Origin of the sequence: Bradyrhizobium sp. GCM10028915, assembly GCF_042666195.1 — a bacterium.
GTDB lineage: Bacteria > Pseudomonadota > Alphaproteobacteria > Rhizobiales > Xanthobacteraceae > Bradyrhizobium > Bradyrhizobium canariense_D.
On sequence record NZ_JBHTFN010000001.1, the window covers coordinates 228,439 to 283,913 of the forward strand.

Below are 55,475 nucleotides of genomic sequence, written 5' to 3' on the forward strand. Positions count from 1 at the left end.
CGCCAGCCTGCCGCAGCCGCGCGACCGCGCTACGCTCGAACGCATCGTGGGCTGGATGCACGCCAAGCTCTTGAACCGTGCCCGCCCGCTCTGGGAGTTCTACGTGTTCGAGGGCATGAAGGACAACGAGGTCGGGCTCTATTCCAAGATGCATCATGCCGCCATCGACGGGGGCGCCGGTGCGGCGCTGACCAACATGATCTACGACATCTCGCCGATCCCGCGGAAGGTCGATCCGCCGACCGCGGGAGCGAAGCCCGGGCAGGAGCCGCGCGACATCGCAGCGAACCTGGTCGATTCCTACCAGCAGCTTTTCACCCAGCCGCTCGATGCATCGGCGGCCGCGAAGAATCTGCAGCTGCCACGCACCGGCAAGAGCGATATCGGTTCGATCCTGTTCGACAATGCGATGTACCAGATCGAGAGTGCGGTGCGCTTTGCCGGCAACATCCCAACCATGGTCAAGAGCGTCTCGGACGTGCTCGGCAAGATATCCGATCCAAAATCGCGCGAGAGCCTCGCCAGCATGGTCTCGCCGCCGACCATGCTCAACAAATCGATCTCGTCCGAGCGCAGCTTCGCCGGTGTCTCGATTTCGCTGTCGCGATCCAAGGCGCTGGCCAAGCAGGCCGGCGGCAAACTCAACGACGTCGTGCTGGCGCTCGCTTCCGGGGTGGTCCGGCGCTACCTGCAGCAACATGGAACGTTGCCGGCGAAGTCCTTGACCGCTGCCGTACCGATCTCGCTGCGCGAGGAGGGCAACACCGACGCCAACAACCAGGTGTTCGGCATGATCTGCTCGATCGCAACCAACATCGACGATCCCAAGGCACGCCTGGAAGCCATTATCGCGCAATCGACCAAGTCCAAGGAGATGTCGCATCCGCTGCGGGCTCTGATGCCGCAGATCTCCAATATCTCGATGCTGGGCGCGCCGATTGTCGTGCAGATCATGGCGCTGCTCTACAGCCGCTCCGACTTGTCGAATGTGTTGCCGCCGGCTGCGAACATTACGGTGTCCAACGTGCCGGGGCCGCGGCAGACGCTCTACGCCGCGGGCGCGGAGCTGTTGCACATCTTCCCGGTATCGATCTCGACGCACGGACAGGCGCTCAACATCACCGTGCAGAGCTATCGCGACCAGCTCGATTTCGGCTTCATCGTCGGCGCCAACATCATTCCGCACGTGCAGGTGATGTGCGACATGCTGCCGGAAGAATTCGCCGCGCTCGAGGCTGCCTATGCTTCGCCCGCGGCGGACATCAAGGGCGCCGCTGAGTAGGAATGTTCCGATGATTGAAATGCCACCGCTCAAGTTCGTACAGACGAACGGAATCCGCATGGGCTATTACGAGGCGGGCCCGGTTACAGACAAGCCGCCGATGGTGCTGTGCCATGGCTGGCCCGAACTCGCATTTTCCTGGCGCCACCAGATCAAGGCGCTGAGCGAGGCCGGCATCCGCGTGATCGCGCCGGACCAGCGCGGCTACGGCGCGACCGACCGGCCAGAGCCGGTCGAGGACTACGACATCGAGCACCTGACCGGCGATCTGATCGGCCTGCTCGACCATCTTCAGATCGACAAGGCGATCTTCGTCGGCCATGACTGGGGCGGTTTTATCGTCTGGCAGATGCCACTCCGGCACATCGACCGGGTCGCCGGCGTGGTCGGCATCAATACGCCTCATACCAACCGCGCCTGGGCCGATCCGATCGAGCTCCTGCGCGCGCGCTTCGGCGAAAAGATGTATATCGTGCAGTTCCAGGATCCCGCGCGTGAGCCCGACAAGATCTTTGGCAGTCGCGTCGAGCAGACCTTCGATGCCTTCATGCGCAAGCCCGTAGCGCGCCCGGCAGATGCTCCGGCGGAGGAAGTCGTCGCGGGTGTCGGTGCCTCCCCGCGACTGAACCTGGCATTTCCGCAGATGATCGCGGGCTACGATGCGAAGCACGATCCTCGCACGCCGATCCTGTCGCCCGAAGAGAAAAAGGTGTTCGTGGACAATTTCACCAGGACGGGCTTCACCGGCGGCATCAACTGGTACCGCAATATGTCCCGCAACTGGATGCGCGCCGAAGGGCTCGATCATACGGTGCGCGTGCCGTCGCTGATGATCATGGCCGAGAACGACGCGGTGTTGCCGCCGTCTTCCGCCGATGGCATGGACAAGCTGATCCCCGATCTGGAAAAATATCTGGTCCGCGACAGCGGCCATTGGACGCAGCAGGAGAAGCCGGAGGAAGTCAGCGCCAAGCTGATCGAATGGCGTAGAAGGCGGTTTGGCTAGCTCGCAACGACGGCGTTGAATACCGAGGCAGGGGAAGCACTTTTAATGTCATCGAAGAACCGTCTGGACCCGATCCCGCAGCCGCCGACCAAGCCGGTGGTCGGCAACATGCTGTCGCTGGATTCGGCCGCACCGGTGCAGCATCTGACCCGGCTTGCCAAGGAGCTGGGGCCGATCTTCTGGCTCGACATGATGGGCTCGCCGATCGTGGTCGTCTCCGGCCACGATCTCGTCGACGAGCTCTCCGACGAGAAGCGTTTCGACAAGACGGTGCGCGGTGCCCTGCGGCGGGTGCGCGCGGTCGGCGGCGACGGCTTGTTCACGGCCGACACCAGGGAGCCGAACTGGAGCAAGGCGCACAACATCCTGCTCCAGCCTTTCGGCAACCGCGCCATGCAGTCCTATCACCCGAGCATGGTCGACATCGCGGAGCAGCTCGTGGGCAAATGGGAACGGCTCAACGCCGACGACGAGATCGACGTCGTCCACGACATGACGGCGCTGACGCTGGATACGATCGGCCTGTGCGGCTTCGACTACCGCTTCAATTCGTTCTACCGGCGCGATTACCACCCCTTCGTCGAGTCGCTGGTGCGCTCGCTCGAAACCATCATGATGACGCGCGGCCTGCCGTTCGAGCAGCTCTGGATGCAGAAGCGCCGCAAGACCATGGCTGAAGATGTCGACTTCATGAACAGGATGGTCGACGAGATCATTGCGGAGCGCCGCAAGGGAGGCGAGGCGACCGACGACAAGAAGGATATGCTTGCGGCGATGATGACGGGCGTCGATCGCTCGACCGGCGAGCAGCTCGACGACGTCAACATCCGCTACCAGATCAACACGTTCCTGATCGCAGGCCACGAGACCACCAGCGGCCTGTTGTCCTGCGCGCTCTATGCGTTGCTCAAGCACCCCGACATTCTCAAAAAAGCCTATGACGAGGTCGACCGCGTCCTCGGTCCCAATGTCGACGTGCGTCCGACCTATCAACAGGTCACGCAGCTCACTTACATCACGCAGATCCTCAAGGAGGCGCTGCGGCTATGGCCGCCGGCGCCGGCCTATGGCATCTCCCCACTGAACGACGAGGCTATCGGCGGCGGCAAGTACAAGCTCAGGAAGGGCACGTTCACCACCATCCTGGTGACCGCGCTGCATCGCGATCCCTCTGTCTGGGGTCCCAACCCGGATGCGTTCGATCCGGAGAATTTCAGCCGGGAGGCGGAAGCCAAACGGCCGATCAATGCCTGGAAGCCGTTCGGCAACGGCCAGCGCGCCTGCATCGGCCGCGGCTTCGCCATGCACGAGGCCGCGCTCGCGCTCGGCATGATCCTCCAGCGCTTCAAGCTGGTCGACCACCAGCGCTACCAGATGCATCTGAAGGAAACGCTCACGATGAAGCCGGAAGGCTTCAAGATCAAGGTCCGTCCGCGCGCCGATCGCGAGCGCGGCGCCTATGGTGGACCTGTAGCGGTGTCGTCGGCGCCGAAGGCACCGCGCCAGCCCACCGCGCGCCCCGGCCACAACACGCCGATGCTCGTACTTTACGGCTCCAATCTCGGCACCGCCGAAGAGCTGGCGACGCGGATGGCCGACCTTGCCGAGATCAACGGCTTTGCCGTGCATTTGGGGCCGCTCGACGATTACGTCGGCAAGCTGCCGCGGGAGGGCGGCGTCCTGATCATCTGCGCCTCCTATAACGGCGCGCCGCCGGACAATGCGACACAATTTGTCAAATGGCTCGGCGACGAGCTGCCGAAGGATGCGTTTGCCGATGTGCGCTACGCCGTGTTCGGCTGCGGCAACAGCGACTGGGCCGCGACCTATCAATCGGTACCGCGCTTCATCGATGAACAATTATCGGCGCATGGTGCGCGCGCGGTCTATCCGCGTGGCGAAGGCGATGCGCGCAGCGATCTCGACGGCCAGTTTCAGAAATGGTTCCCGGCGGCCGCCCAGGTCGCGACCAAGGAATTCGGCATCGACTGGAATTTCACCCGTACCGCGGAGGATGATCCGCTCTACGCGATCGAGCCGGTCGCGGTGACCGCCGTCAACACCATCGTCGCCCAGGGCGGCGCGGTGGCCATGAAGGTGCTGGTCAATGACGAGCTTCAGAACAAGGCCGGTTCCAATCCGTCGGAGCGCTCGACGCGCCACATCGAGGTGCAGCTGCCGTCCAACATCACGTACCGCGTCGGCGATCATCTGAGTGTGGTCCCGCGCAACGATCCGACGCTGGTGGATTCGGTTGCCCGTCGCTTCGGCTTCCTGCCGGCCGACCAGATCAGGCTTCAGGTCGCCGAAGGCCGCCGCGCGCAATTGCCGGTCGGCGATGCCGTGTCAGTGGGCCGCCTGCTCAGCGAGTTCGTCGAGCTCCAGCAAGTGGCGACACGGAAGCAGATTCAGATCATTACCGAGCATACGCGTTGTCCGGTCACGAAACCAAAACTGCTGGCCTTCGTTGGCGAGGAGGCTGAAACACTCGAGCGTTATCGCACCGAGATTCTGGCGAGGCGAAAATCGGTGTTCGATCTGCTGCTCGAATATCCGGCCTGTGAATTGCCGTTCCACGTCTATCTGGAAATGCTCTCCCTGCTGGCGCCGCGCTATTACTCGATCTCGTCTTCGCCGTCGGTCGACCCGGTTCGTTGCAGCGTCACGGTCGGCGTGGTTGAAGGACCGGCCGCCTCCGGCCGCGGCACGTACAAGGGTATCTGCTCGAACTATCTCGCCAATCGACGCGCGGGCGACGTTATCCATGCAATCGTGCGTGAGACCAAGGCCGGCTTCCGGCTCCCGGACGATCCATCCGTGCCGATCGTCATGATCGGCCCGGGCACGGGACTGGCGCCGTTCCGCGGCTTCCTCCAGGAGCGCGCCGCGCGCAAGGTCAAGGGCGCCGCGCTCGGTCCGGCCATGCTGTTTTTCGGCTGCCGTCATCCCGATCAGGATTTTCTCTACGCGGACGAGCTGAAGGCGCTGGCGGCGAGCGGCATCACCGAGCTGTTCACGGCGTTCTCGCGCGCGGAGGGGCCAAAGACCTATGTGCAGCACGTCCTCGCTGCGCAGAAGGACAAGATCTGGCCGCTGATCGAGCAGGGCGCGATCGTCTATGTCTGTGGCGACGGCAGCAAGATGGAGCCCGACGTGAAGGCGGCGCTGGTCGCGATCCATCGCGAGAAGAGCGGCAGCGATGCCGCCACGGCTGCCCGCTGGATCGAGGAGATGGGTGCAAAGAACCGGTATGTTCTGGACGTATGGGCGGGTGGATAACCCGGCAGCCGGACGTGCTAAAGCTCTCGCATGATTCCCTGGGAAAAGATCGATACCGCCAAAATCCCCGGCTCCGATGAAGAGCTTCGCCTGATGCGGCGAGGCAAGGAGTTCTCAATCAAGCTCGGCACCAACGAGCTGATGAACAACCGCCTGTCGGGCTCGGAGGCCGCGCTCGCCACGCTCGCGGCGAAGCAGATCGAGACGGTCGCAAAACCTGTCGTCCTCATCGGGGGCCTGGGCATGGGTTTTACGCTGCGTGCGGCGCTGACCGTGCTCGGAAGCAAGGCGAAGATCGTTGTCTCCGAGCTCGTGCCGGCGGTGGTCGCCTGGGCGCGGGGTCCGATGGCGCAGGTGTTCGGTGACAGTCTCGATGACGTCAGGGTGAGCATCCGGGAAACCGACGTTGGCGAAATCATCCGGGCGCAGCGGTCGGCATTCGATGCCATCCTCCTCGACGTCGATAACGGGCCGGAAGGGCTGACCCGGAAGGGCAATGATGCGCTCTACAATGCGAGTGGGTTGAAGGCGGCGAAGACGGCGCTGCGGACGGGCGGCGTGCTCGCGGTCTGGTCCTCGGGGCCCAACCCGGCCTTCACCAAGCGGCTCGGGAGCGCCGGATTCGAAGTCAACGAAGTCAATATCCGCGCCACCGGAAGAGGCGGTGGCGCACGTCACGTGATCTGGCTGGCGAGGAAGAGCTAGGCCGCCTGCCCAGCAACCGGTTCGATCCGTCAGAACATCGTGTTGTTGTTCGCCGGATTTTCCGGGATCGGTTGCACGACGTCCCAGTGTTCGACAACCTTGCCGTTCTCCAGCTTGAAGATGTCGACGATCGCATTGCCCCTGCTGCCGGGCTCGCGAACCGCGTGAACGTGCAGGATGACGTAGTCGCCATCCACGAAGCTGCGCTTGATCTCGCTGTGCGAGTTCGGGAATTTCTCGCGCAGGAAGCCAATGAACTTTCGGAATCCGTCCGGACCATCGGCCGCGTTTGGATTGTGCTGGACGTAGCGGTCGCCGACATAGGCGAGGGCTGCATCGGCGTCCTTTTGGTTGAGCCCCTTCTCGTAGAACGCAAGGACAGTTTTGCGATTGGCTTCTTCTTGCGCGCCACCCGCCATCGCGGCGCCGCTGGCGAGGGACAGCGTGAGGACTGAAGCAGCGACGATTGCGGCCGACCGGACGATGAGATGCATGTGAACTCCGAGAGGCCGCGGCCTCTTTGTTGGCGATTGAGGTTCTCAGCGATTGAAGGAGGCCTGTATAGCTTTCGCACCGGCACGCGTTAAGAGAGTAACCGGCAGCTCACATGGTCACCGTGAGGAGACTGTCTGCGTCGGTCAATCTACGCCGCCTGCACCTCCGCGCCATGGGCGTGCTTGGCGATGGCGTCGATGATGTCCGGCCAGAACCGCATCGGCAGCGCGTGGCCCATGCCGTCGATCATCAGCAGCTTGGCCCCCGGAATTGACTCTGCCGTGTCCCTGCCGCCCTCGGGGCGGACCAGCGGATCGACGGTGCCGTGGATGACGAGTGTCGGCGTCTTGACGCCATGCAGCCGCTCCTTGCGGCTACCCGAGGCGAGCACCGCGCGGAGCTGCCGGCCGACACCGGCCGGATTGAGCCCGCGCGCGAACACGCGCTCGGCACGACCGGGATCGAGCGCCTCTTCCTCCGGGAAGGACCCGGCCCGCAACACGTTCCAGGTCTGGCCGTAGCGGACGATGAACTCCTCCTTGCTGCGCGGCGGCGGCGCCATCAGCATCGCGGCGGCCTCGCGTGTCGGGGGCGGCAGGCGCGGATTGCCGGTCGTCGACATGATCGAGGTGAGCGAGCGCACCCGCTCGGGAAACGACAACGTCACTTCCTGCGCAATCATGCCGCCCATGGACGCCCCGACCAGGTGCGCCGACTTGACGCCGAGCGCATCCATCAGCCCGACAGTGTCTTTTGCCATGTCGATCAGCTTGTAGGTTGCGGCCACAGGAATCCTGAGAAACCGGAGCTTCAACAGCTCGAGCGGCGTCAGACGCTTGCCGCCTGTGAGATGGCTCGACTTGCCGATGTCGCGATTGTCGAACCGGATGACGCGAAAGCCGTGCGCGGCGAGCTGCTCACAGAACGCATCGTCCCAGTGGATCATCTGGGCGCCTAACCCCATGATCAGAAGCAGCGGCTCGGCACTGTCGTTGCCGAAAGTCTCGTAACAGATGTCGATGCCGTTGGCGTGGACGGTTTGCGGCGGATGATAGGCGTTCACGGGTGCGTTCCCTCGGCTTTTGATTAATGCTGTATCGCACGGTTTCCCCTCGCAATGAAGCCGCGTCCGCGACACCGGACCCGCTGCTTGCCGGTTGACCGGCACCGCGCAACGGTGTGGTATGGCGAAAAAGGAAGGGCATCGAAGCTCTCGCTTTCAGGAGGACGCCGATGACCGACAAAAGCAACGACCCCATTGCCATGTGGCAGAAGATGGTTGGCGAGATGGAGAAGGGGTTCAACTCCTTCGCCAATCAGGCCATGTCGTCGCCCGAGTTTTCGCAAGCCGTGAACCGGGCCGGCGGCGTTGCTGCAGGTGCTCAGAAGCAGCTCGGCGACCTCATGGAGAAATATCTGGTCTCCATGAATCTGCCGAGCCGGGACCAGGTCACCGGCCTTGCGGAACGGCTACAGTCCATCGAAGGACAGATCGGTGAGATCAAGTCGATGCTGAGCCAGATGGCGGCAAGTTCCGGAATTTCTCAGGGCTCCGATACTGCATTGCGCCCGCCGCGCACCAAGCGCCCGCCGTCTGAAGGCGGAGAGAAGACATGAATGCACCCGCCGGATTAGACTTCGCAGGGATCCCGGAGCGCATCCAGTCCGAGGTGCAACGCGCCATCCAGAGAAGCATCAAGGGCGTCGAATATTTCTCGACGTCCGGCCCCACGCTCGGGTCGACGCCGAAGGACGTGCTGCATTCACGCGGCACGATGAGCCTCTACCACTATCGACCGATGTCCGACGAGATCTATCGAATTCCGATTTTGATCGTGATGGCGACCACCAATCGCGGTTACATTCTCGACCTCGTGCCCGGCCAGAGTTTCATCGAGTTCCTGTTGAAGCGCGGCTACGACGTCTACATGCTCGACTGGAGCGCGCCACGGCCGGAGGAGAAGAGCCTCCGCATGGAGGATTATGTCCTCGACTTCATCCCGGACTGCATCCGCCGCGTGCAGCAGGATTCCGGCGAACAGGACGTCTCCGTCATCGGCTATTGCTTCGGCGGCGTGCTGTCGCTGCTCTACGGCTCGATCCACAAGGATGGGCCGATGAAGAATTTGATCTGCTTCACCACGCCGATCGACTTTCGCGAGATGAAGCTGTTCTCGAACTTCTCCGACCGTCGCTATTTCGACGTCGATCGCCTCGTCGACAGCGTCGGCAACGTGCCGCCCGAGATGATCCTGTCGTCGTTCGAGATGCTGCGCCCGGCCTCCCGCACCGTCAGCCAGATCCAGCTCTGGGAAAACATCTGGAACGACGAGTTCGTCAAATCCTACCGGATGTTCGACCGCTGGGCGACCGACACGCTGCCGCTGGCCGGCGAATATTTCCGCACCATCACCAAGGACCTGATGTGGGACAACAAGCTGTTCAACGACACCATGTCGGTCGGCGGCCGTGCGGCGAAGCTCGAGGACATCAAGGTGCCGTTCCTGCATGCGGTCGCCGAGCATGACCACATCGTGCCGTATGAGGCGGCAAAGCACCTGATCGCCAAGATCGGATCGGAGGACAAGGAGGAGGTGATGCTGAAGGGCGGTCACGTCTCGCTGGTCGCCGGCGCCAATGCGGTGAAGCGGCTGTGGCCGAAACTGGATTCCTGGCTGGGGAAGAGATCGACATGAGTGAGCAGCGTTCCTATCCGCGCCATGTGAAGACGGACGCGGGCGATATCGAGATCCGCCTGATGTCCCCGGCGGACGAAGCCGCGGTGCTCGCCTTCGGCAAGGGCCTGCCGACCCACGACCTGTTGTTCCTGCCGCGCAACATCAGTGAGCCGAAGGTGCTCTCCGCCTGGGTCAAGGAGATCGCGCGCGGCGCGATCACGAGCCTGCTCGCGGTCAGGGACGGCACGGTCGTCGGCTGCGGCACGCTGGTGCGCGATCCGCACTCCTGGTCGCCTCATGTCGGCGAGATCCGAATGGTGGTTTCGCTCGACGTGCGCGGGAAGGGGGTGGGAAGGACGCTGTCGCAGGAGACCTTCGCCCTAGCGCTCGGGGCCGGCCTCGAGAAGCTCTCGGTCCAAATGACGGTCGATCAGCAGGCGGCGATCACGCTGTTCGAGAGCCTTGGCTTCAAGGCCGAGGCACTGCTGCGCGACCATGTTCGCGACGTCGACGGCAAGACCCACGATATCGTGGTGCTCGGGCACAACATCGCGCAGGTCCAGGCCCAGATGGAGGCCTATGGGCTGCTTGGCGCCGTCCAGCATTGAGAACCGCTGGACGGTGTTCGGGAACCCGGATGGTCAGGGAGGCGCCAGATGCCTCTCAACATGGCTATTCACGGTTTCGTGATATCGCACTGCAATATGGATATTGCATCGCACAATTAACTATGGCATATAAGCCGTGCCCCGGGCCAAAACCGGACGGGGCGAGCCCATAGCTCAACCAATGAGGATGGAGAGACCCCCAATGACCACCGAAACCAACACCGCTTTCGAAGGCTTCAAGGACGCGTTCAAGAACATCCAGAACCTGGAAGTTCCCGAGGCCGCCCGCGAGTTCGTCAAGAAGTCCGCCAACACTGCCAAGGACCGTGCTGCCGAGGTGTTCGCTGGCTCTGAGCGCGTGACCGCCGCCGTCGAAAACGCGGTGACCGAGACCGTCACCGAAGCCGGCAAGATCAGCCGCAACATCCAGCAGGCGATCTACGAGGACGCCGAGGCATTCTTCGCAGGCATCGACAAGCTCGCGTCCGCCAAGTCGTTCAGCGAAGCTGTCGAGATCCAGTCCGGCCTGCTCCGCGCCCGCGGCGAAGCGTTCGTCTCGCGCGCCAAGGCGACCACCGACTATTTCGGCAAGCTCGCCGCTAACGGTGCGAAGTCCGCTCAGGACAATTTTGCCAAGGTCTACAACAAGACCGCCTGATACGGCCCCCTGAGTAAAAACTGAATTTGAGGCCCGCTTCGGCGGGCCTTTTGTTATTCCGCCGTAGCCGTCATTGCGAGCGAAGCGAAGCAATCCAGTCTGCCTCCTTGGAAAGACTCTGGATTGCTTCGCTTCGTTCGCAATGACGGATAGGGTGATGCTGTGATGACTCCATCAGGCGCCTTCTCTTTCGACACTCCCGGCGACGCCGAACGCGCAGCCGAATTGCGCCGCGTGAAAGCGCTGGCGACGCTGGTGCTGGGCTCGACGCTTGTCCTGTTCGTCGTTGCGAAATGGCTGCTGCCCGTACATCCCGTGTTCGGATTCATCGCGGCCTTCGCCGAAGCCGCGACCATCGGCGGGCTCGCCGACTGGTATGCGGTGGTCGCGCTGTTCAAGCGTCCACTCGGCCTGCCGATCCCACACACCGCGATCATCCAGAGCAACCAGGCCCGTATCGCCGACAAGCTCGGCGAGTTCATCCAGGTGCATTTCCTCGAGGCCGCTCCCGTCGAGGCCAAGCTGAAGGAGATCGATTTCGGCTCCTTCGTCGCCGACTGGCTGCGCGATCGCAAGCGCAGCGATGACCTCGCGCGCTTTGCGCTGCGCCTGCTGCCGGAGGCTGTCTCCGCGACCGAGAGCTCCGGTCTGATGACCTTCATCATCCGCCGCATGTCCTCGCAGCTCCAGGCCGTCGATCTGGCGCCGCTCGCGGCCGGCACGTTGCGCGGCTTCGTCGCGGAAGGGCGGCACCAGATCCTGTTCGACGATCTTCTGCGCGTGATGCACGAGACGCTGAACCAGACCGAGACGATGGCGATCATCCGCGAGAAGGTGCGCGCGGAATTGCCGACCTTGCTCAGGCTCTATCGCGCCGACAAGTTTCTGGTGAACAAGATCGTGGCCTCCGCCACCGCGTTCTTCAATGAAGTGCGCAGCGATCCCAAACATCCTTTTCGCGGCGAGTTCGATCGCATGGTGCTGAGCTTCGTCGACCGGCTCGGCACCGACCAGGCCTATATCGACCGCATCGACGGCTTGAAGCGCGATCTGCTCGCGCGTCCCGAGCTTGCCGATCTCGCCCGCACCGTCTGGGCCAATACGCGGTCCTTCATCGAACGTAGTGCAAGCGGCGAGACGCAGGTGCTGCAGCATCATCTCGCGGGAATGTGTGTCGCGGCGGGCGAAGCGCTTGCGGGCGATGCCGAGCTGCGCGGCGAGATCAACAAGGGGCTGGTCGCGGTGCTGCGCAGTTTCGTCGCGGACCAGAAGAGCGGCGTCTCGACCTTCATCTCCGACCAGGTCAAGTCGTGGGACATGGCGCAGCTGATTTCGCTGATCGAAATCAACATTGGCCGCGACCTGCAATACATCCGCTTCAACGGCTCGCTGATCGGGGGGCTCGCGGGTCTTGCGCTTTACTCCGTAGAATTCCTGCTTCGATTGTTGTGACTTTTGCGTCACGGACGTCAGCATTAACGCGCGGGCCTATTGTGGCCCGGGGTGTCTCCCGCTTGAATGTCGGGAACCCGCTGCCTAGCTGATTCATGTTGCGTTGCGGAACGATCCAGAAGCCGGCGTGTTGGAATCCCATACCCATCTGCCGGCAAACAACCGGTGGCCTTTTCAGCAATTTTCCCAAGGGGACCATTGATGACCGCTACTGCCCAGACGCTGAGCCCGCCGTCTCGCACCCTGATGTTCCTGGAAGGGCGAGCGATCCACGAGTTCGGCGCCTTCCTCGGCGCGCTGCCGCTGCTCAGCCTCGCGCCGCGCGGCGATGGGCATCCGGTGCTGGTTCTGCCGGGCCTCGTGGCCTCCGACGGGTCCACGCGTGCACTGCGCACCTTTCTGTCCGGCAAGGGCTATGCGGTGAGCGGCTGGCGCCAAGGCCGCAACTATGGCCTGCGCGAGGGCGTGCAGCACGCGATGGTGGATCTGGTTCAGGAGCTCAGCGACAGGCACGGCCGCAAGATCAGCCTGGTCGGCTGGAGCCTCGGCGGTCTCTATGCGCGCCAGCTCGCCAAGATGATGCCCGACCGCGTACGCCAGGTGATCACGCTCGGCAGCCCCTTTGCCGGCGATCCGCATTCGACCAATGCCTGGCGAGTCTATGAATGGGCGAGCGGCCGGAAGTCCAACGAGGTCGACCCGCAGTTCGGCGGCGATCTCGCCGTTCCGCCGCCGGTGCCGACCACGGCGATCTTCAGCCGCACCGACGGCGTCTGCGCCTGGCAGGGCTGCATGGAGAAGACGGGCGCGCAGACCGAGAGCATCGAGATCGAGAGCAGCCATTGCGGCATGGGCCATCATCCCGCCGCTGTCTTCGCGGTGGCTGATCGCCTTGCGCAGAAGGAAGGCAGCTGGCGGCCCTTCGACCGCAGCGGCTGGCGCAGCGTGGTCTATCCCGATCCGCATCGGTAATTCTTTGCCTCTCTCCGTAAGAACGGGGCAAGGGAGAAGAGCGTCGCACCCGTCCATTGTCGTGCCCGCACCAAACGCGCTATGCCTCGCGCATGGCGCATCCGTTGTCCCGCATCATCGATCAGCTCAAGCGCGAGCCGTCGCGCACCGGCTCTATCGTCATCACGGTATTCGGTGATGCCATCGTGCCGCGTGGCGGTTCGGTATGGCTCGGCACGCTGCTGGAATTCTTCGAGACCCTGGACATCGACAGCGGCGTGGTGCGTACCGCGATGTCGCGGCTTGCTGCCGATGGCTGGCTGACGCGCGAAAAGGTCGGCCGCAATAGTTTTTACCGCTTGGCCGACAAGGGCCGCCAGATCTTCGAGGCCGCGACACGCCATATCTACGATCCGCCGCCATCCGACTGGACCGGGCGCTTCGAGCTGCTTCTGATCGGCAATGGCGAGGATCGCGATGCCTCGCGCGAGGCGCTCCGCAATGCCGGCTTCGGCAGCCCGCTGCCGGGCGTGTGGGTCGCCCCGTCAGGCGTGCCAGTGCCCGGCGAGGCCGCGGGCGCCATCCGTCTGGAGGTCTCGGCCGAGGATGACAGTGGTCGCCGGCTGCTCAGTGCGAGCTGGCCACTGGATCGCACCGCGGACGCCTATCTCAAGTTCATGAAGACGTTCGAGCCGCTGCGCGCCGCGATCGCGCGCGGCAGCGACTTGTCCGAGGCCGACGCCTTCACGGCGCGCATCCTCCTGATCCACCATTATCGCCGAGTCGTGCTGCGCGATCCGCTGCTGCCCGAAAGCCTGCTTCCGGCGAACTGGCCAGGCAAGGCCGCCCGTGCGTTGTGCGGCGACATCTATCGCGCGCTGCTTGTCCCATCGGAACAATGGCTTGATGGTCGTGGGACCAATGAAAAGGGGCCATTGCCGCTGGCGCGGAAACTCCTGGAGAGGAGATTCGAGACTTGATTGTTATGTTACAGAAATATATTGCGTGATCTGATTCTTGTTATATATTGCTCAATAAAATGGGAGGATGCGCATGTATACCCAGGCGCTGAACACGGCCGAGACCGATGATCGCGGCCTCGAGGATGCGGCCAAGGCTGCGCAGTTCCAGACGCGCATCGATGCCGAGGAGCGCATCGAGCCGAACGACTGGATGCCGGCGGCTTATCGCAAGACGCTGACCCGCCAGATCTCCCAGCACGCTCATTCCGAAATCGTCGGCATGCTGCCCGAAGGCAACTGGATCACCCGCGCGCCGTCCTTGCGCCGCAAGGCCGCGCTGCTCGCCAAGGTGCAGGACGAGTGCGGCCACGGGCTCTATCTCTATGCCGCGGCCGAGACGCTCGGCACTTCGCGCGAAGAGCTGGTCGACGCCATGCTCGCGGGCAAGGCCAAATATTCCTCGATCTTCAACTACCCGACCCTCACCTGGGCCGACATCGGCACCATCGGCTGGCTGGTCGACGGCGCCGCGATCATGAACCAGATTCCGCTGTGTCGCTGCTCCTATGGTCCTTACGCGCGCGCGATGATCCGCGTCTGCAAGGAGGAGTCGTTCCATCAGCGCCAGGGCTATGAGATCATGCTGACGCTGTGCCGTGGCTCCGAGGAGCAGAAGGAGATGGCGCAGGATGCCTTGAATAGGTGGTGGTGGCCGGTGCTAATGATGTTCGGCCCGCCCGATGCCACCAGCCAGCACAGCGACACCTCGACGAAATGGAAGATCAAGCGCTTCTCCAATGACGAGCTGCGGCAGAAGTTCGTCGACGCCACCGTGCCGCAGGCGCAATATCTCGGCCTCACCATTCCCGATCCCGGCATGATTCAGGACGCCGACGGGCACTGGCGCTACAGCGAGATCGACTGGACCGAGTTCAAGCAGGTGCTCGCCGGCAACGGTCCTTGCAACCGGGATCGCATCGCGGCACGCCGCAAGGCGCACGATGAGGGCGCCTGGGTGCGCGAGGCGGCAGCTAGCTATGCCGCAAAGCGCACGCAGCGTCGAACTGCACAAGCGGCAGAGTAGGGAGATCGCGATGGCCACGCCGAACACGCCGCTGTGGGAAGTCTTCATTCGCAGCCGCAACGGGCTCGCGCACAAGCATGTCGGCTCGCTGCATGCGAGCGACGCCACGATGGCCTTGCAAGCCGCCCGCGATATCTACACGCGTCGCGGTGAGGGCCTTTCGATCTGGGTGGTGCCGTCGACGGCGATCACCGCAAGCGATCCCGCCGAGAAGGGCATGATGTTCGAGCCGGCGGAATCAAAGATCTACCGCCACCCGACGTTTTACGAGGTGCCTGAGGAAGTAGGACACATGTGATGGCGAACATCGAGGTCTCCGAAACACCGCTGGTGCTCTACGCATTACGCCGCGCCGACGACGCGCTGATCCTCGGCCACCGCCTGTCGGAATGGTGCGGGCATGCGCCGATGATGGAAGAGGACATGGCGCTCTCCAACATCGCGCTCGACCTCATCGGCCAGGCCCGCGAGCTCTACACCTACGCAGCCAAAGCCGAAGGCAAGGACAACGACGAAGACAAGCTCGCCTACCTTCGCGATGTCAGGCAGTATCGCAATCTGCTGCTCCTCGAGCAGCCGAACGGCGACTTTGCCCAGACGCTGGTGCGGCAGTTCTTCTATTCCGCCTTCGCCGATCTCTACTGGCGCGCCATGATGACCTCGCGCGATACGACGCTCGCTGCGATTGCCGCGAAGTCGGAGAAGGAGAGTGCCTATCACTTGCGGCATTCCTCGGAGTGGATGATCCGGCTCGGCGACGGCACCGACGAGAGCCATGCCCGCGCGCAGGCTGCGATCGATCATCTCTGGGCGTTCACCGGCGAGATGTTTGCCGTCGACGACGGCGAGCACGCCTTGATCCATGCCGGTATCGCCGTAGACCCAGGCACCTTGCGGGGTCGTTGGCTGACGACACTTTCGGATGTGATCGGCGAAGCAACGCTCAAGCTGCCGCAGAACGACTGGATGCAGCAGGGCGGCCGCGTGGGCCGGCACAGCGAGCATCTCGGCCATCTCCTCTCAGAGCTGCAATCGATACAGCGTACCTTCCCGGGGCAGACATGGTGACGGTGCTGGAGCCCCATAGCGACCTGCGCCGACGGGCCTGGGATGCCGCGGCGAGCGTGGTCGATCCCGAAATCCCGGTTTTGACCATCGCCGATCTCGGCGTGCTCCGTGATGTCGTCCTCGACGGCGATCAGGTCGAGGTCGCGATCACCCCGACCTATTCGGGCTGTCCGGCCATGAACATGATCGCGCTGGAAATCGAGGTCGCGCTGGAGCGCGCCGGTTTCCGCAGTCCAAAGGTCCGCACCGTGCTGTCGCCGGCCTGGACCACCGACTGGATGAGCGAAGAGGGCCGCCGGAAGCTTCATGCCTACGGCATCGCACCGCCGCAGGCCTCGAATTCACGCCGCGCGCTGTTCGGCGAGCAAGCCGTTGTGTGCCCGCAATGCGGCTCGGCGAATACCGAGCTGCTGTCCGAATTCGGCTCCACCTCCTGCAAGGCACTCTGGCGCTGCAGGGCGTGCCGCGAACCCTTCGACTACTTCAAGTGTCATTGACCATGTCAGCAGTCGCACCACGCTTTCATCGCCTGGCCGTCAACGACCTCCGCCGCGAGGCGTCGGACGCCATATCGCTGACATTCGCCATCCCGACGGAGCTTGCGACCGACTACGCTTTCATGCCCGGCCAATACCTCACACTCCGCACCATGCTGGATGGCGAGGAAGTGCGCCGCTCCTATTCGATCTGCTCCGGCCCCGACGACGGCGAGATACGGATCGCCGTCAAGAAGGTTGATGGAGGCGCGTTTTCGAGCTGGGCAGCGGACGATTTGAAGTGTGGCGACGCGCTGGACGTGATGACGCCCACGGGACGCTTCGGCGTGATCCCGCCGGCCGGCGGCGGCCGCATCCATGTCGGCTTTGCCGCTGGGTCCGGCATCACGCCGATCCTGTCGATCGTCAAGGGCGTCCTCGCGCGCGAAGCCGACAGCCGCTTCTTCCTGTTCTACGGCAATCGCACGACCGACAACATCATGTTCCTCGAGGCGCTCGAAGAGCTCAAGGATCGCTTCATCGACCGCCTCTCGATCTTCCACGTCATCTCGGGCGAGGAACAGGACATTCCGATCCTGCACGGCCGGCTCGACGGCGACAAGGTGAGGGTGCTGCTGCGCTCGCTGGTACCGGCGGAAAGCGTCGATCACGTCTTCATCTGCGGTCCGTCCGGCATGAGCGAGGACATCGAGGCGACCTGTCGCGATCTCGGCATCGCGGAGGAGCGTATCCATGTCGAGCGGTTTGTCTCGGAGTTCGGTGGCAAGCCGCGGCCGAAGAAGATCGTTGCGCCGGACGCGCCGCCGAAAGCGATCGCGTCGCTGATCATCGACGGCAAGCGCCGCGACGTGCCGGTGGCAGAGGACGAGGCGATCCTCGATGCCGCGCTACGCGCCGGTGTCGATCTGCCCTTCGCCTGTAAGGGCGGCATGTGCTCGACCTGCCGTGCCAAACTGGTGGAGGGCGAGGCGCCGATGGACATCAACTACTCGCTGGAACCCTGGGAGCTGAAGGCCGGCTTTGTCCTGACCTGTCAGGCCAAGCCATCGTCGGAGCGGGTCGTGGTCGACTACGACCACGTTTGACAGTTTTAGCCAGGCAGCAGAACATCGTGTCCAAACAATCGGACGGGAGAAGCGCGTGAACGTCAAAGCCGCCTTGTCGCCCGAGGATATTGCCCGCGCCTGCGCCGATGCGATGTGGGCGGAGGACGATGCCTCCAAAGGACTCGGCATGGAGATCGTCGAGATCGGCCCGGGGTTCGCGACGGTGGCGATGAATGTGCGGCCGGATATGGTCAACGGCCAGCGCATCGCCCATGGCGGCTTCATCTTCACGCTGGCCGATTCCGCTTTCGCTTTCGCGTGCAACTCGCACAACGACCGCGTCGTGGCGGCGCAGGGCCAGATCACCTTCATCAAGCCAGGCAAGCTCGGCGATCGCCTCGTCGCAAAGGCCCGCGAGGTCACGCGTGGCGGCCGCTCCGGCATCTATGACGTGCGCGTCACCGCCGGCGATACAGTCATCGCCGAATTCCGCGGGCATTCGCGGGTCATTCCCGGAAACTGGCTGCCGGCGCAGGATCAATAAAGAAAAGCAATGATACGGGGAAACGAGGATGGCTCTGACGAGGCTCAAGGAAGGTGGCAACACCTATAAGGCCGAGCTGGATGCGCACGAGCGCGCATCGCGCGACGAGATCATGGCACTCCAGGTGCAGCGGCTGGCCTGGTCGCTGAAGCACGCTTACGACAACGTCGCGCACTATCGCAAGGCCTTCGACGCGGCCGGCGTGCACCCGTCCGACTTTCGCGAGCTCTCGGATCTTGCGAAATTTCCGTTCACCGTAAAAACGGACCTGCGCGACAATTATCCCTTCAACATGTTTGCCGTGCCCCGTGAGAAACTGGTGCGCGTGCATGCGTCCTCCGGCACGACGGGCAAGCCGATTGTGGTGGGCTATACGCAACGCGACATCGACACCTGGTCGGACGTGATGGCACGCTCGATCCGCGCCGCGGGCGGCCGCACCGGCATGATCATCCACAATGCTTATGGCTACGGTCTTTTCACAGGCGGGCTTGGCGTGCACTACGGAGCCGAAAAACTCGGCTGCACTGTGGTGCCGATCTCCGGGGGCATGACCGAGCGGCAGGTGCAGCTCATCAACGATTTTCGGCCCGACATCATTACGGTGACGCCGAGCTATATGCTGGCGATCCTTGACGAGTTCAAGCGTCAGAAGCTCGATCCGCGCCAATGCTCGCTCAAGGTCGGCATCTTCGGCGCGGAGCCGTGGACCAATGCGATGCGCGGCGAGATCGAAGATGCCTTCGACATGGACGCGACCGACATCTACGGTCTCTCCGAGGTGATCGGCCCCGGCGTCGCGCAGGAATGCATCGAGACCAAGGACGGCCTGCATATCTGGGAGGATCATTTCTATCCCGAAGTGATCGATCCCGACACCGGTGCGGTGCTGCCCGACGGGGAGAAGGGCGAACTGGTGTTTACATCGCTCACCAAGGAAGCCTTTCCGGTGATCCGCTATCGCACCCGCGACCTGACGCGGCTTCTGCCGGGCACGGCGCGGCCCGGCATGCGGCGGATGGAGAAGGTCACGGGGCGCTCGGACGACATGATCATCCTGCGCGGCGTCAACCTGTTCCCGACCCAGATCGAGGAGGTTCTGCTCGCCACCGACTGGTGCGGCGGGCATTTCATTCTGGAATTGACTCGGGAAGGACGCATGGACGAGTTGACCATCATTGCCGAGGCGCGGCCGGAGAGCTGGGATGGCCGGGGTCTCCTCGACCATGCCGATCGGATCTCAACCCATATCAAGAACACGATCGGGATCAGTTCCAACGTGCGGGTGGTTGCGCCTGCGACGCTGGAACGCTCGCTCGGCAAGGCGAAGCGGCTCTACGACAAGCGGCCGAAGGATTGAGTTGATGGGATTGACTTGACGGATTGACTTGACCGCCCCCAAAGGCGACAAGGCCCGCGAGAAATCGCGGATCTTTTCCATGTCGTCAGCCGATCCCAAAGCCGTCGAGGCGCGCTGCGTCCGCCTCAATGCCAAGGCCGAGAACGCCGCTGGGATTGCACCTCGCGTCGAGCCTCATACGCTCGCGCGCGGTCCGAACGATCTCCTGATCGAGGTCAAGGCCGCCGCCGTCAATCCGTCCGACGTCAAGGCCGCGACTGGGCTAATGGCCTATGCCATCTTCCCGCGCACGCCGGGGCGCGATTACGCCGGCGTGGTGATCGACGGGCCGGCCGGTACGATGGGCCGCGAGGTGTTCGGCTCCTCCGGCGATCTCGGCATCCGCCGCGACGGCACTCACGCCAGCCATCTCGTCGTTGAATCCGACGCGGTGGTGGAGAAGCCGAAGACCGTGTCTTGGGAGGAGGCCGCCGGCATCGGCGTGCCCTTTGTCACCGCCATGGAGGGTTTTCGCCGCGCCGGCATTCCAAAGCCCGGGGAAACGGTGCTGGTGTTCGGCGCCAACGGCAAGGTTGGTCAAGCGGCGGTGCAGATCGCGACCTGGCAGGGCGCGCGTATCATCGGCGTGGTGCGCAAGGCGGAACCTTATGAGGGCCACACCAACGCATCCATCGAGGTGATCGACGCTTCCGCGACCGACGTCGCCACACGCGTGCGCGAGTTGACCGATGGCAAAGGCGCCGACATCGTCTTCAACACGGTCGGCGATCCCTATTTCCAGGCGGCGCACAAGTCGCTCGCGCTTCGCGGCCGCCAGATCCTGATCGCCGCCATCGACCGCATCGCGCAGTTCAACATTCTCGAATTCTACCGCGGGCAACACACCTATGTCGGCATCGACACGCTCGGCCTGTCGTCGATCGCGACAGGCGCTGTGCTGCGTGACCTCGGCCCGGGCTTCGCGAGCGGGCACCTGAAACCGTTTCCGATCAACGCGAACGCCGTCTATCCGCTCGAACGCGCGAAGGAGGCCTATGTCGCCGTTGCAGGCTCCTCGCGGGATCGCGTGATCCTGAAACCTTGATCATGGATTCGTCTCCCCAACTCATCATCCTCGCCGGCCTCGTCATCGGCCTGGTCTACGGCGCTGTCGGCCTGCTCAGCGGCTTCTGCCTGATGAGCAGCATGCGCGGCTGGTTGTCGGAGGGGGATGGGCGGTTGGTCCGAACCTATGCGCTGGCGATCGCGGTTGCGACCGCAGCGAGCCAGTTCCTCGCCGGCACCGGCGTGGTCGATCTCGGCAAGTCGATCTACCTGCAACAGTCCTTTTCGGTGCCGGTGTTGTTTCTCGGCGGACTCCTGTTCGGATACGGCATGGTACTGTCCAACGGCTGCGGTTCGCGCGCGCTGGTGCTGCTCGGTCGTGGCAATCTCCGCTCCTTCGTCGTGGTGGTCGTGCTCGCCATCGCCGCGCAGATGACGCTCAAGGGCCTGATCGCGCCGGCGCGCATCGCCGTGGTCCAGGCCTCGCAAACCACGGTCAACGTGAATTCGCTGCCGTCATTGTTCGCCATGTTCGGTCCGGCTGAAGCGCTTGCGCGCGCAATGGCTGCTGCTGTCGTTGTCGTCACGCTGATCCTGTTTGCTTTCGCGCACCCAGCGTTCCGACGTTCGCCCGGCCAGATTGCAGCCGGTGTCGTCGTCGGTCTCCTCGTCGCCGGCGGCTGGTTCGTCACCGGCTATCTCGGCGCGGATGATTTCAACCCCGTCCCCGTGACCTCGCTTACCTTCGTCGCGCCGATCGCGGACAGCCTGCAATATGCCATGCTCTCGACGGGCCTGACGCTGAATTTCGGCATCGCGACGGTTGCAGGTGTCTTCGCCGGCAGTCTGGTCACCGCGCTTGCGACGGGCCGTTTCCATCTCGAAGGCTATTCCTCGCCACGCCATATGCTGCGATCGGCGGCTGGCGCCGCACTGATGGGCATCGGCGGCGTGATGGCGTTCGGCTGTTCGATCGGCCAAGGGCTCACCGGCGTGTCGACGCTCGCGCTCGGCTCATTCGTCGCCGTCGCCGGCATCCTGCTCGGCACGACGGCGGGCTTGCGCGGGATGCTGCGCGTTCAGCCCTTCGCGGTAGCCTGACCACGCAGCAGGCGATCGCCGAGCGTTGCGAGACCGATGCCGGTGATGATCAGCGCGGCCGCTGTCACCAGACTCATGTCGATCGGCTCGCCCAGCAGGATCGCGGCGCTGGCGATGCCGACGAGCGGCGTTGCGGTGGTGCCGAGCGAGGTCGTCAGGGCCGAGATGCTCTTATTCACCATCGACATCGCCCAATAGGCGAGCACCGTCCCGATCAGCCCGGAATACAGGAACAGCAACACGAGTCTCCACGACCACTCCACATGCGGCAGGCCATCCGCGATGATCGCGCTCACCGATAGCACGATGGTTGCCACGAGCACTTGCCAGATCAGAAGCTGGAGCGGCGAGGCAATCCAGCGATGGGCGCGGATATAGATAATGTTCGCGGCCCATGAGATCGCGGCCAGGATCACCATGCCGGCGCCGAGCACGACATTGGTGTTGGTCCAGTCGATCGAGGCCGGGTTCAGGATGACGACCAGCCCGATCAGGCCCAGCAGCGCGCCGGCGACCTTCGGCGCCGTCAAAGTGTCCTTCCCGAGCAGCGGCGCGGCGATCGCGACCCAGAGTGGCGTGGTGTAGCCGAGCACAACGGCCTTGCTTGCGGGTAGGAAGCGCACACCGGCCGCAACCAGGACCGAGAACACGGTCATGTGCAGCAGTGCGACGCTCAGGACCACCGGGATGTCGCGACGCTCCGGAATCACCAGATTGTTGCTGAGCCCGAGGATCACGAACAATCCAGCCAGCGCGATCCAACTCCGGATCGCTGAAGCCCACAGTGGTGGAAGGAACTGGACGAGTTGCTTCGTCACCGACCAGTTTATGCCCCAAGCCAGCACGACGATGAGAAACAGGCCAACGGCTGCGCGGGGGGATAGGGAGTTCATCTCGGAGGTCCTTGAAGCAGTCCAGTCCAGCGGATAGCATCTCGTCTGGCACCTGAAACAGTGCCAGATAGGAAAGGAATAGGGTGCCAGTTCCGGACAGCATGATCTCCGCCCTGATCGACCTGAACCGGGCCGACGACGAGGGGCTGGTGGCTCAACTGACGAGCCAGCTCCGAAGCTTGATCGCGACCGGGCGTCTCGTCAAAGGCCGCACGCTGCCGTCGAGCCGTGGGCTTGCGAGCGATCTCGGCGTCTCACGCAACACCGTCAGCTATGCGTTCGAGCAGCTCGCCGCCGAGGGATATCTCGAAGCCTCGCACGGCCGCCGTCCGATGGTTGCGGTGGACGGCGGCGAGCGCGTCACAGACCCTGGCGCCGTCGCAACTCGCATGCGCCCTGGCAAGCCGCGGCTTTCGCCCTGGGCGTCGAGCCTCACGCAGACCGACTGGCCGATGTCTTATCAGGCGCGACTAAGACCCTTGCGTCCCGGGCATGGCGATTTCAGGGAGTTTCCCAACGACGTCTGGGCGCGCTGCCTGCGCCGCAGCGCTGTGCGCGCGGCGAGGCGCGAGCTCGGACCGGTCAATCGGCCGCGCCTGCGCGAGGCACTGGCGCATTATCTTGCGACCAGCAGGGGCGTGCGCGCGACGGCGGATCAGATCCTGATTCTGCCGAGCGCGCAGGCTGCGCTGACCCTGATCGCGGCCGCCGTCATCACCCCCGGCGACGATGTCTGGGTCGAGGATCCCGGCTATCCCGGCGCCGCGGCCGCCTTCCGCGCATCCGGTGCGCGCGTGATCGGGATGAGTTTGGACGAGCAGGGCATGCAGCGGATTCGTGGCTTGGCGGCCCCGACCTTGATCTTCATGACGCCGTCGCATCAGCACCCGACCGGCCGCCTGATGTCGCTCTCGCGCCGCACGGAGTTTCTTGGCCTGAGCAGGCCCGGCAAGACCTGGATCGTGGAGGACGATTACGACGGCGAATTCCACTATGATAGCCGGCCGGTGCCGGCCCTGCAGGGACTCGATGCCCACGGCCGCGTGTTCTATGTCGGCACGTTCTCCAAGGTCATGACCTCGGATATCCGGCTCGGCTACCTCGTCATACCGCGGGCCATGGTCGGTACTCTCGAGATCGTACAGCGGCACATCGGACTGATCGCCGCGAGCCACATCCAGGAGGCGCTGGCCGAGTTCATTGCCGACGGGCATTTCCTGGCGCATCTGCGCCGGGTGCGCCGGATCTATCACGCCCGCCGCGATCACCTTGTGGAGGGATTGGAGCGCCATTTGGGCGATGTGCTCTCTGCCGAAGTGTCCCCCGGTGGCATTCAGCTCGTCGCGCGTCTCAAGCGCGGTCGCGCTGATCAGGTGGCGGTCAAGCGGCTGGTCGAAGCGGGCGTTGAAACGCGTGCCCTGTCCGGCTTGGCACTGGGCAGGCCGCGCGACCACGGCCTGCTGCTCGGCTTCGCGGCCTGGCGCGAGAGCGAGATCACCGCGGCGCTGCGAACAATGGCGTCGTGCTTCTAGCGCAGTCGCGCTAATCCACGGCCTTGGTCACGATGCGGATTTCCGACGTCAGCGTCCGGTGCACTGGGCACTTGTCGGCGATCTCCATCAATTTCTTGCGCTGCTCGGGATCGAGCGCGCCGTCCATCGCGATGTCGCGCTCGATCTGGTCGAGCATGCCATCGCGCGTCTCGCATTCCGCGCAGTCTTTTGCATAGATCTTGGAATGCTTCAGTGAGACGGTGACACGATCGAGCGGCAGCGACTTGCGGTCGGCATAGAGGCGCATGGTCATCGAGGTACAGGCCCCGAGGCCAGCGAGCAGGAGATCGTAAGGACCAGGGCCGGCATCCTCGCCGCCGGCGGCGACCGGCTCGTCCGCGACGAGCTGATGCGGACCGACGGAGATGGTCTGGTTGAACTTGCTCTTGCGGGTCTCCTGCACCACGACCCGGCGCGGCGCCTCGGGGAGATCCATCGCCCTCGCAGGTTTGGCCGCGTCGATGTACCGGCTCGCCCAGGCCGCGATCACGTCGGCTGCATAGAGCGCGTCGGCCGGCTTGGTCAGGAGATGATCGGCATGGTCGAGCGAGACGAAGCTCTTGGGATGCCTGGCGGAGACGAAGAGCTTCGTCGCATTGTCGATACCGACGGTATCGTCGACCGGAGAATGCATCACCAACAGCGCCTTGTGCAGGCCGGCGACGTCTTTCATCAGCTCGTGCTCGGCGATGTCGTCGAGGAATTCGCGCTTGATCCGGAACGGGCGTCCCGCAAGCGAGACTTCGACCTCACCTTGCGTGCGAATGTCGCCGAGATGCTCTTTGAAAAGGCCGGTGACGTGGGCGGGATCGGATGGTGCCGCAATGGTCACAACCGCCTTGGCTTCCGGGATTCGTCCTGCTGCCGCAAGGATCGCGGCGCCGCCGAGGCTGTGACCGATCAGAATCGACGGCGCCTTGCGGACGCTACGCAGATGATCGGCGGCGCGCACGAGATCGGCAACGTTGGAGGAAAACGTCGAATTGGCAAAATCCCCCTCGCTGGAGCCGAGCCCGGTGAAGTCGAAGCGCAGCACCGCGATGCCCTTGGCGGCCAGCGCGACCGAGATGCGTTTGGCGGCCAGCGTGTCCTTGCCGCAGGTGAAGCAATGCGCGAACAGCGCGAAGGCCCCGGGCTCGCCGTCGGGTAGCTCCAGCGCGGCCGAAAGCTGATGGCCGCCTTCGCCGGTGAATTGAAAGCGCTCTGTCGGCATGGGTTTCCCCCGTTCCTTGCTGAACCTAGTCGCCCGAATAGCGTTGCTCTGCCCAGGGATCGCCGCGGTTATGGTAGCCACGGACTTCCCAGAAGCCCGGCGCGTCCTCGGTCAGGAATTCGATCGACTGAACCCATTTGGCGCTCTTCCAGAAATACAGATGCGGCACGACCAGCCGTACCGGGCCGCCATGTTCGGCCGACAATGGCTCACCGGACCAGCTATGGGCGAGCAATGCGTCCTCGGCGGCAAAGTCGTCCAGCGCGAGGTTGGTGGTGTAGCCATCATGGGAATGCAACACGACGAAGCGCGCGTCCGGGCGCGGCTGGCAGGCCGCGAGCAGCTCGCGCGTGGCGAGCCCCTCCCACTCATTGTCGTAGCGCGACCAGGTGGTGACGCAGTGGATGTCGGAGATGAACTGCGCCCGCTTCTGGGCGGCGAACTCGGCAAAGGTCCAGAACACGGGGTTCTCGATCGCGCCGTAGACGTCGAGCCGCCAGCGCTCGCGCGAAATCGGCGGTACGACTCCGAGATCGAGCACTGGCCAGTCCTTTGTCTGGTGCTGGCCGGGCGGCAGGCGCTGATCTTCCGGGCGCGTGATCTTGCCTGTCAAAAAGCGGCCCTCGCGCGCCCATTTTTCCTTGGTGCGCGTCAGCTTGCTGTCGGGCGGCTCGTTGTCTTCGGCCATCGGCTACTCGTGGCGGTGCATCGCGGAGGCATGCTTGGTGTCGCGCATGGTAGATGCTCAGCGACAGGCAGATGATACCAGCGAGATAATAGTAGAACCACTCCTCATGCCCGATGGTCTTGAAATAGAGCGCGATCGCCGGCGCCGTGCCGCCGAACATCGAGACGGTGATCGCACAGGGCAGCCCGACGCAGAGGTTGCCGATCGAGCCGATGAAGATCGCCTTGATCCGCGCTGGGCGCTGGCGATATCAAAATGCTCAGAGGCCGGTTTGATTGCTTGCTCAGTCAAGTCCGGCCTCTCCGTATCACTGTTTGGAGAGGTCTACATCGCCTTTCCAAGCAAAAATGGCAACTGGCGGGGGCCTCTGACGGTTCCTTGGGACCAGGTCACCGTGCCTGCCGGATCGAGGGCGAAGTCCGGAATGCGCTTCAGCCATTCCTCGAGCGCAACCTGCATCTCCATGCGCGCAAGGTTCGAGCCGACGCAGCGGTGGATGCCGAGGCCGAAGGCGGCGTGGCGGTTCTCGCGGCGGTCAATCACGACCTTATCAGCATCCGGAAACATTTTCGGATCCCGGTTGGCGGCCGGGAAGGACAGCAGCACCATGTTGCCTGCCTTGACCGGGCAGCCTGACACCGTGGTCTCCTTGACCACTTCGCGCGCCATCGTCACCGGCGAATAGGCGCGCAGCAGCTCCTCCACCGCGGTCGGGATCAGCTCGGGCTCGGCAACCAGGCGCTCGCGGTCGGCGGGCGTCCGGGCAAGGTGCCAGAGCGAGGAGCCGATCGCGCTCCAGGTGGTGTCGATGCCGGCAATCAGGAGCAGGCGCAACGAGCCCAGCACATGCGAATCCTCGAGCGGATTGCCGTCCTTGTCCCTGGCATTCATCAGGTAGGAAATCAGATCGTCGGTTGGCTTGTTCTTGCGCGCTTCGATATGGGCGCTGAAATAGGCGCTCATCTCGTGCACCGCCTGGAGCAACGTGTTTTCGTCCTTGATGCCAAGTTCCAGGATCATGTGGATCCATCGGATGAAGAGATCGCTGTCCGTCTCGGGGATGCCGAGCATGTGTGCGATCGCGCGAACCGGAATGTGCTTGGTGTAGCGCTCTGCCGCGTCAAGTCGGCCTTCAGTGATGAAGCCGTCGATCAACTCGTTGCAGATCGCGCGCACCCGCGGCTCCAGCTTCTTCATCGCGTCCGGCGTGAACGGCGGCAGCAGCAATTGCTTGGCTGGCTTGTGCACCGGCGGATCGGACGTGATCGGCGGGGCGGAGTTTCTGCTGGTGATCTCCGGCCGAACGTCGCGGACGATGATGCGGCGCGAGGAGAAATGCTCGCTGTCGTTGGCGATCTCGCGCACCGCCTCATAGGTCGTCGGCATGTAACAGCCGAGGAAGCGTTCGGTATGCACGACCGGGCTTGCGGCGCGCAGCTCGTCCCAAATCGGGAAGGGATCTTCCGTCCATTGCGGATCGGTGTGGTCGAAATCATCGACCCAGTCGGTCACGGGCGGATGGGCGGTGGGCTGGCTGATGTCGGACATCTCGAAATCCCTTGAAATCCCTTGGGGGCTCGTGGTCGCGGAAGGCACGCGGGCAGAAGCGGGCGCGCTACTCCTCGATCACGTCGATCGCGATTTCCGGGCAATTGGACTTGGCGAGCCAGGCCTTGTCTTCGAGGCCGGGCGGGACCGTGCCGTCGCCGGCTTCGTGGGCGTTGCCGTATTCGTCCAGCTCGAACAGCTCCGGCGCCAGCGCCTTGCAGCGCGCGTGCCCCTGGCATTTGTCGGGATCAACGTGAACCCTCAGTCGCTCTGTCATGGCGGCTTCCTCGATCGTGTGCACTCCGGCCCGAAGGCGGCGCGCGCTCCCACTTGAGTTTTTGTTCAAGTTATAGGCTATTACATTCGCGGCAGGCTTCCCCTGTCAAGCGCAAACTTATAGGCTCTGCGCAACATGCGTTCACAACTTGCCCGCAAGCCCGAGAATACCTACCACCACGGCGATCTCCGCGACGCCTTGATCAAGGCCGCGCTGCGCGAAGCCGAGCAGGGCGGGACGGAGGCGATCAGCATCAAGGCGCTGGCAAAGCAGCTGGGTGTTTCGCAGCCGGCGCCCTACCGGCATTTCGCCGATCGCGAGGCGCTGCTTGCGGCGGTGACGGCGGAGGCGTTCCGGCAGCTCAACGGGATATTGCGGGCGGCGATGGCAAAGCCGTCGAAGCGGTCGAAGCTGTCGCTGCTGGCGCAGGCGACGCTGGATTTCGGCTTACGCCGCAATGGCATCTACCGCTTGATGTTCGCCTCGCGCACGGTGTCGTGTGCGGCGAAAGGCAGCGAGCTGCACGAAGCGACCCGCGAAACCTTTGCGCTCGTGGTCGACGCATTGGAAGCCCCGGCCGTTGATTATCTGCGCGAGCGGCAGGCGCTCAAGATCTGGGCGGCGGTGCACGGCGTGGTGATGCTGGCTGAGCAGGGACTGTTCACCGGCGAGGCGGCCCATGCCACGCGCGAAGACCTGGTCGAGGATTTTGTCAGTGAAACCAAGGCCGCGCTTGCGGCGGCGATCAAAGGCGCGCGGCGCCGGAAACAGGCTGGCGCTTAAGCCCTCGCCGCCAACAGCTTCATCAGCTTCTCGACGGCGCTGTCGGGCGTGGTCACGACAGGGCGACCGGTAGCTTCTGCCACGAGAGGCGCCGTTGCCGCGATGCTGAACTGCGCGAGCGCGACGACGTCGCAATCGCGCAAATCATGTGAGGCTTCCACGATCAGCCGGTTATGAGTAGCGCGATCGCCGCGGTCGAGCGCGGCCAGCGCGCCTTCGGCAAGCTTCGGCACGATCTGGACGGAGGTAGGAAATTCCGGCGGCATCGAGGCCAGCGTCGGCGCGAACGTCGAGAGCAGGCCGATACGCCGGCCCATCGTCACTGCCCGTTCGATCATGGCTTCGTTCGGCCTGAGCACCGGCATGGGCGCATGCGCGCGCGCGACCGCCTCGATGCAGGGACCGAAAGCCGAGCAGGTGAACAGGATCGCATCCGCGCCTGTCGCCGCGGCGTAGCGACCGAGCACAAGAAAGCGCTCGGTCATGGCATCATTGAGCCCGCCATCACGCGCCAGATCCGCCGACAAGCTGTCATCGAGCAGGTTCATCAGCCGCGCTTCCGGCCACGCCTTCGCAAACGCAGCTTCGATCGGGGCGATGGAATGCTTGAGGGCGTGGATCAGCGCGATGCGAGGGGAGGTCGTCATTGAACGTTACCTGATGCAAGGTCGCGTGCCCCGGACGCAGCGCGTCCGGGACACGCAAACGTTTACTTGAACGGCACCGCGTACATCAAGCCGCCCTTGCTCCAGAGGCCGTTGAGGCCGCGCTCGAGCTTGAGCGGGCTCGCCTTGCCGACATTGCGCTCATAGATCTCGCCGTAATTGCCGGTGGCCTTGATGGCTGTGACCAGCCATTTATTGTCGAGCCCGAGCCGCGAGCCGAGATCGCCGGAGGCACCGAGCAGGCGCTGGATCGCGGGCGTCTGCGACTTCGCCATCTCGTCGACATTGCCTTGTGTGACGCCGAGCTCTTCGGCCTCGATCAAGCCGTAATGCAGCCAGGTGATGATGTCGCTCCAGACTTCATCGCCATTGCGGGTGAAGGGGCCGAGCGGCTCCTTGCTGATGGTCTGCGGCAGCACGACGTAGTCGGCCGCATTCGGCGCCGCGGTGGTCACGGCGCCGGCGAGCGCGGAAGCGTCCTGGGTCATGGCATCGCAGCGGCCGCCGAAGAAGGTCTGGTACATGGTGTCGACGCGGTCGAACACCAGCGGCTTCCAGTCGATACCGTTGGCACGGCCATAATCGCCGAGTGTGACCTCATGCGTGGTGCCCTGCGCGACGCAGACGGTGGCGCCTTTGAGATCCTTGATCTCCTTCACGCCGAGCTCTTTCTTCACCACAAAGCCCTGACCATCGTAGAAGTTGATCGGGCCTTGCCGCAGGCCCAGCGTGACACCGCGCAGATAGGTCTGGGTCGAGTTGCGGTAGAGCACGTCGATCTCGCCGGACTGGAGCGCGGTGAAGCGGTTCTGCGCGGTCAGCGAGACGTAACGCACCTTGCTGGCATCGCCGAGCACGCCGGCGGCGAGCGCGCGGCAATAATCGACGTCGAGACCCTTGTAGTTGCCTTGCGAATCTGGTGCCGAGAAGCCGGCAAAACCGGCGCTGACGCCGCATATCAGCGTGCCGCGGCTCTTCACCGTGTCGAGCGTTGCCGCCGACGCGACCACCGTCGATGCCGCGAGCACGCCAGCTACGATAACCACTTTCCTCATCATGCTATTCTCCCCTCAGTGATTGACACGACGCAATACGTTGTCGACGGCGGTGCCGAGCTTGTCGACGATCAGGTCGATCTCCTCCGCGGAGGTGATATAGGGCGGCGCCAGCAGCACGTGGTCGCCACGGACACCGTCCACTGTGCCGCCGCCGGGATAGCAGCCGAGGCCGTTGGCGAGGGCCTCCGCCTTGATCTTCTGGTTCAGCTTCAGCGCGGGATCGAACGAGGTCCGGCTGGCGCGATCGGCGACGAGCTCGATCGCCCAGAACAGGCCGCGGCCCCTGATGTCGCCGATATGACGGTGATTGCCGAAGCGCTCGGTGAGCCGCTGCTCGAGCTGCTTGCCGCGCTCCTTCACCCGGTCGAGCAGGCCGTCCTCGCGGATCACGTCCTGCACCGCGAGCGCAGCAGCGCAAGCGAGAGGGTGCGCCAGATAGGTGTGGCCGTGCAGGAAGGCGCCCGAACCTGAGCGGATTGTCTCGATGATCCTGCCGTTCGCGAGCATCGCGCCGATCGGCTGGTAGCCGCCGCCGAGACCCTTAGCGATCGCCTGGATGTCGGGCGCGATGCCTTCCTGCTCCCAGGCGTGCGTGGTGCCGGTGCGGCCCATGCCGCTCATGACCTCGTCGAGAATGAGCAGCGCACCATGGCGGTCGCAGATCTCGCGCACCGCCCTGAAATAACCGTCCGGTGCCGTCACGGCACCTGCGGTGGCGCCGACGACGGGCTCGGCGAGGAACGCCGCGACCGTATTGGGACCGAGGCGCTGAAACTCGGCTTCCAGCTCGGCCGCAAGCCGGGCGACGAATTGCGCATCGGATTCGCCTTCGTGCTTCTCGTGATAGGCGAAAGCCGGGGTCACGTGGCTGAAGGCGTCGGAGAGCAGCGGCGCATAGGGCGCACGCCGCCAGGCATTACCGCCGGCGGCCAGCGCGCCGAGCGTGTTGCCGTGATAGCTCTGGCGCCGCGCGATGAAATGCTGCCGCTGCGGCTCGCCGCGCTCGATGAAATATTGCCGCGCGAGTTTGATGCTGGCTTCGATCGCTTCGGATCCGCCGCTGACGAAATAGGCGTAGGCGAGGCCGCCGGGCTCATGGCCGACCAGCCTCTCGGCAAGCGCCTCCGCCGGCTCGGACGAGAAGAAGGATGTGTGGGCGTAGGCCAGCGTCGAGGCCTGCTTCGTCAGCGCCGCGATCACGCGCGGATGCTGGTGGCCAAGGCAAGAGACCGCAGCGCCGCCGGAGGCGTCGATGATGCGCCGCCCGTCCTCGGCAAAGAGATAGACGCCTTCGCCGCCGATCGCCTTGGGCGGCGTTTCACGCAGCGAGCGATGCAGCACGCGGCTGGTGCGAGCGGCCATGGGTCAACCTTTCTCTGAGACGTAAGTTGAAGCCGCGGCGAGCCGCGCCTCGGTATTCTCAAGGCGCTTCTTCGCGGCCGTGCCGCCGAGCGAAAACGTCACGGCGGCGAGCGATTGCGCGATCGCAATGGCGCCGGTGAGGCTCGGGAAAAAGCCGGGAGAGGAGGCCGCTTCGAACAGCAGCACGTGGTCGGCGCCTTCAGCCATCGGCGCCGAAGGGCTGTCGGCGACCGCGATCAGGGCCGCGCCGGCGCGATAGGCGGCGTGCGCGACCCGGACGCTCGCATGGGTGTAGGGCATGAAACCGATGACGATGACGGCCTCACCGGGTCGGAATGCGCCGAGGTCGAGATCGTCGGGGCCGGAGGCGCCGACGAGTTGCACCTGTTCGGGACGAAACAGCCGGAGCTCGTAGTTCAACAGTTCTGCGACGCTGCGACAGCTTCGGTATCCGGTGATCCAGATCCGCGTGGCATCGTGGAGTGCGCGCGCCGCCTCCACAATCGGCTGGGCCGGGATGCGCGGAAGGCCGGCGGCTTCGGCCTCGAGCTTGTCGGTGACGAGCGCGACATCGGCGTTCGGACCGTGGCGGCGACCCTTGGCGCGGCCGGAGAAGGGCGCTATCTGCGAGGGCCGCCGCGCCTCCGTCAACGCCGCGCGCAACTCATCCCAGCCCGAATAGCCGATCGCCTTGGCAAGCCGCGTGAACGCGGCGGGATCGGCGCCGGCAACCGCTGCGAGATCGCGCATCGATCGCGTGGTGGCGTCGTAATCGTTTGCCGCAACGAAACGCCCGACCTCCTGCAACCGCATCGGAAGCGAGGGCAATGCAATACGCAGTTCGCTCAGCGGCGAGGATTTCACGGGCTCGGCCATGAAACATTTGTTGCACGAAGTGGGGTTTGGTGCAACAGTTGACGTACGCTGCCGGAAATCGCCGTCTTGAGAAGGATTTTTGTGCTGTGACGTCAGACGCTCCGAGACCGCCGCCGCGCCGCCGCTTCTTCGGCGCTTTCGGGCAGCGCGAGCTGAAAGGCCTGTTTTGGCAGGCCCTGGTGGTCGGGATCGCAGTCGCGGTCATCGCCTTCCTCTGGTCCAACACGGTCACCAATCTCTCCGCGCGCCGCATCACAACCGGTTTTGCCTTCCTCGGCCGTGAGGCTGGCATGCCCATCTCCGATAGCCTGCTCGCCTACAATCCGAGAGACTCATATCTCTGGGCCTTCGTCGTCGGCATCGCCAACACCCTGCGCGTCGCCGTGATCGGAATCGTGCTTGCAACCATCTTGGGCACGGTGATCGGCATCTCGCGGCTGTCGGCGAACTGGCTGCTGTCGCGGCTCGCCGCGGTGTATGTCGAAATGCTCCGCGACATTCCGCTGCTGCTCCAGCTGCTGTTCTGGTATGTGCTGATGCAGGCGCTACCGGCCGCGCGCGCGGCATGGCGGCCGATCGAGGGCATGTTCCTGTCCAATCGCGGGTTGATTCTGCCGGCGATTCCGATCGGGACCCCGCAGCTTAGGGTGCTCGGCACGGCAGTGCTCGGGCTTGTCGTGTTCTACGTCATCCGGCGGCGGCTCATCGCGCAGCAAATGCGCGACGGCAAGCCGCGGCCGGCCTGGCCGTTCGCACTCGGCTTGCTCGTTGTGCTGCCTGCGGCGGTGTCCGTGCTGCTGGGCGTGTCCTGGACGATCGAATGGTCTGAGTTGCGCGGCTTCAACTTCGTCGGAGGGCTGACGCTCGCGCCGGAATATTTTGCGCTCCTGATCGCGCTCGTCACCTACACCTCGGCCTTCATCGCCGAGATCGTGCGCAGCGGCATCCAGTCGGTGCCGCGCGGGCAGTGGGATGCCGCCAATGCGCTGGGACTGCGCCGCAGCTTCATGCTGCGGCAGATCATCCTGCCACAGGCGCTACGCGTCATCGTGCCGCCAATGACGAGCCAGTACCTCAACCTGACCAAGAACTCTTCGCTCGCGGTGGCGATCGGCTATCAGGACGTGGTCTCGATCGCCAACACGACATTGAACCAGACCGGGCAGGCGATCGAGGCCATTGCCTTGATCATGGCGGTGTTTCTCACCATCAGCCTCGGCATCAGCTTTTTCATGAACTGGTACAATTCGCGCATCGCGCTGGTGGAGCGCTGACCATGACGGCGATCGCCGACATTCCGGAAGCACCGCGCGCCGCCCGCCGCCCGCAGATTGGCAACCCGGTGCTGCGCTGGCTGCGCACCAATCTGTTCTCGTCGATCCCGAACGGCATCCTCTCGGTCGTGTTGCTGGCGGTGCTCGCAAAGGGCCTCTTCGGCTTCGTGCAGTGGGGCATCGCCAATGCGGTCTGGCTCACGCCGGCGAACGATTCCAGCGCCTGCCGCTCGGTACGCGGCGTCGGTGCATGTTGGGCGATCATCCCCGAAAAATACCGTTTCATCCTGTTTGGCACCTATCCGTTCCACGAGCAGTGGCGGCCGGCGCTGGCGGTGCTGCTGTTCATCGGCCTGTTCTATCTCTCCAGCCGCCGCGCCTTATGGCGGCGCGAACTGGCCTATTTCTGGATCGGAGCGCTCGCGCTGATCAGCGTGCTGATGTGGGGTGGCATACTCGGCTTGTCGTTCGTCTCGCAGGACCGCTGGGGCGGCTTGCCGGTGACGCTGATCCTGGCGACCTTTGGTCTGGCCTTCGGCTTCCCGCTCGGCATCCTCGTCGCACTCGGCCGGCGCTCAAAACTGCCGGCGATCCGCTCGCTCAGCGTTCTCTATGTCGAGCTGATCCGCGGCGTGCCGCTGGTCAGTCTGCTGTTCATGGCGAGCGTGATGTTTCCGCTGTTCATGCCGAACGGATTCAACATCGACAAGCTCCTGCGCGCGCAGGTCGCGATCATCCTGTTCGCGGGTGCCTATCTTGCCGAAGTCATTCGCGGCGGCCTGCAGGCCGTGCCCCGCGGGCAATACGAGGCCGCCGAGGCGCTCGGCCTGTCCTACTGGCGCAAGAACAGGCTGATCGTCTTGCCGCAGGCGATCCGCCACGTCATCCCGCCGCTGGTCAACACCTTTATCGCCTTCTTCAAAGACACCAGCCTCGTCCTGATCATCGGTATCTTCGACCTGCTGACGACGGCCAAGACCGCGATCATCGATCCAGCGTGGCAGCAATTCTCCGTCGAAGTCTACATCTTCGTTGCCGCGATCTATTTTGTCTTCTGCTTCGCGATGTCGCGGTATAGCCGGAGCCTGGAGGCGACGAGCGGAAGGTGAAGGCCGCGCGTGTCCCGGACAAGGTGCGGCGCAAAGCGCTGCACCGCAGAGCCGGGACCCAGGGATACACGGCAAGTCCTGGACACTTGGGCCCCGGCTCTGCAGCGCGCCGCCGAAGAGGCGCTGCGCCGCGTTCGGGGCACGAGAGCGGGGACCTAGTTCTTCACCCGCGGGTCAATCGGCGTCGTGCCGCGCACGCCCAGAATATCCTCCAGCGCCTTCGCGCCGGCGATTACCTGCGCATCCGCGCGTGGAGCCCCGACGACCTGCAGGCCCACCGGAAGTCCCGATGCGGTGAAGCCGCACGGCAGCGACAATGCGGGACAGCAGGCGAGCGTGATGGCGTAGACGATGCCCAGCCATTCGACGTAATTGTCGAACCTCTTGCCGGCGCATTCGGCGACATAACGGTGCTCGATCGGAAAGGGCGGCACGATCGTGGTCGGTACCAGCAGCAGATCGTAGCTCTTGAAGAACTCGACCGCACGCGCGGTCATGCCGACGCGCTGCGCCTCGGCGCGTTCGAGCTGCTCGATCGTGAGCTTGAGGCCTTCCTCGATGTTCCAGATTACTTCGGGCTTGAGCAGGTCGCGCTTGGTGCGCAGCAGCTGCGCCTTGCTGATCGCGAAGTCGAACGCGCGCAGCACGTGGAAGCACTCATGCGCCTCGCGCCAGTCCGGATGCGCCTCCTCGACGATGGCGCCGGCTTCGGCAAAGCGTTCCGCCGCCTTTCGCGTGATCGCTTTGACTTCGGGATCGACCGGGGTGATGCCGAGATCCGGCGAGTAGGCGATGCGCTTCGGTTTGCTGCCTGACTGCGCCGCCGAGAGAAACGACGTCAAGGGCGCCGGCAGCGACAGCGGGTCGGCGGCATAGTCGCCGCTCATGGCATCCAGCAGCAGCGCGAGATCCTCGACGTTGCGGGCCATCGGGCCAACGACGCCGAGATTGCGGTCGATGGCCGCTTTCGGCGTGTGCGCGACGCGGCCGATGCTCGGCCGCATGCCGACGACGCCGCAGAACGCCGCGGGACTGCGCAAGGAGCCGCCCATGTCGGAGCCCTGCGCGAGCCAAGCCATGCCGGTCGCGAGGGCCACCGCCGCTCCGCCCGAGGAGCCCGCGGCGGATTTGGATGTATCCCAGGGATTGAGCGTCGCGCCGAACACCTCGTTGAACGTGTTGGCGCCGGCGCCGAACTCCGGCGTATTGGATTTGGCGTAGACGACTGCGCCGTTACCTTCGAGGTTCTCCACCATGAGGTCGGACTGCTTGGGCACATTGTCCTTGAAGATAGGTGAGCCCTGGGTGTTCAGCACACCGGCGACGTCGGTCAGGTCCTTGATCGGCACCGGCAGGCCCGCGAGCAATCCGCGCGCACCGGCCGGCTTCCGCATCAGCGCCTTTGCGCCATCCCGCGCGCGGTCGAAGCACAGCGTCGGCAGCGCGTTGACCTTGCCGTCGACTTCGCCGATGCGCTTCTCCAGCACATCCAACAGCTCCAGCGGTGAGACGTCGCCGGACCGCAGCTTGTCGACGACGGCGCAAGCGGTTTCTCGGATCAACTCTTGAGACAACTATTTTACTCCTGTGCTTGCTCTAGTCTCCGTCATTGCGAGGCCGAAGCGACGAAGCAATCCAGACTTTTTGCCGCAGATACATTCCTGGATTGATTCCGCCTTATAAAGCTTCGGTGGACCGGTCGCTTCGTTCGCAATGATGAGGATAGAGTTAACCCCATCCCGCGCTGATGCCGCCATCCACTGTATAGATGACCCCTGACGTATAGCCCGCGCGATCCGACGCCAGGAACGCCATGAGGTCGCCGATCTCGCGTGCATGCGCAGGTCTGCCGAGCGGCAGGCTCTTCTGGAATTCCTTGTAGCGGCTCTCATCGCCGAACTGGTGCTTTGCTCGCGTCTTCAGCAGGGTGACGTGACGGTCGGTGCCGACAGGGCCGGGATTGATGCCGACGACGCGAATGTTGTCGGCGAGGCTCTTGCCCCCGAGCGCGCGGGTGAAGGCCATCAGCGCGGCATTGCCGGCGCTGCCGCAAATGTAGTTGGCGTCGAATTTCTCGCCGGCGGCGCCGATGTCGTTGACGATCACGCCACCGCCCTTCGCCTTCATCTGCGCATAGATCATCCGCGTGAGATTGATGTAGCCGAACACTTTCAATTCCCAGGCGTGGCGCCAGGTCGCCTCGTCGATCTTGTCGATGGAGCCACCGGGAATGTCGCCGGCATTGTTGACGAGCACGTCGATGTCGGCGGCTTCCTTGGCGAGCCGCGCCAAATCCTCGTTCTTGCGCAGATCCACGATGCTCGTGGCGGCATCGATCTGGTGCGCCGAGCGCAAGCGCTCAGCCAGAGCCTCGAGCTGATCGCCGTTGCGGGCAGCGAGAAGGAGATGGCAGCCTTCCTCGGCAAAGGCCTCGGCGGCGGCTGCGCCGATTCCTTTGGAGGCGCCCGTGATCAGGACGCGCTTGCCACGCAGATGCAGATCCATGGGGAATTACTCGCAGGAGAGGAACAGGAATGAAAGCAGTAGGGGGCTGGCCGCGCCATCGTCAACATTGCAGTGCAGCGTTGCACTGGCGCCGCGTTTGGTCCATTGCAGTGCGGTCAAAAAGGCGGCGGCTGCCGGACCAATCAAGGACGTTCTCGATGAGCAAGAAACAATACCGGATCGCGGTCATTCCCGGCGACGGCATCGGCAAGGAAGTGATGCCCGAGGGTCTGCGCGTTCTGGAGACCGCGGCGAAGAAGCACGGCGTGTCGCTTCATTTCGATCATTTCGACTTCTCGTCCTGGGACTATTACGAGAAGCACGGCCAGATGATGCCGGACGATTGGAAGGATAAGATCGGCAAGCACGATGCCATCTATTTCGGCGCGGTCGGCTGGCCGTCCAAGATTCCGGATCACGTCTCGCTCTGGGGCTCGTTGATCAAGTTCCGCCGCGAGTTCGATCAGTATGTGAATTTGCGCCCGGTGCGGCTGATGCCGGGCGTGCCGTCGCCGCTGGCCAACCGCAAGCCCGGCGACATCGATTTCTGGGTGGTGCGCGAGAACACCGAGGGCGAATATTCCTCCGTCGGCGGCCGCATGTTCCCGGACACCGACCGTGAGTTCGTGACTCAGCAGACGGTGATGACCCGCATCGGCGTCGATCGCATCCTGAAGTTCGCATTCGAGCTCGCGCAGTCGCGGCCGAAGAAGCACCTGACGTCGGCGACCAAGTCGAACGGCATCTCCATCACCATGCCCTATTGGGACGAGCGCGTGGAGGCGATGGCGAAGAAGTATCCAAGCGTGAAGTGGGACAAGTATCACATCGACATCCTGACCGCGAACTTCGTGCTGCATCCGGATTGGTTCGACGTCGTGGTCGGCTCCAATTTGTTCGGTGACATCCTGTCGGATCTCGGCCCGGCCTGCACCGGCACCATCGGCATCGCGCCGTCCGGCAACATCAACCCCGACGGCAATTTCCCGTCGGTGTTCGAGCCGGTGCACGGCTCGGCGCCCGACATCGCGGGGCAGGGCATCGCCAATCCGATCGGCGCAATCTGGTCCGGCGCGATGATGCTCGAGCATCTCGGCGAGAAGAAAGCCGGCAAGTCGATCGTCGATGCGATCGAGCGCACGCTGGCAGAGCGCACGCTCCGCACCAAGGATCTCGGCGGCAATGCCGACACTACGGCTTGCGGCAAGGCGGTCGCGGATATGGTGGATTAGAGCGCTGCTTTCCCTCCCCCCTTGTGGGGGAGGGTGGCTTCGATGCGAAGCATCGAAGACGGGTGAGGGGTTGTCTCCGCGGAGACAGACCTCTCAATTGTGCATTTCCCTTCGCGGACAGAACCCCTCATCCGGCGCTTCGCGCCACCTTCTCCCACAAGGGGAGAAGGGAAGAGCACCGTGCTCCGCCTCACTACCCCGCGATCTTCTCGATCGCCGCCTGATCCAGCCCGAACTTCTTTCCGGCCTCCAGAATCTCCTGCCAGGTGGTCGGATCGACAGGGATGCCTTCTGCGAGCCGCTTCTTCTTCGTCGCGCGCTCGGGCTCACCCGCGATCTTCACCTTGTCGACGCCTGGGGCCGGAGGTGAGCCGGTGTGCCAGGCGACGAAGCTCTCGACTTCGCGCGCGAGATTCTCCGCGGTGCCGAGCTTGCCGGGGTCGATGATGATCGAGAGCATGCCGTTGAGGACGTTGTGCTTGCCATCGGACGGACCCTTGACCACCTGCCCGCCGGAGAGCGCGCCGCCGAGGATTTCGCAAACCAGCGCGAGCCCTGAACCCTTGTGCTCGCCGAACGGCAGGATGGCGCCGTATGGCGGGATCACGGTGTAGCGCGGGTCGGTGGTCGGCTTGCCCTCATTGTCGATGATCGTGCCGGGCTCCAGCTCGACGCCCTTGTTGTGGGCGACGCGGGTCTTGCCCTGCGCGATCCTGCTGGTGGCGAAGTCGAGCACGATGGGGTCCTTGCCCGCGCGCGGGATGCCGACGCAGAACGGGTTGGTGCCGTGGCGCGCATCGCTGCCGCCCCAGGGCGCCACGATCGGGCGCGAGATCACGTTGACGAAGTGGATCGAGACCAGCCCATGGTCAATGCACTGCTCGGCCCAGTGGCCGATGCGGCCGATATGATGCGAGTTGGAGAGGCCGACGAGACACACGCCGTTGCGCTTGGCGCGCTCGGCTGCCAGCTCCATCGCTTCATGGCCGATCACCTGGCCGTAGCCGGTGAGCCCGTCGAGGGTGAGAAGCGGACCAGTGTCGAGCACGATCTTGACGTGCTGGTTCACGGCGAGGCCGCCCGTGGTGACGCTCTGGACATAGCGCGGGATCATGCCGACGCCGTGCGAATCGTGTCCCTTGAGGTTGGCCTCGACCAGGTTGGTGGACACGAGCTCGGCCTCGCGGTCCGTAGACCCGCCGGCCTTGACGATGGCGCTGATAGCTTCGATGAGCGGCTGTGCCTTGATGGTGCGATAGTCGGCCATTGTTGGTGCTCTTATCCCTTCACGATCCGTCGGCAGTGCTCCCACGCCGCGCCAATCAGATTCTCGCTCGCCTCCGGGGTCCGGAACGCCGAATGCGCCGACAACGTCACGTTCGGCAGTTTTGTCAGCGGATGATGGCCGGGCAATGGCTCGATATTGAACACGTCGAGGCCGGCATGGCGGATGTGGCCCGACTTCAGCGCGTCGATCATGGCGGGCTCGTCGACCACGGCGGCGCGGGCGGTGTTGATGAGGATGACGCCCGGCTTCATCTTCGCGATCATCTCGCGGGTGATCATGCCGCGTGTCTCGTCGTTGAGCAGCAGATGCAGCGATACGACGTCTGCTCTCGCCAACACCGTGTCGAGATCGGCGAATTCCACGCCCGGATAGCTCTTCGGCGAGCGGTTCCAGGCGATCACCTTCATGCCGCTGCCCAAGGCAATGCGCGCGACCTCCGCGGCAATACCGCCGAAGCCGATCAGGCCGAGCGTCTTGCCAGTGAGCTGCATGCCGTCTTCGCGGAGCCAGTTTCCGCCGCGCATCTCGCGGTCCATCATCGCGATGACGCGGGCCGAAGCCCACATCAGCGCGATCGCGCATTCCGCGACCGCCGTGTCGCCATAGCCCTTGATCAGGTGCACGGAGATGCCGAGCTCAGCGAGCTCCTCCGGGTTCATGTAGCTGCGCGCGCCGGTGCCGAGGAACACGACATGCTTCAACCCTGTGCACTTCTTTGCGACGTCGGTCGGCAGCGCGGTGTGGTCGACGATCGCGATCTCGGCGCCGTCGAGGATTTCAGGATATTGTTCGGGTTTGATGTCGGGATCCCTGTGGATCCGCACCTTGGGATCGCCGGGCTGCTCCAGCCGCTCCATGATCACGGCGAGAGCTTCATTGGCGTCGACGAAAACTCCGCGCATGGTTCTCTCCGGTCAGGATGCGACGCCGGCGATCGCCAGCACCGTGTGCATGAGGACGTTGGTGCCCGCGGCGCAATCGGGCTGCGTGGCGTCTTCCAGCTCGTTGTGGCTGATGCCGTCCTTGCAGGGCACGAACACCATTGCGGCCGGCATGATTGTGTTGAGATTGCAGGCGTCGTGGCCGGCGCCGGAGGTGATGCGGCGAGAGGAGTAGCCGAGCGTCTTCGCCGCGTTCTCGACTGCGGCAATCAATTTGGGATCGAAATGCGTCGGCGGCTTGCGCCAGACCAGGTCGATCTTCACCTCGACCTTGCGGCGTGCGGCGATCTCGGCAATCGCGCTCCGCAGATCGCGATCGAGCGCATCCATGATCGCGCCATCCGCACTGCGGCAATCCATCGTGAAGGCGATCTCGCCGGGAATGACGTTGCGCGAGGGGTTTGCGATCACGGCCTCGCCGATGGTACCGACGGCCTTCGGCCCGTGCTTCCTCGCAATGGCCTCCATCGCCAGCACGATCTCGGACAGCGTCGCCAACGCGTCGCGCCGCAGCGGCATCGGCGTCGATCCGGCATGGCTCTCGAAGCCGGAAATCTTGCCGTCGTACCAAAGCACGCCCTGGCCGGAATCGACGACGCCGATGGTCTTGCCTTCGGCCTCCAGGATCGGGCCCTGCTCGATGTGCAATTCGACGAAGCAACCGAGCTTCTGGAACCCGACCGGCTTGTCGCCGCGATAACCGATGCCATCGAGCGCCTGGCCGACGGTGGTGCCATCAGCGTCCTTGCGCGACAAGATGTCATCGGTGGTGAAGTCGCCGACATAGGCAGCGGAGGCCATCATCGCGGGAGCGAAGCGCGAACCCTCTTCGTTGGTCCAGTTGACGACGCAGATCGGCGCCTCGGTTTCGATCCCGGCGTCGTTCAGCGTGCGGATCACTTCGAGCGCACCGAGCGTTCCCAGAATGCCGTCATACTTGCCGCCGGTCGGTTGCGTGTCGAGATGCGAGCCGATGCCGACGGGCGGCTTCGACATGTCGCGTCCCTTGCGCAGCCCGAACTGCGAGCCGAGCGCATCGGTGTGCACCTCCAAGCCGGCGTCCTCGCAGGCCTTGCGGAACCAGTCGCGTACCAGCTTGTCCTCCGCGCTCAGCGTCAGCCGCCGCACGCCGCCCTTGGCCGTCGCGCCGAACTGCGCGGTCTCGTGGATGGAGCCCCAGAGGCGGGCGGAATCGATTTGCAAATTGGTGGCGGCTCGGCTCATGCGGTCAGTCTCTCAATTGTCCGGCGCCTGTTTCAATGACGCGCCGGCGCGGGCGCGTCAACTGCGAGGCTGCTCTGCGCAATCTGACATGCAAGCTCTGCGACCCGCTCCACCGCCACGACATCGGGCGAGGCGAGCCAGCTCGCGGTGAATGTCAGCGGCGCGATTTTGAGATCGGTGTCGAGCAGTTGCAACCGCCCGTCTGCGAGCTCGTTCTCGACGATGGCGTCGGGGATCACGGCGATGCCGAGGCCCTCGACCGCCATGTGGATGACGGTCGCAAGCGAGGCGGAGGCGTGCAGCCGGATCGGAGGCAGCTCCGGCCGGTCGAACACTTCGCGCACGACCTCGTAGGGACGCGTCTTCCGCGGGAAGGTAATGATCGGAAACCGCGCGAGCTCAGCCCGCGTCACCGGTCCATCGCCGAGGCCGAGCGAGGGGCTGGCGAGAAAACCGATCGGATAGTCGGCGAGGACGCGATTGTGCACCCCGGAGGCCGAGAGCGGACCGACGACGAAGGCAAGCTCGATCTCCTGCGCAAGCAGGCGCGCGGTCAGGTTCGGCGTGATGTCGACCTCGATCTCCAGCGACAGGTTTGGGTAGACCTCGTTCATGCTCTTCACCAGCCGCGGCAGCCAAGTGTGCACGATGGTTTCGGCGACGCCGAGTCGCATCACGCCGCGCATCGCCGAGCGGTCGCCGATCTCGGCGATCATCGCGGCGCGCAGGCCGATCAGCTTCTCCGCATAGACCATCATCTGTCGGCCGCTCGGTGTCGGCGAGGCCACGCGGTGGTCGCGATTTAGGAGCTTCACCCCCATCTCGCGCTCGAGCTGGGCGATGCGCTGGGAGATCGCCGGCTGAGTCGTGTTGAGGCGTGCTGCGGCGCCGCGAAAGCTGCCGAGCTTCACAACCCAAAGGAACGTCTCGATCGATCTGAAGTCCAGCATTGGAAGGATTCCCGTCCGATAAATGAAATTTATCGATATTGATTAGAAAGGAAGATTAGACTTTATAGCACGCGTGGTGTTGGCTTGTCTTTGTCGAGTTTATAGGCAGGTCGATCCCATGACTGTTTTGGTGGCAGTGCAGCAAACTGAAACGCCCGACACGCTCCCGAGCCGCAAGGCGCGGCTTGCCTACCGCGAGGGGCTGGTCGCCTCCACCGCCGGCGTTGCCCCCGGCTTCGTCCAGGGCAATCTGGCAATCTTGCCGGCGGAATATGCCGGGGCGTTCCATCGCTTCTGCCAGCTCAATCCCAAGCCGTGCCCGATCATCGGCATGTCCGATGTGGGCAGTCCGCACATCCCGGCGCTGGGCGCCGATCTCGACATTCGCACCGACGTGCCGCGCTATCGCGTCTGGCGCGACGGCGAAGTCGTGGACGAGCCGACCGATGTCACCAAATACTGGCGCGACGATCTCGTGACCTTCGTGCTCGGCTGCTCGTTCTCGTTCGAAGAGGCGCTGCTCGACGAGGGCATGCCGATCCGCCACATCGAGCACAATGTGCGCGTGCCGATGTATCGCACCAACATCGCTTGCGGCGAGTCCGGTCCCTTCGCCGGTCCCATGGTGGTGTCGATGCGTCCGTTCAAGCCGGCGGATGCGATCCGTGCGGTGCAGATCACCTCGCGCTATCCGGCCGTGCACGGCGCGCCCGTGCATCTCGGCCATCCGCACCTGATCGGCATCAAGGACATCGCCAAGCCCGATTACGGCGATCCGGTGCCGGTCGCCGACGACGAGATCCCGGTGTTCTGGGCCTGCGGCGTGACACCGCAATCGGTCATCAACGCTGCCAAGCTGCCGTTTGCGATCACGCATTCGCCCGGCCTGATGCTGGTGACGGATCTCAAGAACAGGACCATGGCCGTGATTTAGTGGGCAGCGTTTGCTGCTTCTTCGAGCTTTACCGCATCCATCAATCGCTTCATTCGATCGGCTGAAATTCAGTAACAGGGGACTTTGCCATGACGATCACTCGCCGCGACGTATTGTTGGGAGCCACCGCTACGGCCGCGCTAGTGCCGCTGGCAGCGCGCGCACAGACTTCGGAAGTCGTGATCGGCGTGATCTATCCGTTCTCCGGCGGCAGCGCACAGCAGGGCGTCGACGCGCAGAAGGCCTATGAAACCGCGCTCGAGGTCATCAACAAGGACACCGATTTCGACCTGCCACTGGCGAAGGGCGAGGGCCTGCCGGGTCTCGGCGGCGCAAAGGTCCGCCTCGTTTTCGCCGACCACCAGGCCGATCCGCAGAAGGGCCGCGCCGAGGCCGAGCGCCTGATCACGCAGGAGAAGGTCTCCGCCATCATCGGCACCTATCAGAGCGCGGTCGCCGTCACCGTCAGCCAGATCTGCGAGCGCTACCAGATCCCGTTCGTCTCGGCCGACAACTCCTCGCCCAGCCTGCATCGCCGTGGCCTGAAATATTACTTCCGCGCCGCGCCGCATGACGAGATGTACTCGGCCGCCATGTTCGACTTCTTCGATGCCTTGAAGAAGAAGGGCACCAAGATCGAGACGCTATCGCTGTTCCACGAGGACACCATCTTCGGCACCGATTCCGGCAACGCCCAGGCCAAGATCGCCGGCGAGCGCGGCTACAAGATCGTCTCCGACATCAAGTATCGCGCCAACTCGCCCTCGCTCTCGGCCGAGGTGCAGCAGCTCAAGAGCGCCAACGCCGACGTGCTGATGCCCTCGAGCTACACCACTGATGGCATCTTGCTGGTGAAGACCATGGGCGAGCTTGGTTACAAGCCGAACGCGATCGTGGCGCAGGACGCCGGTTTCTCCGAGAAGGCGCTCTACGACGCTGTCGGCGACAAGCTGGAAGGCGTGATCTCGCGCGGCACCTTCTCGCTCGACCTCGCGCAGAAGCGTCCGATGGTTGGCAAGATCAACGAGATGTTCAAGACGCGGTCGGGCAAGGATTTCAACGACCTCACCTCGCGTCAGTTCATGGGCCTGATCATCCTCGCCGACGCCATCAGCCGCGCCAAGTCGACTGACGGCGAGAAGATCCGCGACGCGCTGGCCGCCACCGACATCCCGGGCGAGCAGACCATCATGCCCTGGAAGCGCGTCAAGTTCGACGAGATGGGCCAGAACAACGACGCCGACCCGGTGCTGCTGCAATATGTCGGCGGCAAGTTCGTCACCATCTTCCCGCCGCAGGCCGCGATTGCCGAGGCGATCTGGCCGATGAAGTGAGCGCTGCGGGAGCACAGATCGTAGCTCCCGCCCTCATCCTGAGGAGCGGGCGCAACCCGCGTCTCGAAGGACGAGGGCTGGGCCATCCTTCGAGACGCGCGCGGTGCGCGCTCCTCAGGATGAGGACGTAGTTCGGGGGACAGACTTTTGACAGCCCAAACCATTATCCAAAGTCTCGCGAGCGGCCTCCTCATGGGCCTGCTCTACGGACTGATCGCCGTCGGCCTCGCGCTGATCTTCGGCCTGATGGACGTCGTGAACTTCGCTCACGGGGAGTTCCTGATGATCGCGATGTATGTGAGCTTCTTCCTGTTCACGTTCTTCGCCATCGACCCCTTGCTGTCGGCGCCGCTCGTGGCCGCCGCGCTGTTCGTATTCGGAGCGGTCGTCTATCTGTTGATCGTGCGCTTCGCCATGCGGGCCAAGGCCAACGCGGGCATGGTGCAGATCTTCTCCACCTTTGGCCTCGCCATCGTGATGCGCGGCCTCGCGCAGTTCTTCTTCACGCCTGACTATCGCAGCGTTCCGCAGTCCTGGCTCGGCGGCAAGACGATCTCGATCGCCGGCGTCTTCCTGCCGGAGCCGCAGCTCATGGGTGCGCTGGTTTCGATCCTGGCCTTTGCTGGCCTCTACTTCTTCATCCATCGCACCGATTTCGGTCGCGCGCTGGAGGCCACCCGTGAAGATCCCGGCGCGGTGGCCCTCGTCGGCATCGACAAGAACCGCGTGTTCGCGCTCGGCTGGGGGCTTGGTGCCGCGCTGGTCGGCCTCGCCGGAGCGATCATGGCAAGCTTTTTCTATATCTATCCCGACGTCGGCGCGTCCTTTGCGCTGATCGCCTACGTCACGGTCGCGCTCGGCGGCTTCGGCAGCGTGTTCGGCGCGTTCGCCGGCGGGATCATCGTGGGCCTCGTCGAGGCCACCACCGCGCTGGTGCTGCCGCCGTCGCTGAAATCGGTCGGCATCTACGCCGTCTACCTGCTGGTCGTCTTCATCCGGCCGCGTGGCCTGTTCGGATCGATGTGATGGACAAGGATTTTGCCGCGCGGCGCCGCCGCGACCTCATCATCGCCGCGGTGCTGACCGCCCTGGCGGCGCTCGCTCCGCTGTTCATCAAGGACGTCTACGTCCAGAACATCCTGATCCTGACCTTGATGTATGCGGCGCTGTCGCAGAGCTGGAACATTCTCTCTGGCTATTGCGGGCAGATCTCGCTGGGACATGCGCTCTATTTCGGCATCGGCGCCTACACCACCGAACTCCTGTTCACCAAGTTCGGCGTGCTGCCATGGTTCGGTATGCTCGCCGGCGGCGCGGTCGCGGCCGCGATTGCGATGGGGCTCGGCTATCCCTTCTTTCGGTTGCGCGGCCATTACTTCGTGATCGCGACCATCGTTATCGCCGAGATCGGGCTGCTGTTGTTCCAGAATTGGGAATGGGCGGGGGCTGCGATGGGAATCACCATTCCGGTGCGCGGCGACAGCTGGCTGAAGTTCCAGTTCATGCGCAGCAAGCTGCCTTACTTTTATTTCGCGCTGGTGCTGTGCAGCCTCGCCTGGTTCGTCACCTGGTGGCTGGAGGACTCCAAATGGGGCTTCTGGTGGCGCGCGGTAAAGGACAATGCGGAAGCGGCCGAGAGCCTCGGTGTCGTCGTGTTCAACTCCAAGATGGGCGCGGCCGCCGTCTCCGCTTTCCTCGTCGCCATCGGCGGCGCCTTCTATGCCCAGTTTCTCGCCTATATCGATCCTGAAAGCGTGATGGGCTTCCAGTTCTCGCTGCTGATGGCGTTGCCCGCCGTGCTTGGCGGCATCGGCACCCTGTGGGGACCCGTGTTAGGGGCGGCCATCCTGATCCCGATGACGGAGCTGACGCGCTCCTATATCGGCGGCTCCGGCCGCGGCGTCGACCTCATTGTCTACGGCACGCTGATCGTGCTGATTTCGCTCGCCCTGCCGCAGGGTCTGGTGAGCCTGTTCTCTCGTGCGAAGCGGAAGGGAGCCACGCGATGACCCCGCTGCTTGAAACCCGCGGCGTCTGGCAGCGTTTCGGCGGCCTCGTCGCCAACAGCGACGTCTCGATCTCTGTGGGTCGCGGCGAGATCGTCGGCCTGATCGGCCCGAATGGTGCCGGCAAGTCGACGCTGTTCAATCTCATCGCCGGCGTGCTGCCGCCGACGCAAGGCTCGATCTGGTTCGACGGCGAGGATGTCACCAGCATGCCGGCCGCCGAGCGCTGCCAGCGCGGCATCGGGCGCACCTTCCAGGTCGTCAAGAGCTTCGAGACCATGACGGTGATCGACAACGTCATCGTCGGTGCGCTGGTGCGCAACACCGTGATGCGCGAGGCACGCCGCAAGGCGCATGAGGTGCTCGAATTCACCGGCCTTGCTGCGCGCGCCAACGTGCTCGCGAGCGACCTCGTGCCGGCCGAAAAGCGCCGCCTCGAAGTCGCGCGCGCGCTTGCGACTGAACCAAAGCTGCTGCTGCTCGACGAAGTCCTCACTGGTCTTACGCCGACCGAGGCGCAGACCGGTGTCGCGCTGGTGCGCAAGGTGCGTGACGCCGGCATCACCGTGCTGATGGTCGAGCACGTCATGGAGATCGTGATGCCGCTGGTCGATCGTGCCATCGTGCTCGACCTCGGCAAGGTGCTGGTCGAGGGCAAGCCCACTGAAATCGTCCGCGATCCCAAGGTGATCAGCGCATATCTGGGAGATCGTCATGCTGTCGGTGCGTGAAGTCACGACCGCCTATCAGGGCCTGGTCGCGATCTTCGCGGTCAGCATCGAAGTCGCCAAGGGCGAGATCGTCTGCGTCGCCGGCGCCAACGGCGCGGGCAAGTCGACGCTGCTGAAATCCATCGCCGGCGCCGAGCGCCCGCGCTCGGGCACGGTGACGTTCGACGGCAAGCGCCTCGACGGCATGGCGCAGCACCACATCACGGCGACCGGCATCGCCTATGTGCCGGAGAACCGACGCTTGTTTCCGCGCCTCTCCGTGCGCGACAATCTGCGCCTCGGCAGCTATCTCTACCGCGGCGAGGCCGACCGCGAGAGCCCGCTCGATCTCGTGTTCCAGCTATTTCCGCGCCTCTCCGAACGCCTCGAGCAGCGCGCCGAGACGCTAAGCGGCGGCGAGCAGCAGATGCTCGCGATCGGCCGTGCGCTGATGACGCGCCCGCGGCTGTTGATGCTGGACGAGCCCTCGCAGGGCATCATGCCGAAGCTGGTCGACGAGATCTTCCAGGCCGTCAAGCGCATCCGCGACGCCGGCATGACCGTGCTGATCGTGGAGCAACGCATGGCGGAGTGCCTGGAGATCGCCGACCGCGCCTACATCCTGCAAACCGGCCGCGTGCTGATGCAGGGCGCCGCAAGCGAGATCAAGGGCAATCCCGACGTGCGCAAGGCGTATCTGGGGCTGTAGCCGCGAAGCGTTGGGCACGTCGCGCAACACACTCGGCGTCATCGCCCGCGAAGGCGGGCGATCCAGTATTCCAGAAGCCGCTGTGATTGAGCCGAGAAGCCGCGGCGTCTGGATTCCCCGCCTTCGCGGGGAATGACAGCGGTGAGTAGGGCGGTGTTAGTTCGCCCACGGCTGCACGAGGCTCAATGCCCATGCTCCGGCAGCGATACCCCAAACACCTTCACCAGATCATTCACCTGCGCCGGCGACAGGTAGCGCGGGTTCATCCCGCGCAGCAGCAGGTACAGCCTCGCCGTCTCCTCCAACTCCTCGGTCGCGAACACCGCTGCTTCCAGCGTGTCGCCAGCGACGACCGGGCCGTGATTGGCGAGCAGCACGGATGAGTATTTTCCCGCCAGCCCTTTGATCGCATCGGCGACCGCGGGATCGCCGGGGCGATAATAGGGGACGAGCGCGGTGGCGCCGCATTTCATCAGATAATAGGCCGTCATCGGCGGCAGCGCGGCGCGCGGGTCGATCTCCGGGAGCATCGACAGCGCGACCGAATGGGTGGAATGCAGGTGCACGATCGCCCTTGCGCTCCCGCGCGTGGCGTAGAGTGCATTGTGCAGCGGAACTTCCTTGGTCGGCGCATCGCCCGAAACCAGTCGGCCCTGATCGTCCAGCCGCGACAGTTTTGCGGGATCGAGGAAGCCGAGCGAGGCATTGGTGGGCGTCACCAGCCAGCCGCCGTCCAGCCTGACGCTGATATTGCCGGAGGAGCCGGGCGTCAGCCCACGCTCGAACAGGGACCGTCCGAAGCGGCAAATGTCTTCGCGCAGCAATGTCTCGTTGCTCATGCCCGTCATGTCCGTTTGTCCCACGCTTTGGCAGCGCGGCCAAGCCGTGTTATTCGGTTGCCAAGCTGCCGCAAAGGGTGGCCCTCCGGGAAACGTCGCAAGGATCAGTTGCATGTCTGCCTCCACGTCACAGAATCAGCGCATCGCCGTCATCGGGCTCGGCTCGATGGGGTTTGGCATGGCGACCTCGCTGAAGCGCGCCGGTCATGTCGTCACCGGCTGCGACGTCTCGGCTGATGCGGTGGCGCGTTTCGTGACGGAGGGCGGCGCGGGCGCCAAGACGCCGGCCGAAGCTGCCAAGGGCGCCGACATCGTCGTCAGCGTCGTCGTCAATGCGGCGCAGACCGAGACCATCCTGTTCGGCAAGGATGGCGTCGCGGAAACCATGGCCAAGGACAGCGTCTTTCTGTCGTCGGCGACCATGGATCCCGACGTGGCGCGGCGTCTCGCCAAGCAGTTGGAGGCGACCGGCCGGCACTATCTGGATGCGCCGATCTCCGGCGGGGCGCAGCGCGCAGCGCAGGGCGAGCTGACGATTCTCGCTTCCGGCAGCCCAGCTGCGTTCGAGAAAGCAAGGCCCGCGCTCGATGCCATGGCCGCAAAGCTCTACGAACTTGGCGATGCCGCAGGCCAGGGCGCCGCCTTCAAGATGATCAACCAGTTGCTCGCCGGCGTGCATATCGCCGCCGCCAGCGAGGCGATCGCATTCGCGGCCAAGCAGGGTCTCGACATCCGCAAGGTTTATGAGGTGATCACGGCGTCCGCCGGAAACTCCTGGATGTTCGAGAACCGCATGCCGCACGTGCTCGACGGCGATTACACCCCGCGCAGCGCGGTCGAGATCTTCGTCAAGGACCTCGGCATCATCCAGGACATGGCACGCAATGCCAGATTTCCGGTTCCGGTCTCCGCCGCAGCACTTCAGATGTTCTTGATGACGGCAGCCTCCGGCATGGGCCGCGACGATGATGCGTCGGTGGCGCGGATGTATGCGCGGGTCACCGGCGTGAAACTGCCCGGCGACAAGTAAAGGATAAGAGGATTCCGATGCCCCGTTTTGCCGCCAATCTCTCGATGATGTTCACCGAGGTGCCGTTCCTCGACCGCTTCGACGCCGCTGCCGCAGCCGGCTTCACCGCAGTCGAGTTTCTCTTTCCCTATGAGCATTCGGCCGAGGCGGTCGGCGAGCGGCTCAAGCGCAACGGCTTGACTCAGGCGCTGTTCAACCTGCCGCCGGGCGACTGGAATGCCGGCGAGAAGGGCTTTGCGGCACTCCCGTCGCGATTCCCCGAGCTCAAGGCGAGCCTGGAGACCGCGCTGCCCTACGCCAAGGCGACCGGCGTCAAGCGGCTGCATTTGATGGCGGGCATCGCCAACCGCGGCGAGCGGGTTGCTATCGAGGCGTTCTACAAATCGGTGGCGTGGGCCGCCGAGTTCTTTGCGCCGCACGGCATCGACATCGTGCTCGAGCCGATCAATGCACGCAACGTGCCCGGCTATTTCCTCAACGATTTCGGCTTCGCGCGCGACCTGATCCAGGAGCTGCGGCTTCCGAACCTGAAACTCCAGTTCGACATCTATCACTGCCAGATCATCCATGGCGACGTTACGATGCGGCTGCGTGAGATGATGCCGGTCATCGGCCACATCCAGATCGCCAGCATCCCCTCGCGCAACGAGCCTGATGGCGAGGAGCTGAACTATCCGTTCCTGTTCGACGAACTCGACCGGCTCGGTTATGCCGGTTTCGTCGGCTGCGAATATAATCCGCGCGGCAAGACCACCGACGGCCTTGCCTGGTTCAAGCCTTATGCGGGAGTGAAGCCGTGACAGTTGCAGCGAAAATATCCCTTGGCTGCATTGCCGACGACTACACCGGCGCCTCCGACCTCGCCAACACGCTGACGCGCGCCGGCCTGCGCACGGTGCAGACTATCGGCGTGCCCGCGGACGATCTCGCGCTGCCCGAGGTCGACGCCGTCGTGGTGTCCTTGAAGAGCCGTTCGATCGAAGCCGGTCTTGCCGTATCGCGCTCGCGCGCGGCGGACAAATGGCTGCGCAGCCGTGGCGCCGGCCACGTGCTGTTCAAGATCTGCTCGACCTTCGATTCCACCGATGCCGGCAATATCGGCCCGGTGATGGACGCGCTGCGCGCCGATTGCGGCGAGACGGCCGTGCTGGTGACGCCGGCCTTTCCGGAGACCGGCCGCACCGTCTACCAGGGCAATCTGTTCGTCGGCGCCGTGCCGCTGAACGAGAGCCCGCTGAAGGACCATCCGCTCAACCCGATGCACGATTCCAACCTGGTCCGCGTGCTGGCGCGCCAGAGCAAGGCGCAAATCGGCCTGGTCGACCTCGCCATCGTCACGCGCGGCGCGGATGCCGTGCGGGCGCGGCTGGCCGAACTCGCGGGCAAGGGCATTGGCGCGGCGATCATCGACGCCGTGTTCGATCGCGACCTCGAGACCATCGGCCTCGTCGCTGCCCAGCATCGGCTGTCGGTTGGCGCGTCCGGCATGGGTCTTGGGCTGGCACGAGCGCTGGTGTCGACAGGGAAGGTCAAATCGACAGCGGCGAGCAGCGAGGCGGGGGCGGCGGTCGGCGGACCGGCGGCGTGCCTGGCCGGAAGCTGCTCGCAGGCGACGCTTCAGCAGATCGCCAATGCCGAGCGCGTCATGCCGGTGCTGCATCTCGATCCGGACCGTATTACTACGGGCGAGGACGAGGCGCAGCGCGCGCTGGCCTGGGCGAAACCGCGACTGGCCGACGGTCCGGTCCTGATCGCATCGAGCTCGACGCCCGATCAGGTCGCCGCGGTCCAGGCGCGCCACGGCCGCGACGCGGCCGGCCACGCCATCGAGCAGGCGATGGCCGACATCGCCGAGGGTCTGGTGCAGGCCGGCGTCAAGCGCCTGGTCGTTGCCGGCGGGGAAACATCCGGTGCCGTGGTCGACCGGCTGAAGATTCCCGGATTTCTCGTGGGAGTAGAGATCGCAGTCGGCGTCCCGGTGCTGCGCGCGGTCGGTGTCGAAAAAGGCGACATGCTGCTCGCCTTGAAGTCCGGAAACTTTGGCGGCCCGGAGTTTTTCTCCGACGCGCTTGGGCTCATGCGCTGAGCGCAGGGCATTTTTAGCGCCCTGTTCATTTGTTTCGGGCTTCGTACTCGTACGGAGTCGTCGTTAACATCTGCTCAGGTGCTCTCGTGTTGGATGTCGGTTCTGCTCCCTTAGGTTGATTCGTAAAAGTTCCGGACGCCGCCGCGCCAACGCAAAGAGACCGATTATGCTCGCCACCATTTCCATTCGTGCCAAGATCATCAGTGTCGTGGCGTTCCTGCTGGTCGCGATGGCCGGCATGGGCCTGCTCGCCGTCATGAAGATGCGGTCGATGAATGCCAACACCGTCGACATCACCACGAGCTGGATGCCCAGCGTGCGCGTGCTCGGCGACCTGCGTGCCGGCGTGATCACTTACCGCAACGTCATTCGAGAGCACATGCTGTCGGAAACGCTGGACGAGAAGCTCGCGATGGAAAAGACGCTCGCGACCGTGATCGAGGCCAATGCCAAATTCCGCAAGGCCTACGAGCCGATGATCACCTCTCCGGAGGAGCGGAAGCTCTACAACGATTGGGCCACGCTCTGGGAGGACTACAAGAAGGGCACCGAAGTTGTCATGGCGCTCTCGCGCAAGGAGGCCGGCAAGGTTCCGCATGAGGCCCAGGAGCTGAACACCAAGACGGTCAACAAGATCGGCCTTGAGGCCGACGCGATCCTGACCAAGGACATCGAGCTCAACACCAAGGGCGGAGACCAGGCCGCGCAGGATGCCGCCGACAGCTACTATTATGCCTTCATGCTGGTCGCGATCATTCTCGGCGCCGCCGTCCTTGTCGGCTCCGGCGTTGGCTTCTACCTGGTCCAGGACGTCTCGAACGGCATCAATTCGATCATCGAGCCGATGCAGGCGCTGGGCAAGGGCGAGCTTTCCGCCGAAGTCCCTCATCGCGGTGAGAAGACGGAGATCGGCGCCATGGCCGACGTGCTCCAGATCTTCAAGGAAGCGCTGATCGCCAAGAAGGCTGCGGACGAGGCTGCCGCTGCCGATGCAGAAGCCAAGATCGAGCGCGGCCGCCGCGTCGACAACATCACTCGCGAATTCGAGACGATGATTGGCGAGATCGTCCAGACCGTGTCGTCGGCCTCGACCCAGTTGGAGGCCTCGGCCTCGACGCTGACCTCGACCGCCGACCGCTCGCAGCGGCTGGCGACCACCGTTGCCGGAGCGTCGGAGGAAGCCTCGACCAACGTGCAGTCGGTGGCCTCGGCGACCGAGGAGATGGCCTCGTCCGTCGGCGAGATCAGCCGTCAGGTGCAGGAATCTGCGCGGATGGCGGGCGATGCCGTCGGCCAGGCCCGCGCCACCACCGAACGCGTCAGCGAACTCTCGAAGGCAGCCTCACGCATCGGCGACGTCGTCGAGCTCATCAACACCATCGCCGGCCAGACCAACCTTCTGGCGCTGAACGCGACCATCGAAGCCGCACGTGCCGGCGAAGCCGGCCGCGGCTTTGCGGTCGTCGCCTCCGAGGTGAAGGCGCTCGCCGAGCAGACCGCGAAGGCGACCGGTGAGATCGGCCAGCAGATCTCCGGCATCCAGGCGGCGACCAACGACTCGGTCGGCGCCATCAAGGAGATCTCGTCGACCATCGAGCGTCTGTCGGAGATCTCGTCGGCCATCGCGGCGGCCGTGGAAGAGCAGGGCGCTGCGACCCAGGAGATCGCCCGCAACGTCCAGCAGGCGGCGCAGGGCACCCAGCAGGTCTCCTCCAACATCACCGACGTGCAGCGCGGCGCAACCGAGACCGGCACGGCCTCCTCGCAGGTGCTGTCGGCGGCACAGATGCTCTCCAACGACTCCGGCCGGCTCAAGACCGAGGTCAGCAAGTTCCTGACCAACGTTCGCGCGGCTTAGGCCGGGCAGGCACGGAGTTGCTGAAAGCGGCGTCCTCGGGCGCCGCTTTTTTTATGGATGGACCGCGGCATCTGTCATCTTTCGGGGCGCGAGGTGCATATCTGGAATGCTATTTCGCAGTGCGATAGCAGGGAATTGACCGCTCGTGACGCAGTGCCGTTGGCCATTTGGGCGGTCTTCAGGTAAATCAACCGAGAAACCCGCGGGGGCGGTGTTTCCTGTCCCTGATCTGGAATTGCCCAACGAATGATTGCTCTGGTCCGTATTGCCCTGAGCCGGCCCTACACATTTGTCGTGCTCGCGCTCCTGCTCCTGATCATCGGACCGCTGGCGGCGCTGCGGACGCCGACCGACATCTTCCCGGACATCCGCATCCCTGTGATCGGCGTGGTCTGGCAATACACCGGCCTGCCGCCCGATCAGATGTCGGGCCGCATCACCACGCCGTTCCAGCGCGCGCTGACGACAACGGTCAACGACATCGAGCACATCACCGCCAATTCCTATAATGGCTTTGGCATCATCAAGATCTTCTTCCAGCCGAACGTCGACATCCGCACCGCCAACGCGCAGGTCACCGCGATCTCGCAGACGCTGATCAAGCAGATGCCGCCGGGCGCGACGCCGCCTCTGATCCTGAACTACTCCGCCTCCACCGTGCCGATCGTCCAGGTGGCGCTGTCGGGTGACGGGCTGACCGAGCAGAACCT

The 55,475-nt window shown here is 64.3% G+C and carries 54 protein-coding genes and 1 pseudogene (2 of these 55 only partly in view); 36 read left to right on the forward strand and 19 right to left on the reverse strand.

Annotated elements, in window-relative coordinates; translation table 11 throughout:
* The 4 genes in view from ACFQX9_RS01025 to ACFQX9_RS01040 are tightly spaced (at most 45 nt apart) and all read left to right on the forward strand, a layout consistent with a single transcriptional unit that may run on beyond the window.
* A protein-coding gene (locus ACFQX9_RS01025; protein ID WP_085352151.1) for a wax ester/triacylglycerol synthase family O-acyltransferase crosses the window boundary here: on the forward strand, positions 1-1,282 show its 3' portion. Its footprint begins 269 nt before the window's first position; only the last 1,282 of its 1,551 coding nucleotides appear in the window; the start codon falls outside the window, past its left edge; the stop codon is at positions 1,280-1,282.
* Positions 1,283-1,292: 10 nt separating this feature from the next.
* A complete protein-coding gene (locus ACFQX9_RS01030; protein ID WP_085385882.1) occupies positions 1,293-2,288 on the forward strand; it encodes an alpha/beta fold hydrolase in 996 nt (331 codons plus the stop codon).
* Positions 2,289-2,333: 45 nt separating this feature from the next.
* Entirely contained in the window at positions 2,334-5,567 is a 3,234-nt protein-coding gene (locus tag ACFQX9_RS01035; protein ID WP_368508384.1) for a bifunctional cytochrome P450/NADPH--P450 reductase, read from the forward strand.
* Between the two features lie 30 nt (positions 5,568-5,597).
* Positions 5,598-6,272 (forward strand): spermidine synthase, encoded by a 675-nt coding sequence (locus ACFQX9_RS01040; protein ID WP_204510610.1) that lies wholly within the window; start codon positions 5,598-5,600, stop codon positions 6,270-6,272.
* A gap of 29 nt (positions 6,273-6,301) precedes the next feature.
* On the opposite strand, the gene ACFQX9_RS01045 is transcribed toward ACFQX9_RS01040, so the two are convergent.
* Entirely contained in the window at positions 6,302-6,766 is a 465-nt protein-coding gene (locus ACFQX9_RS01045; RefSeq protein WP_204510611.1) for a nuclear transport factor 2 family protein, read from the reverse strand.
* Positions 6,767-6,915: 149 nt separating this feature from the next.
* Positions 6,916-7,830 (reverse strand): alpha/beta fold hydrolase, encoded by a 915-nt coding sequence (locus ACFQX9_RS01050; RefSeq protein WP_204510612.1) that lies wholly within the window; start codon positions 7,828-7,830, stop codon positions 6,916-6,918.
* A gap of 170 nt (positions 7,831-8,000) precedes the next feature.
* On the opposite strand from ACFQX9_RS01050, the gene ACFQX9_RS01055 reads away from it, so the two are divergent.
* From ACFQX9_RS01055 to ACFQX9_RS01130, 16 genes are all read left to right on the forward strand, one after another.
* Complete coding sequence (locus ACFQX9_RS01055; RefSeq protein WP_018457027.1) at positions 8,001-8,384, forward strand: hypothetical protein; 384 nt, start codon at positions 8,001-8,003, stop codon at positions 8,382-8,384.
* A complete protein-coding gene (locus ACFQX9_RS01060) occupies positions 8,381-9,463 on the forward strand; it encodes an alpha/beta hydrolase (protein ID WP_026233284.1) in 1,083 nt (360 codons plus the stop codon). The genes ACFQX9_RS01055 and ACFQX9_RS01060 overlap by 4 nt, the downstream gene beginning before the upstream one ends.
* On the forward strand, positions 9,460-10,053 hold the full coding sequence (locus ACFQX9_RS01065) for a GNAT family N-acetyltransferase (protein ID WP_166517674.1): 594 nt from the start codon (positions 9,460-9,462) through the stop codon (positions 10,051-10,053). The genes ACFQX9_RS01060 and ACFQX9_RS01065 overlap by 4 nt, the downstream gene beginning before the upstream one ends.
* A 202-nt stretch (positions 10,054-10,255) precedes the next feature.
* Positions 10,256-10,711 (forward strand): phasin, encoded by a 456-nt coding sequence (locus ACFQX9_RS01070; protein ID WP_204510614.1) that lies wholly within the window; start codon positions 10,256-10,258, stop codon positions 10,709-10,711.
* A 165-nt stretch (positions 10,712-10,876) separates the two neighbouring features.
* Positions 10,877-12,163 (forward strand): DUF445 domain-containing protein, encoded by a 1,287-nt coding sequence (locus ACFQX9_RS01075; protein ID WP_018457023.1) that lies wholly within the window; start codon positions 10,877-10,879, stop codon positions 12,161-12,163.
* Positions 12,164-12,364: 201 nt separating this feature from the next.
* On the forward strand, positions 12,365-13,135 hold the full coding sequence (locus tag ACFQX9_RS01080; protein ID WP_018457022.1) for a triacylglycerol lipase: 771 nt from the start codon (positions 12,365-12,367) through the stop codon (positions 13,133-13,135).
* Between the two features lie 92 nt (positions 13,136-13,227).
* Positions 13,228-14,094 (forward strand): phenylacetic acid degradation operon negative regulatory protein PaaX, encoded by an 867-nt coding sequence (paaX, locus tag ACFQX9_RS01085; protein ID WP_018457021.1) that lies wholly within the window; start codon positions 13,228-13,230, stop codon positions 14,092-14,094.
* A 73-nt stretch (positions 14,095-14,167) separates the two neighbouring features.
* Positions 14,168-15,160 (forward strand): 1,2-phenylacetyl-CoA epoxidase subunit PaaA, encoded by a 993-nt coding sequence (paaA, locus tag ACFQX9_RS01090; RefSeq protein ID WP_368508382.1) that lies wholly within the window; start codon positions 14,168-14,170, stop codon positions 15,158-15,160.
* 10 nt (positions 15,161-15,170) lie between these two features.
* Positions 15,171-15,458: a 1,2-phenylacetyl-CoA epoxidase subunit PaaB gene (paaB, locus tag ACFQX9_RS01095; RefSeq protein ID WP_008136594.1), complete on the forward strand. Its 288-nt coding sequence runs from the start codon at positions 15,171-15,173 to the stop codon at positions 15,456-15,458.
* The gene (paaC, locus tag ACFQX9_RS01100; RefSeq protein WP_085352161.1) at positions 15,458-16,228 is read left to right on the forward strand and encodes a 1,2-phenylacetyl-CoA epoxidase subunit PaaC; all 771 of its coding nucleotides are present in this window, start codon (positions 15,458-15,460) and stop codon (positions 16,226-16,228) included. Before paaB ends, paaC begins: the two co-directional genes overlap by 1 nt.
* Positions 16,222-16,725: a 1,2-phenylacetyl-CoA epoxidase subunit PaaD gene (gene paaD, locus ACFQX9_RS01105; RefSeq protein WP_018457018.1), complete on the forward strand. Its 504-nt coding sequence runs from the start codon at positions 16,222-16,224 to the stop codon at positions 16,723-16,725. Before paaC ends, paaD begins: the two co-directional genes overlap by 7 nt.
* Positions 16,726-16,727: 2 nt before the next feature.
* Entirely contained in the window at positions 16,728-17,810 is a 1,083-nt protein-coding gene (gene paaE, locus ACFQX9_RS01110; RefSeq protein WP_018457017.1) for a 1,2-phenylacetyl-CoA epoxidase subunit PaaE, read from the forward strand.
* A 55-nt stretch (positions 17,811-17,865) separates the two neighbouring features.
* A complete protein-coding gene (gene paaI / locus ACFQX9_RS01115) occupies positions 17,866-18,315 on the forward strand; it encodes a hydroxyphenylacetyl-CoA thioesterase PaaI (protein ID WP_377786107.1) in 450 nt (149 codons plus the stop codon).
* A 28-nt stretch (positions 18,316-18,343) separates the two neighbouring features.
* Complete coding sequence (paaK, locus tag ACFQX9_RS01120; protein WP_247394310.1) at positions 18,344-19,675, forward strand: phenylacetate--CoA ligase PaaK; 1,332 nt, start codon at positions 18,344-18,346, stop codon at positions 19,673-19,675.
* A gap of 79 nt (positions 19,676-19,754) precedes the next feature.
* Positions 19,755-20,759 carry a zinc-binding alcohol dehydrogenase family protein gene (locus ACFQX9_RS01125; RefSeq protein ID WP_377786110.1) on the forward strand — a complete coding sequence of 335 codons (1,005 nt, stop codon included), beginning with the start codon at positions 19,755-19,757 and terminating at the stop codon, positions 20,757-20,759.
* Between the two features lie 2 nt (positions 20,760-20,761).
* Complete coding sequence (locus ACFQX9_RS01130; RefSeq protein ID WP_377786112.1) at positions 20,762-21,820, forward strand: YeeE/YedE family protein; 1,059 nt, start codon at positions 20,762-20,764, stop codon at positions 21,818-21,820.
* Here the strand turns inward: ACFQX9_RS01130 and ACFQX9_RS01135 are convergent.
* Positions 21,799-22,713, reverse strand: a complete 915-nt coding sequence (locus ACFQX9_RS01135; protein WP_085352166.1) for a DMT family transporter — start codon at positions 22,711-22,713, stop codon at positions 21,799-21,801. The genes ACFQX9_RS01130 and ACFQX9_RS01135 overlap by 22 nt on opposite strands.
* Positions 22,714-22,814: 101 nt before the next feature.
* Here ACFQX9_RS01135 and ACFQX9_RS01140 point away from each other — a divergent pair, with 101 nt between their 5' ends.
* Positions 22,815-24,245: a PLP-dependent aminotransferase family protein gene (locus ACFQX9_RS01140; protein ID WP_198959271.1), complete on the forward strand. Its 1,431-nt coding sequence runs from the start codon at positions 22,815-22,817 to the stop codon at positions 24,243-24,245.
* A 10-nt stretch (positions 24,246-24,255) separates the two neighbouring features.
* Here the strand turns inward: ACFQX9_RS01140 and ACFQX9_RS01145 are convergent, their stop codons facing one another.
* The 5 genes and pseudogenes from ACFQX9_RS01145 to ACFQX9_RS01165 all read right to left on the reverse strand — a co-directional run bounded on the left by ACFQX9_RS01145 (position 24,256) and on the right by ACFQX9_RS01165 (position 27,992).
* A complete protein-coding gene (locus ACFQX9_RS01145; protein WP_085352168.1) occupies positions 24,256-25,479 on the reverse strand; it encodes a bifunctional alpha/beta hydrolase/OsmC family protein in 1,224 nt (407 codons plus the stop codon).
* Between the two features lie 25 nt (positions 25,480-25,504).
* The gene (locus tag ACFQX9_RS01150; RefSeq protein ID WP_247394618.1) at positions 25,505-26,167 is read right to left on the reverse strand and encodes a sulfite oxidase-like oxidoreductase; all 663 of its coding nucleotides are present in this window, start codon (positions 26,165-26,167) and stop codon (positions 25,505-25,507) included.
* 3 nt (positions 26,168-26,170) lie between these two features.
* Positions 26,171-26,363, reverse strand: a pseudogene (locus ACFQX9_RS01155) (alpha-ketoglutarate permease); the annotation flags it as partial.
* Positions 26,364-26,491: 128 nt separating this feature from the next.
* The gene (locus ACFQX9_RS01160; protein ID WP_377786114.1) at positions 26,492-27,715 is read right to left on the reverse strand and encodes a cytochrome P450; all 1,224 of its coding nucleotides are present in this window, start codon (positions 27,713-27,715) and stop codon (positions 26,492-26,494) included.
* 67 nt (positions 27,716-27,782) lie between these two features.
* Positions 27,783-27,992 carry a ferredoxin gene (locus ACFQX9_RS01165; protein ID WP_007607931.1) on the reverse strand — a complete coding sequence of 70 codons (210 nt, stop codon included), beginning with the start codon at positions 27,990-27,992 and terminating at the stop codon, positions 27,783-27,785.
* Between the two features lie 135 nt (positions 27,993-28,127).
* Here ACFQX9_RS01165 and ACFQX9_RS01170 point away from each other — a divergent pair, with 135 nt between their 5' ends.
* On the forward strand, positions 28,128-28,775 hold the full coding sequence (locus tag ACFQX9_RS01170) for a TetR/AcrR family transcriptional regulator (RefSeq protein ID WP_018457006.1): 648 nt from the start codon (positions 28,128-28,130) through the stop codon (positions 28,773-28,775).
* Here ACFQX9_RS01170 and ACFQX9_RS01175 read toward each other — a convergent pair.
* The 4 genes from ACFQX9_RS01175 to ACFQX9_RS01190 all read right to left on the reverse strand — a co-directional run bounded on the left by ACFQX9_RS01175 (position 28,772) and on the right by ACFQX9_RS01190 (position 32,736).
* Positions 28,772-29,422 carry an aspartate/glutamate racemase family protein gene (locus ACFQX9_RS01175; protein ID WP_377786118.1) on the reverse strand — a complete coding sequence of 217 codons (651 nt, stop codon included), beginning with the start codon at positions 29,420-29,422 and terminating at the stop codon, positions 28,772-28,774. The genes ACFQX9_RS01170 and ACFQX9_RS01175 overlap by 4 nt on opposite strands.
* Before the next feature lie 62 nt (positions 29,423-29,484).
* A complete protein-coding gene (locus tag ACFQX9_RS01180) occupies positions 29,485-30,498 on the reverse strand; it encodes an amino acid ABC transporter substrate-binding protein (protein ID WP_377786120.1) in 1,014 nt (337 codons plus the stop codon).
* Positions 30,499-30,510: 12 nt separating this feature from the next.
* Positions 30,511-31,860 carry an aspartate aminotransferase family protein gene (locus ACFQX9_RS01185; RefSeq protein ID WP_377786122.1) on the reverse strand — a complete coding sequence of 450 codons (1,350 nt, stop codon included), beginning with the start codon at positions 31,858-31,860 and terminating at the stop codon, positions 30,511-30,513.
* A gap of 3 nt (positions 31,861-31,863) precedes the next feature.
* On the reverse strand, positions 31,864-32,736 hold the full coding sequence (locus ACFQX9_RS01190; RefSeq protein ID WP_377786124.1) for a MurR/RpiR family transcriptional regulator: 873 nt from the start codon (positions 32,734-32,736) through the stop codon (positions 31,864-31,866).
* An 86-nt stretch (positions 32,737-32,822) separates the two neighbouring features.
* On the opposite strand from ACFQX9_RS01190, the gene ACFQX9_RS01195 reads away from it, so the two are divergent.
* Complete coding sequence (locus ACFQX9_RS01195) at positions 32,823-34,010, forward strand: amino acid ABC transporter permease (protein ID WP_377786126.1); 1,188 nt, start codon at positions 32,823-32,825, stop codon at positions 34,008-34,010.
* Between the two features lie 2 nt (positions 34,011-34,012).
* The gene (locus ACFQX9_RS01200) at positions 34,013-35,119 is read left to right on the forward strand and encodes an amino acid ABC transporter permease (protein WP_377786128.1); all 1,107 of its coding nucleotides are present in this window, start codon (positions 34,013-34,015) and stop codon (positions 35,117-35,119) included.
* Between the two features lie 155 nt (positions 35,120-35,274).
* Here the strand turns inward: ACFQX9_RS01200 and ACFQX9_RS01205 are convergent, their stop codons facing one another.
* On the reverse strand, positions 35,275-36,693 hold the full coding sequence (locus ACFQX9_RS01205) for an amidase (RefSeq protein WP_377786130.1): 1,419 nt from the start codon (positions 36,691-36,693) through the stop codon (positions 35,275-35,277).
* A 154-nt stretch (positions 36,694-36,847) separates the two neighbouring features.
* Entirely contained in the window at positions 36,848-37,624 is a 777-nt protein-coding gene (locus ACFQX9_RS01210) for an SDR family oxidoreductase (RefSeq protein WP_377786132.1), read from the reverse strand.
* A 158-nt stretch (positions 37,625-37,782) separates the two neighbouring features.
* On the opposite strand from ACFQX9_RS01210, the gene ACFQX9_RS01215 reads away from it, so the two are divergent.
* Entirely contained in the window at positions 37,783-38,856 is a 1,074-nt protein-coding gene (locus tag ACFQX9_RS01215) for a tartrate dehydrogenase (protein WP_377786134.1), read from the forward strand.
* Between the two features lie 193 nt (positions 38,857-39,049).
* Here ACFQX9_RS01215 and ACFQX9_RS01220 read toward each other — a convergent pair whose 3' ends face one another.
* The 4 genes from ACFQX9_RS01220 to ACFQX9_RS01235 are packed head-to-tail and all read right to left on the reverse strand — an operon-like array spanning position 39,050 to position 43,259.
* Positions 39,050-40,123 carry a malate/lactate/ureidoglycolate dehydrogenase gene (locus tag ACFQX9_RS01220; protein ID WP_377786136.1) on the reverse strand — a complete coding sequence of 358 codons (1,074 nt, stop codon included), beginning with the start codon at positions 40,121-40,123 and terminating at the stop codon, positions 39,050-39,052.
* 11 nt (positions 40,124-40,134) lie between these two features.
* Complete coding sequence (locus ACFQX9_RS01225) at positions 40,135-41,046, reverse strand: NAD(P)-dependent oxidoreductase (protein WP_377786138.1); 912 nt, start codon at positions 41,044-41,046, stop codon at positions 40,135-40,137.
* 12 nt (positions 41,047-41,058) lie between these two features.
* Positions 41,059-42,309 (reverse strand): Zn-dependent hydrolase, encoded by a 1,251-nt coding sequence (locus ACFQX9_RS01230; RefSeq protein WP_247821416.1) that lies wholly within the window; start codon positions 42,307-42,309, stop codon positions 41,059-41,061.
* 32 nt (positions 42,310-42,341) lie between these two features.
* The gene (locus ACFQX9_RS01235; RefSeq protein WP_018456993.1) at positions 42,342-43,259 is read right to left on the reverse strand and encodes a LysR family transcriptional regulator; all 918 of its coding nucleotides are present in this window, start codon (positions 43,257-43,259) and stop codon (positions 42,342-42,344) included.
* Between the two features lie 118 nt (positions 43,260-43,377).
* Here ACFQX9_RS01235 and ACFQX9_RS01240 point away from each other — a divergent pair, with 118 nt between their 5' ends.
* The 6 genes from ACFQX9_RS01240 (at position 43,378) to ACFQX9_RS01265 (ending at position 48,952) form a co-directional block, all read left to right on the forward strand.
* Positions 43,378-44,193, forward strand: a complete 816-nt coding sequence (locus ACFQX9_RS01240) for a putative hydro-lyase (protein WP_085352173.1) — start codon at positions 43,378-43,380, stop codon at positions 44,191-44,193.
* Positions 44,194-44,282: 89 nt separating this feature from the next.
* On the forward strand, positions 44,283-45,527 hold the full coding sequence (locus ACFQX9_RS01245; RefSeq protein WP_018456991.1) for an ABC transporter substrate-binding protein: 1,245 nt from the start codon (positions 44,283-44,285) through the stop codon (positions 45,525-45,527).
* Between the two features lie 147 nt (positions 45,528-45,674).
* Positions 45,675-46,553 carry a branched-chain amino acid ABC transporter permease gene (locus ACFQX9_RS01250; protein WP_026233279.1) on the forward strand — a complete coding sequence of 293 codons (879 nt, stop codon included), beginning with the start codon at positions 45,675-45,677 and terminating at the stop codon, positions 46,551-46,553.
* On the forward strand, positions 46,553-47,536 hold the full coding sequence (locus tag ACFQX9_RS01255; RefSeq protein WP_018456989.1) for a branched-chain amino acid ABC transporter permease: 984 nt from the start codon (positions 46,553-46,555) through the stop codon (positions 47,534-47,536). The genes ACFQX9_RS01250 and ACFQX9_RS01255 overlap by 1 nt, the downstream gene beginning before the upstream one ends.
* On the forward strand, positions 47,533-48,264 hold the full coding sequence (locus ACFQX9_RS01260; RefSeq protein WP_018456988.1) for an ABC transporter ATP-binding protein: 732 nt from the start codon (positions 47,533-47,535) through the stop codon (positions 48,262-48,264). The genes ACFQX9_RS01255 and ACFQX9_RS01260 overlap by 4 nt, the downstream gene beginning before the upstream one ends.
* Positions 48,248-48,952 carry an ABC transporter ATP-binding protein gene (locus tag ACFQX9_RS01265; RefSeq protein ID WP_018456987.1) on the forward strand — a complete coding sequence of 235 codons (705 nt, stop codon included), beginning with the start codon at positions 48,248-48,250 and terminating at the stop codon, positions 48,950-48,952. Before ACFQX9_RS01260 ends, ACFQX9_RS01265 begins: the two co-directional genes overlap by 17 nt.
* A 182-nt stretch (positions 48,953-49,134) precedes the next feature.
* Here ACFQX9_RS01265 and ACFQX9_RS01270 read toward each other — a convergent pair whose 3' ends face one another.
* Positions 49,135-49,800, reverse strand: a complete 666-nt coding sequence (locus tag ACFQX9_RS01270) for an aldolase (protein ID WP_204510630.1) — start codon at positions 49,798-49,800, stop codon at positions 49,135-49,137.
* A gap of 103 nt (positions 49,801-49,903) precedes the next feature.
* Between ACFQX9_RS01270 and ltnD the strand changes: the two genes are divergently transcribed.
* The 5 genes from ltnD to ACFQX9_RS01295 all read left to right on the forward strand — a co-directional run.
* Positions 49,904-50,821, forward strand: a complete 918-nt coding sequence (gene ltnD, locus ACFQX9_RS01275) for an L-threonate dehydrogenase (protein ID WP_085362313.1) — start codon at positions 49,904-49,906, stop codon at positions 50,819-50,821.
* Positions 50,822-50,838: 17 nt separating this feature from the next.
* The gene (otnI, locus tag ACFQX9_RS01280) at positions 50,839-51,621 is read left to right on the forward strand and encodes a 2-oxo-tetronate isomerase (protein ID WP_018456984.1); all 783 of its coding nucleotides are present in this window, start codon (positions 50,839-50,841) and stop codon (positions 51,619-51,621) included.
* On the forward strand, positions 51,618-52,907 hold the full coding sequence (gene otnK, locus ACFQX9_RS01285) for a 3-oxo-tetronate kinase (RefSeq protein WP_368508376.1): 1,290 nt from the start codon (positions 51,618-51,620) through the stop codon (positions 52,905-52,907). The genes otnI and otnK overlap by 4 nt, the downstream gene beginning before the upstream one ends.
* 166 nt (positions 52,908-53,073) lie before the next feature.
* The gene (locus ACFQX9_RS01290; RefSeq protein WP_377786144.1) at positions 53,074-54,765 is read left to right on the forward strand and encodes a methyl-accepting chemotaxis protein; all 1,692 of its coding nucleotides are present in this window, start codon (positions 53,074-53,076) and stop codon (positions 54,763-54,765) included.
* Positions 54,766-55,011: 246 nt separating this feature from the next.
* Positions 55,012-55,475, forward strand: the start of a protein-coding gene (locus tag ACFQX9_RS01295; protein WP_204510633.1) for an efflux RND transporter permease subunit. It continues 2,716 nt past the right edge of the window; only the first 464 of its 3,180 coding nucleotides appear in the window; the start codon lies at positions 55,012-55,014; its stop codon lies off the right edge, out of view.

What these genes read in the sequence shown, in the direction of transcription:
- ACFQX9_RS01070 (WP_204510614.1), top strand. Translation starts at nt 10,256, where the DNA reads ATGACCACCGAAACCAACACCGCTTTCGAAGGCTTCAAGGACGCGTTC.
- ACFQX9_RS01220 (WP_377786136.1), bottom strand. Translation starts at nt 40,123, where the DNA reads ATGGCCGACTATCGCACCATCAAGGCACAGCCGCTCATCGAAGCTATC.
- ACFQX9_RS01290 (WP_377786144.1), top strand. Translation starts at nt 53,074, where the DNA reads ATGCTCGCCACCATTTCCATTCGTGCCAAGATCATCAGTGTCGTGGCG.
- ACFQX9_RS01125 (WP_377786110.1), top strand. Translation starts at nt 19,755, where the DNA reads ATGTCGTCAGCCGATCCCAAAGCCGTCGAGGCGCGCTGCGTCCGCCTC.
- ACFQX9_RS01200 (WP_377786128.1), top strand. Translation starts at nt 34,013, where the DNA reads ATGACGGCGATCGCCGACATTCCGGAAGCACCGCGCGCCGCCCGCCGC.
- ACFQX9_RS01235 (WP_018456993.1), bottom strand. Translation starts at nt 43,259, where the DNA reads ATGCTGGACTTCAGATCGATCGAGACGTTCCTTTGGGTTGTGAAGCTC.
- ACFQX9_RS01260 (WP_018456988.1), top strand. Translation starts at nt 47,533, where the DNA reads ATGACCCCGCTGCTTGAAACCCGCGGCGTCTGGCAGCGTTTCGGCGGC.
- ACFQX9_RS01160 (WP_377786114.1), bottom strand. Translation starts at nt 27,715, where the DNA reads ATGTCCGACATCAGCCAGCCCACCGCCCATCCGCCCGTGACCGACTGG.
- ACFQX9_RS01230 (WP_247821416.1), bottom strand. Translation starts at nt 42,309, where the DNA reads ATGAGCCGAGCCGCCACCAATTTGCAAATCGATTCCGCCCGCCTCTGG.
- paaB (WP_008136594.1), top strand. Translation starts at nt 15,171, where the DNA reads ATGGCCACGCCGAACACGCCGCTGTGGGAAGTCTTCATTCGCAGCCGC.
- ACFQX9_RS01255 (WP_018456989.1), top strand. Translation starts at nt 46,553, where the DNA reads ATGGACAAGGATTTTGCCGCGCGGCGCCGCCGCGACCTCATCATCGCC.
- ACFQX9_RS01245 (WP_018456991.1), top strand. Translation starts at nt 44,283, where the DNA reads ATGACGATCACTCGCCGCGACGTATTGTTGGGAGCCACCGCTACGGCC.
- ACFQX9_RS01180 (WP_377786120.1), bottom strand. Translation starts at nt 30,498, where the DNA reads ATGATGAGGAAAGTGGTTATCGTAGCTGGCGTGCTCGCGGCATCGACG.
- ACFQX9_RS01035 (WP_368508384.1), top strand. Translation starts at nt 2,334, where the DNA reads ATGTCATCGAAGAACCGTCTGGACCCGATCCCGCAGCCGCCGACCAAG.
- ACFQX9_RS01040 (WP_204510610.1), top strand. Translation starts at nt 5,598, where the DNA reads ATGATTCCCTGGGAAAAGATCGATACCGCCAAAATCCCCGGCTCCGAT.
- ACFQX9_RS01225 (WP_377786138.1), bottom strand. Translation starts at nt 41,046, where the DNA reads ATGCGCGGAGTTTTCGTCGACGCCAATGAAGCTCTCGCCGTGATCATG.
- paaD (WP_018457018.1), top strand. Translation starts at nt 16,222, where the DNA reads ATGGTGACGGTGCTGGAGCCCCATAGCGACCTGCGCCGACGGGCCTGG.
- ACFQX9_RS01170 (WP_018457006.1), top strand. Translation starts at nt 28,128, where the DNA reads ATGCGTTCACAACTTGCCCGCAAGCCCGAGAATACCTACCACCACGGC.
- ACFQX9_RS01215 (WP_377786134.1), top strand. Translation starts at nt 37,783, where the DNA reads ATGAGCAAGAAACAATACCGGATCGCGGTCATTCCCGGCGACGGCATC.
- ltnD (WP_085362313.1), top strand. Translation starts at nt 49,904, where the DNA reads ATGTCTGCCTCCACGTCACAGAATCAGCGCATCGCCGTCATCGGGCTC.
- ACFQX9_RS01135 (WP_085352166.1), bottom strand. Translation starts at nt 22,713, where the DNA reads ATGAACTCCCTATCCCCCCGCGCAGCCGTTGGCCTGTTTCTCATCGTC.
- ACFQX9_RS01265 (WP_018456987.1), top strand. Translation starts at nt 48,248, where the DNA reads ATGCTGTCGGTGCGTGAAGTCACGACCGCCTATCAGGGCCTGGTCGCG.
- ACFQX9_RS01140 (WP_198959271.1), top strand. Translation starts at nt 22,815, where the DNA reads ATGATCTCCGCCCTGATCGACCTGAACCGGGCCGACGACGAGGGGCTG.
- ACFQX9_RS01185 (WP_377786122.1), bottom strand. Translation starts at nt 31,860, where the DNA reads ATGGCCGCTCGCACCAGCCGCGTGCTGCATCGCTCGCTGCGTGAAACG.
- paaX (WP_018457021.1), top strand. Translation starts at nt 13,228, where the DNA reads ATGGCGCATCCGTTGTCCCGCATCATCGATCAGCTCAAGCGCGAGCCG.
- ACFQX9_RS01175 (WP_377786118.1), bottom strand. Translation starts at nt 29,422, where the DNA reads ATGACGACCTCCCCTCGCATCGCGCTGATCCACGCCCTCAAGCATTCC.
- ACFQX9_RS01030 (WP_085385882.1), top strand. Translation starts at nt 1,293, where the DNA reads ATGATTGAAATGCCACCGCTCAAGTTCGTACAGACGAACGGAATCCGC.
- ACFQX9_RS01045 (WP_204510611.1), bottom strand. Translation starts at nt 6,766, where the DNA reads ATGCATCTCATCGTCCGGTCGGCCGCAATCGTCGCTGCTTCAGTCCTC.
- ACFQX9_RS01065 (WP_166517674.1), top strand. Translation starts at nt 9,460, where the DNA reads ATGAGTGAGCAGCGTTCCTATCCGCGCCATGTGAAGACGGACGCGGGC.
- ACFQX9_RS01130 (WP_377786112.1), top strand. Translation starts at nt 20,762, where the DNA reads ATGGATTCGTCTCCCCAACTCATCATCCTCGCCGGCCTCGTCATCGGC.
- otnI (WP_018456984.1), top strand. Translation starts at nt 50,839, where the DNA reads ATGCCCCGTTTTGCCGCCAATCTCTCGATGATGTTCACCGAGGTGCCG.
- ACFQX9_RS01055 (WP_018457027.1), top strand. Translation starts at nt 8,001, where the DNA reads ATGACCGACAAAAGCAACGACCCCATTGCCATGTGGCAGAAGATGGTT.
- ACFQX9_RS01240 (WP_085352173.1), top strand. Translation starts at nt 43,378, where the DNA reads ATGACTGTTTTGGTGGCAGTGCAGCAAACTGAAACGCCCGACACGCTC.
- ACFQX9_RS01060 (WP_026233284.1), top strand. Translation starts at nt 8,381, where the DNA reads ATGAATGCACCCGCCGGATTAGACTTCGCAGGGATCCCGGAGCGCATC.
- paaK (WP_247394310.1), top strand. Translation starts at nt 18,344, where the DNA reads ATGGCTCTGACGAGGCTCAAGGAAGGTGGCAACACCTATAAGGCCGAG.
- ACFQX9_RS01150 (WP_247394618.1), bottom strand. Translation starts at nt 26,167, where the DNA reads ATGGCCGAAGACAACGAGCCGCCCGACAGCAAGCTGACGCGCACCAAG.
- paaC (WP_085352161.1), top strand. Translation starts at nt 15,458, where the DNA reads ATGGCGAACATCGAGGTCTCCGAAACACCGCTGGTGCTCTACGCATTA.
- paaA (WP_368508382.1), top strand. Translation starts at nt 14,168, where the DNA reads ATGTATACCCAGGCGCTGAACACGGCCGAGACCGATGATCGCGGCCTC.
- ACFQX9_RS01075 (WP_018457023.1), top strand. Translation starts at nt 10,877, where the DNA reads ATGACTCCATCAGGCGCCTTCTCTTTCGACACTCCCGGCGACGCCGAA.
- ACFQX9_RS01210 (WP_377786132.1), bottom strand. Translation starts at nt 37,624, where the DNA reads ATGGATCTGCATCTGCGTGGCAAGCGCGTCCTGATCACGGGCGCCTCC.
- ACFQX9_RS01270 (WP_204510630.1), bottom strand. Translation starts at nt 49,800, where the DNA reads ATGACGGGCATGAGCAACGAGACATTGCTGCGCGAAGACATTTGCCGC.
- ACFQX9_RS01145 (WP_085352168.1), bottom strand. Translation starts at nt 25,479, where the DNA reads ATGCCGACAGAGCGCTTTCAATTCACCGGCGAAGGCGGCCATCAGCTT.
- ACFQX9_RS01080 (WP_018457022.1), top strand. Translation starts at nt 12,365, where the DNA reads ATGACCGCTACTGCCCAGACGCTGAGCCCGCCGTCTCGCACCCTGATG.
- paaE (WP_018457017.1), top strand. Translation starts at nt 16,728, where the DNA reads ATGTCAGCAGTCGCACCACGCTTTCATCGCCTGGCCGTCAACGACCTC.
- ACFQX9_RS01190 (WP_377786124.1), bottom strand. Translation starts at nt 32,736, where the DNA reads ATGGCCGAGCCCGTGAAATCCTCGCCGCTGAGCGAACTGCGTATTGCA.
- ACFQX9_RS01165 (WP_007607931.1), bottom strand. Translation starts at nt 27,992, where the DNA reads ATGACAGAGCGACTGAGGGTTCACGTTGATCCCGACAAATGCCAGGGG.